This window comes from Acetobacter sacchari (assembly GCF_017377715.1).
Lineage (GTDB): Bacteria > Pseudomonadota > Alphaproteobacteria > Acetobacterales > Acetobacteraceae > Acetobacter > Acetobacter sacchari.
This window is the reverse complement of record NZ_JAFVMF010000007.1, coordinates 173,015-223,359: the sequence shown is the minus strand read 5'-3', so window position 1 is coordinate 223,359 and position 50,345 is coordinate 173,015. Positions and strand designations below refer to the sequence as shown.

The window sequence follows — 50,345 nt, the reverse complement described above, 5'->3', positions numbered from 1 at the left end:
GCGTCCACATCCAGAGCTTGAATCACATCAGACCGATTTTCCAAACAGGCTCTGAGCACCCAACCGTTCCTGGATACAAATTTGGTATTATTCATGGCATTCTTGTTATGCGATCGCATAACTATATGATTTATATATTTAATGTATACTCATCAACAATCGAGTAGGAATTATAAATAGAACTACCAAACGAATGTCCGGTTTTTCCAGTTCCCATCCGAAACCAGACATTCCGCTCCCCCCCCCCCCCCCCAAGCAGACCCACGACCAATCACGCCAGAGCACCCTCACCAAGGAACGGGTGATAAAACTCCACGCCCGCCCGGAATCAAATAAACCCGCAGTGGACGGCAACCCGGAGCGATGTCAGCATGGCGGGATGATCCCGACCTTCCCCTCCCTCACCTTTCCCCGCCCCACGGAAGCCAGCCTCGACGAAGGCTTCGGCGCCGTCGTCTCCCTGCTGGACGCGGGCGACCTCGCTGGCGCGCTCGCCCGTTTCGATACGGAGCGGCGGACGCTGGAAAGCTGGGCCTCGCTCGCTTATCTGCGCTTTTCTCAGGACACGACGGACGAGACCGCCAAGGCGGAGCGCGATTACGCGGACAAGATCGGCCCCAAGGCCACCGCGCATGAGGTCGCGATCAAGAAGCGGCTTCTGAACGACGTGGATCGGTCAGGGCTGGTGAATCTGGTCGGGCCGCATGTGACCAAGCTGTGGGAGAGCGACGTCACCACCTTTGACACCCGCATTGAAGCGGCGCTTGAGGAAGAAGCACGGCTTTCCGGTGAATACACCGCCTTGCTTGCCTCGGCGCGGATCACGATCGGGGACGCCACGGTCAATCTGTCTGGCCTTGCGCCATGGCTGGAGAACCCGGACCGCGCAGTACGGCACGAGGCCGAGACGGCACGCTGGGCCTTTTTTGCGGAAAATGGCGCGACGCTGGACGATCTTTACGATCGTCTCGTGAAATTGCGCCACGGAATGGCTACGACGTTGGGTTTCGACACCTACACGCCACTTGGCTATCGCAGGATGCGCCGGGTCGATTACGGCCCGACAGAAGTCGCACGTTTCAGGGACGATGTCCGCGCCCATGTCACGCCGCTTGTCGCACGGATTCTGGAAGACCGCCGTGTGGAGATGGGCTGGGACGCCGTGCGTTACTGGGACGAGAACTTCATCGACGCGCTCGGCAATCCGAAGCCTGCCGGGGATTACGATCTGCTGATCGCGCGCGCGCAGACCATGTTTGACAGGATGTCGGGCGGACTTGGTCCCTTCTTCCGCGACATGGTTGAAGGCGGCTATCTCGATCTTAAAAACCGCGACGGCAAGGCGGGCGGCGGGTTCTGCACGTCGTTCCCGAATGTCGGGATGCCGTTCATCTTCGCCAATTTCAACGGCACGCATGGCGACATCAACGTCTTCACGCACGAGATGGGCCACGCGTACCAGAACTGGCGCAGCCGCGACCAGCATGGCGTTGACGAATTATGGCCGACGATGGAGGCGGCGGAAATCAACTCCATGGGGCTGGAATTCCTGACCTGGCCGCATATGGAACTGATGGTCGAAGACGGCGCCGCCGATCGCTTCCGCCGCATGCATCTGATCGGATCACTCAGCTTTCTGCCTTATGGCGTCTGCGTCGATCATTTTCAGCATGAAATTTTCGCCAATCCGAACATGCTCCCTGCGGAACGCCATGCGCTCTGGCGAGATCTGGAAAAGCAATACATGCCATGGCGCGATTACGGCGATCTGAGCTATCCCGCTGCGGGCGGACGGTGGCAGGCGCAGGGTCACATTTACAAATCACCCTTTTATTACATTGATTATACGCTCGCGCTCTGCTGCGCGATGCAGATTTGGTTGCTGTCGCGGCGGGACGAGGCTGCTGCGACGACCGCGTATGAAGGCCTGTGCGCGCGCGGCGGATCTGCCGCGTTCACTGCGTTGATCGCGGAGGCCGGTCTAATCTCACCCTTCACCCCCGGCGCCCTAGCGGATGTCGTCAGGGAAGCAGCGCAATTTCTCGACACACCCGGCATGGAGGATCGACTTTAAAAACCGTCCGCCTGAGGGGTGTCAGGCGAATCTCACTCTCGCCGCCCTAAACCGGCTCGGATCTACGCGCAGCCTGTCCGATCAGACAGGTTACGCGACCGGGACGACGCTAACGCCGCTCCCTTAGCCCAAGCACCCCAGTCAGACCGACGCGAAGGGCCTTGACCACGGGCGTGGGCAACATACGCCGCAGAGCGATGAGCGCCCTTCTGGATGGCGGAAGTCCGGGACGCTCCAGATAGTGAGTATTCTGGCTACCGATCTCCACCGGATCATCGCTTTCTGTATAAAAATACGCGATCAGCGCTCGCCTCGTCCGACCTTCCGGAAGCGGGGCCGGATATCCGTGGGCCGCATCCTGAGACTGTCCCATGATCAGCGTCCGCCCCATGATCGGCGCCACCCTGACGTAGCACTTGCGCTCTTTCAGGTTCCATAGCTCAAGCTTGCCACCGTCTTCTTCCGTCCACCCCTCATTGAGATAAGTAATAAGCGCCACACGATTTCTCATCCCCGTCGTCGGATGGCGCTGGAAATCGACATGGACCTCAAAGTGTCCGTGTACGCCAGCTTCATGCAACCCGCCGCCATAGAGACTGAAATCGGGGAGAAGAGGGCCTACCCCCGTCACCCGCTCCATAAGCGTGATAAATTCCGCCGAGTACACAGCGCGAAAATATCGCGCAATTTCTTCAGGAAGCGACACCGGGTCGTCCAGCATGCGCTTGTTTTGAAGCGCCGTATGATGAGACGTCCAATCCGCGCGCGGAGCCGACGAAGCGTCTGAATTGACGGACGAAAGAAGGCTTCGTTCAAAGAAATCGTCGATAACCAGATGCGGGAACGGCACAGCGTCTCTATACGAACGCCGCCATTGCTCCAGCGTGTCGGTAGTCGGTGAACGCCAATCGGTGGTCACGGGCAAATCGCCTTCCTCCTTTCCGATCGTCGCAACCATCACAAATCATTTCTTCCGCGACGAGAACAAAACAATGCGCAGGGAGACAACCCGCCGCCAGCGGACTTTCAGCCGCTACAAAAGCAACAACATCAAGTACTACGTACGCACACGCTTTATATTTTCATATACAAGAAGAAACAAAGTCGACTGCGCTCTCGATTTACTGAAATATACACTTCAGGCACCAGATTACATTCGGAATGGACAGGAATTTCAGAGCCAACACTCAAGGAGGCGATCTCTGAGTTCCTGTTCGTTTCCGAACGATGTCTGAACAACCCATAAGCTTCTCAACGCATCGAGCGCAAGCTTTATAACAAAATATCGTTAATATCAATTTCACGTTAATAATTTGTTAAATATAACATACTGAAAAATATACAATATTTATAAAATATCTCAAAATTGGATCGTTAAAGTCACGTCGCGTATGACGGATCCTCGACGTCAAGAATACGTTTCATTTCTGCGAAATGTTCGCGGGAGAAATCAGTTATCCCTTCCCACGCGCGTGCGGTCTTTTCCGCGACATCTGCATCCAGGATTTTCAACGGCTGTCCGGTCGCATAAGCGTTCGCCAGAATCTGGCAGGCGCGTTCAAGGGTGTAGATGTCGTCGAAGGCCTCTCCAACATTCTCCGCCGTCACCAACACGCCATGGTTGCCCATCATCAGGCGTGACCGATCACCCAGCAGGTGCGCCAGCCGCTCACCCTCCGCCACCGTATCAGCCATGCCGCCGTAGTTCGTGTCTTGAGCAACGCGATTGAAGTAGCGCGCGGAATTTTGCTCTATCGGCAGAATTGTGGGGTCTTTGAGGCAAGCGATCGTCGTTGCGTGGATGGGATGCAGGTGCATCACAACCCGCGCCTTGGGAAGCAAACGGTGAATCTGGCCGTGAATGGACCAGGCGGTCGGATCGATATCGGGATGACGGCTGGACGCGAGGTCGTTTGCATCCAGCAACACAAGATCGCTCGCGCGGATACGCGAAAAATGTCTCCATTTGGGGTTGAGCAGAAACCAGCGTCCGTCCTCAGAGACGGCGGCGCTGAAATGATTCGCCACCGCCTCATGCAGACCCAGCTTCGCCGTGATCCGAAACGCCGCCGCGAGATCTATTCTGATACGCTGCTCATCGGTCATCGCGTCGGTACTCCTGTGCGTGGCTGTTGTTTCGACGTCGAACCATGACCAGGACGCCTGTCCGGGACAAACAGGGTTTTTATGGGTCAGGCTTCGTCAAAATATGTGCGCGACGTCCTGTTGTGGCAGCGACAAGCTTCGAAACCTGACGTCACGTCCACCTCGGATCTTACCCGCCGTCAGGCCTCCCTTCATCCACCTGCGCAATCGCCAGACGAAATCCCCCTTGCTGCGAGCAGAGGCAAAACATGGCTCACCATGAGCGGCGCAAGCGGAAGCGAGGTCGCATCCGACGCGGTCACCCAAAGCGCCTCCGCAATCTCGGCCGAAACCTTCGCCGTTTGCGCCGTACGAAAATGAAAGAGTTCCGCCGTCACGATCGCCCCGGCCTCATTAGCCGCTGGAGCGGAAAAAGAGCCCAACGGCGTGAGCGAGCGGTCGTCCGCGACAAACCCGACCTCTTCCGCCAACTCCCTCTTGAGCGCGTCAACAGGCAGCTCTCCCTTCTCGATTTTCCCGCCAGCAAGCATAAACCAGCTCGATCCGGCTTTCCTGACCACGAGCAGGCGCCCTGCGCCATCGTCTATGACTGCTGCGGCGATTTGTATGACTGGCGCGGCAAGATCACTCATAAACAGAAAAATCCTCTGTGATTCGGGACAATGATCATCGATACGACTACTGCGTCCAGAAAAGAAGCCGCAGCACATTCTCGGCCACAGCGATCCCACGCGGAGCCGTATGCCACGCCGCCGCAACCGGGTTCTTCGCCACCCTTATACTGCCAGTCCAATCCGACAGGGCCTGATCTGACTGCAAGCGTATCGCCCGCGAGCAGTCAGCAAACATCGCCGTCGGCACGAACGACCAATCCGGGCCGACGTGACAGTCGCGCCGAACCAACAGGGCCTATCCACGACACCAGACGAGCGAATACAAACGCCCCCATAACTATCATCACGCCGGAGAATCGTCGCAGTGTCCCGCGCCAGCCGCTTGCTAGACCTGCTTCAGGCCCTGCGCCGTCGTCGCTACCCCGTTACCGCCGCCACGCTCGCAAGTGAACTGGGCGTTTCGGCGCGCACGATCTATCGCGACGTCGGCACGCTGATCGCGCAAGGCGCTGCGATAGAGGGGGAGGCTGGCGTCGGCTACGTGCTCCGACGAGGATATCTTCTCCCACCCCTGCGTTTCACCGACGATGAACTGGATGCGTTGATTCTCGGCCTGCGCCTCGTCCGTCACCGCGACGACGAAGATCTGGAACGGGCGGCGGCCGACGCGCTCGCCAAGATTTCGGCGGTCCTGCCAGATACGCACGCGCACGAAGTCGAAACCAGCGGCATGCTCGCCGGACCGCCCGGGCGGAACGAAACGCCCTGCCTCAAGGTCATTCGACAGGCGATCCGCGATGAGATGAAATTGTCCCTGTGTTACACGGACAAAGAAGGAAACGCTACCGAACGCACGATCTGGCCTGTCGCCATCGGCTTCTTCGAGACCTCCGAGATGTTGGCCGCATGGTGCGAAAAACGCGCAGACTTCCGACATTTCCGACTGGACCGCATCGAGAGCGCCGTGCCGGGTAGCGAGCGTTACCCGCGACGGCGACGCATTCTGCTGGCCGAATGGCGCGCGCGAAAAGGAATCTCCATACCCTACTGACAGAAACTGTCTCTCACCTCCTCCAGATGGACGTCGTTCCAATCATCAGGAGACCGACCCGTGTTTCTCTCAACCTCTACTATTCTCTATGTGGACAATCCTGCCGCCAGCGCCGATTTCTATCATACCCTATTGCGGGTTGAGCCAGTCTGGCTTGCGCCGGGCTTCGTGCTCTTCAATCTGCCAGACGGCGGCCGCCTCGGCCTATGGAATCGAGAGAACGCCTTACCAGCGGGCGCCGACAGTGAGATCACGCTCACAACGGAAGACCCCGACGCGGTTCACAAGCTGTGGATCGAAGCAGGATACACGGTGATTCAGCCGCCGACCGATATGGCGTTTGGCCGCAATGTCGTGGTGGAGGATCCAGACGGGCACCGCCTCCGCGCGTTTCGCCCGGCGGCTGCATGAACGACGCTCTATGGGCCACAACCAGCCCGTCAAGCAGTCGCATTATGCCACGCCGATAAGTGACGTGGATCTCCGCAAAGCGTTTCAAAAGAAGCTCCAGACGCGAAACACCCGGCGTCGCGGTTTAAGTCGAATGTGATGTAGTGATTCAAAACAACATTACATTATTCGTAAACGAGAACATTGTGTGTTGGGGGGGGGGGGCAGAAGTAAAGTCTGCCCCTGAAAACGCATTTTTGCAAATAGAAGCAAAGGCCGAAGCCATGAAAATACAACCCCGAAACACCCCCAGATTTAAGTGAATTAATGAAATGAATGAGTCGGCTGTGGTAAGGTTCCACAGGAGTTATCTCGTACCTTGAATTCTACGCGGCAGAGACATTCCGCACCAAAGAGCCTTCACCCTCGCTTGCCGCACAACAGAATACACTGAGAGATTTACGGGTAATTTTCCCTGATATCGTTGTAGGCAATCGCTTTACAAATCGAACTTCTTTAAGGCCAACCCATCGACCAAGCGCCTGATGAACGTGTCCAACAATAATTTCGACAGGGGGTGGAGAATCCAGATCAGAATTCGCCACAACATAGGCGACTGGGCGCTGTCCTCTCAACTCGTCAGCAACCGCCACTACGGCGCAAGCGTGAACGCCGGGATGAGCGGCGATGATTTTCTCGATCTGCACGCCCGAGATTCGGCGACCGGCGACTTTGATGACATCGTCCGAACGCCCGAGCATATGGACGGCGCGCGAGGCCTCGATCATGCCTTCATCGAAGGTGCGGTAATACATGCCGCTCTCATCCAGATACGCCGCAGGAACATGGATCGCCCTTTCCTTCCAGACCCCCGCCAGACAACCGGGTGGCAGCGGCAGAGACAGAAGAATCTCGCCGCATTGTTCATCCGTTTCGGATGGTGCAATCACCGGACTGAATCCCGGCGCAGGCCGCCCGATGTCATTTTTTAGCGAAGCAGGTTCACGCTCGGGCAGACCGAAAAAATGCGCGGTGATGCTCCAGCCAGTTTCCGTCTGCCACCAGTGATTGACAACCGGCTTCTGAAAATACGCCCGCGCCCACTCAAGCAACGTCGGATCGGCATACTCTCCAGCTACGAAAATGCGAGCCAGCGCAGGCAGTATCGCTTGTGGCTGGCGACGACTCTCCTGTCGCATGAGCCGCATCTGGGTCGGAGTGGTGAACAAACATTTTACCTTGTGTTCATGACAGAGAGCGCTAATGGCGCAAGCCGACGCTCCGCCTTCGACGATCACGCTGGTGCAACCGCTGATCAGAGGCGCGTAGATGCCGTAGGAGTGACCAACGACCCAGCCTAGATCCGATGTCGTGAAGAACGTATCACCCGGACTGCACCCATAAATCAGTTCCATCGACAGGGCGAGCGCCACGGCGTGTCCCCCATTATCCCGCACAATGCCTTTCGCATTGCCGGTCGTTCCGGATGTATGAAGGATATAGAGCGGGTCTTCGGATCTAAGCATGACTGGATTTACAGGCGCCGACTGCTCCAGCACATGAAAGTCATGATCGCGCACCGGCAGCAGCGAGGCCGCACAGCCCTCGCGCTGCACGATCACACAGGCCTGCGGCCTGTGAACGGCCCCGGCGAGCGCCTCGTTCAAGCCAGGCGCCGACGGAACTGCCGTCTGTCCTTGAAAACTGCAACTGGCGATGATGATGACTTTCGGGGCCACGTCATCAATCCTGCGAGCAAGTTCAGGCCCTCCGTAACCGGAAAAAACCACCACATGCACGGCGCCGATCCGCGCGCACGCCAGCATTGCGACAGCCGTCTCGATCATCGTCGGCATGGCGATCAGGACCCGATCCCCCTTGCCTACCCCTAGCGAGCGCAAACCACCGGCAAATCCTGCCACCCGGCGCTGCAGTTCCCGGTAGGTCACGATCTGCCGTTCCCTCGTCGCGCAGGAATGCCAGATCAGCGCCGCTTGGTCGCCGCGTCCACTTTCCACATGCCGATCCACGGCGTTGTGGCAGGTGTTGAGCGTCGCGCCCGGAAACCAGTCACGCCAGCCGTCCGCCCGCGCGCGGTGCGCGATCGCAGGCTCCTGCTCCCATGTGACGCGTCGAGCCGCATCCAGCCAGAACAAATCTGGCTGGCCTGAAGCCGCGTCATACATCGCTTCATAAGTCGCCCATGGCGGCATGGCGTGCACCCTCCACTCAGGCTACGGGAATGTCCCTGCCGGTGATCTGACTGGCCAACCACGCAGCGTCGCGAGAAACGCCGGAGAAGCGTCCGGACCCCCATGTATGCAGCCACGGCAGCCCGAGGAAGTAGAATCCCGGTGCATCCGTCACGCCCCGGCGCCACACAGGTTTGTTGGCTCCGTTAAAGACCGGCACATCGATCCAGCGGTAGTTAGGGCGAAAGCCGATGCACCAGACGATCGAGGTGATTCCGGCAGCCTTCAGATCCAGCGGCGCATTATTCGCATCCGGCTCCCACAACGGGACATAGGGCGCTTCCGTTGGTGCATCGACGCCTTCGCGGACGATGTAGGCGTCTATGGATTTCTTTATGTCCGAATTCGTCTTGTCCGCATCATCGAGATTCTCTTTCAAATCTGGAAGAAAATGCGCCATGTCGTCGCCGATGGTATCCAGCGTGCCGTGCAGCCCCACCCCCTCTTTCGCAAAAAGGCGCAAATCAAGATCGTGGCCACCGTTTCGACCAGTGACATAGTGATTGGTCTTATCGCGCGCACCGTCACGCAGAGGATGATTGTCGACCGTCAGATCATAAAACTGCATATCGGCGAGCCAGTCCACTACGTCGCGTCCACGATAGAACCGAGAGACGCGGGGCGCCGATCCGACGCACAAATGGACCTTACGTTTTTCCAGAAACAAGTCTTCGACAATCTGCGCGCCCGACTGGCCGCTTCCCACCACCAGCACGGCTCCGTCCGGCAATTGCGCGGCGTTCCGATAGTCCTGTGAATGAACCTGATATATCGAAGAATCTATCGCGCTCGCGTAACCCGGTATTACTGCGTCCTGATATGCGCCCGACGCGATCACGACGTGCCGCGCGCGCCAGACGTCGCCACCAGCCGCCACGCGGTAGCCGCCACCTTCATGGCGGGTGATGGAGGTGACTGCAGTGTGCTCACACAGGGGCGGATTGAATGACTCAACGAAGCCTTTTACATAATCGATAATTTCCTGCTTCACCATGAAGCCGTGCGGATCATTCCCCTTGTAAGGATGCCCCGGAAGCGCGCACTGCCAGTTAGGGGTGACAAGGCAGAAATTGTCCCAACGTTCATCGTCCCATGAATGACACGCCGTCTTCGCCTCAAAGACAATGTGCTCGACTTTCTCCTGGCAGAGATACCAGCTCATTGACAGACCGGCCTGTCCGCCACCGACGACGATCACTGGGATGAATTTTTCTTTCTGTGTCATGATAATATTCCGTTTCAGAATCCAAAGGAGAGGATGCGCACTTGCGCATCAGGCAGATTTAGAAAAGGGGCGCCAGCCTGCCGAATTGCGTGAAGCTGGCCAAGCGCACGGCTGCAAGGAAAGCCGTAACGCACGCGAACCCGTTCGCTCGCTTCCGTCAGGGCGACGTCCGCCTTTTCAAGAAATTCGTGGATCGGGTAATCTTCCCCAGGTTCGAAATGGTCGCGTATGACCAGAGACGGGGAGTAACAATCAGTCTCCTTTCCGTCTGGCCAGCGCACGCGGAAAATCATTTCAGGCATGATTGTGTAGCTCCTGAGCAAGGACGCTCGCGCGTGACAGCGCCGCCAGACGTCGGTATGCGGGGAGATGACGATTGGCCACGCTGCGCCAATCGAAGCGACGAGCCGTTGCGGGGCCGCTGACCTGAAAACGGGCCGGACTCCGGGCGCTGAGAGCCTCACGCAACGCGCAAACGAGTGTCTCAGGCCGATCCGGAAGACACCAGAACGCCTCAAGACTGTGAAGATGTTCTGTGAACGGCGGTGCGGCGGGCGTCACCGCCGGTATCCCGCATGCGAGCGCCTCAAGCGGACACAGACCAAAGCCTTCCGTCTGCGAGGGATAGGCCAGAACGGAAGATTGCCGGTAAAACGCGGGTATATCGTCATCCGCGACGACACCGGTCACGGTTACTGCATCGGCAAGTCCAGTGGTCCGAACGCGTTCATCGAAAAAGCGGCGGTAATCGGAATGGTCCAGCAACGTGGCGCCGCCGACAATCACGAGATGCAGGCTCGGGTTCTCCCGATGCAGAATCTCAAACGCTTCGAGGAGAACAAGCGTGTTCTTGCGACGCTCCACCCCGCCAATCGAGAGAATGAGGCGAGCGTCCTGCGGAAGTCCGTAACATTCACGAACATCGTGGTCTCTAAGAACTGGCTCCGAAGAAAATTTCTCCAGATCGACGCCGTTTCCCACCACGGGCGCCTCCCGCCCATATTCGGCAAGAAGAGTGTCCCTCCACATTTGACTGACCGTGAAAAGTTCGGTCGCGGCCGTAACTCCCCGTCTCTGTCGGGCTGCGACACCGGGATGAGAGAAACGGTCCAGATGGTGGACTGTTCGGGCAAATCCCGGGATCCGCCCTTCCGTCGCCAGATCCGCCAGCGCGTTGGAGCTTATGGGATCCTGCGCGTGCAATACATCGAAACGCCCATCGTCCCGCAATGCTTCGGCGATCTCTTCGATACGGCGTTCCACCAGCGCCGGAAGCTCCGCCACGGGTTTCGCCGGGATGCAGCGTGTGGCGCAACGGGGCGTGCGGAAGAAACCTGCTCCAGTCGCATCCGGCGCAATCAGGGTCACTTCGTGCCCGGCGTCGCAGAGAGCTTCCGCCAACGCCATGCCGTGCACCACGCCGCCGCGTGGGTTGGTCGAGTGGGTTAGGATTCCTATCGAGAGCATCATGGCGCAAACCCCATGAGCGGCGTTTGAGCGAGATCCCAGTAAGTTCCTTTTTCTCCGTCCCATGTGACGTCGAGCCGCAGCGTGCTGTCGCAACGACCGATGACCGCCGCCGCTATGTCGCGCCCGTGAAACCGGGCCATGATCTCCTCCGCATCATCAGGGCGGGCCGTCAACAGATAGCCATAGCTTGGGAAGGCGGACAGCCATCGTTCCATCGAAGCGCTCTCGGGACGCGGAATGTCGTCAAGTGTGATGGTCATGCCAACCCCTGAACACTCAGCCAGCATGAGCGCAGTGCCTAGCAACCCGGCCATACTGATATCCTTGGCTGCACGGCTCAGACCGTCCTCGGCGATAGAGGGAAGAATTTCGATGTCGCCCCGCAGACGGGCCGCCCCCTCGACGCCGCGTAGAGAAGAACTTGCGTCCCAGAACGGATGTGGATCATGCCAGCGGCCACGCAGATCGATTGCAGCGATCAGAACCTCGTCTGGTCGGGCGTCGAAGCTGGTGAGAAGATGACGTGCACGACCAAGGATCGCTACCGAAAGCGAGTTATGAGAGCTACGCATGTTGGTATGCCCGCCGACAACAGGCACGCCGTAAGCGCCGGCTCCGTCATGCAGACCGGCCAGAATGGAGGCGGCTGCCTCCGACGTGTCGCTCCACAGAGCGTCCACCACTGCCATCGGACGACCACCCATAGCTGTGATGTCGCTGACGTTGACCATCACGCCGCAATACCCGGCAAACCACGGCATGGCGCGAACAAAGCTGTCCTGAAAACCTTCGCTGGCCAACAGGAGATAACCATCGCCATCCGGTATCGCGGCGCAATCGTCGCCCAGGCGGACAGCCTCGCGGCTCGCAGGGTTCAGGATCGCCGCCACCTCTGCAATGTCCTCTTTGGCCGCGAGCGCACGACTTTGGCGCAGCGTGCGCAGCAGGGTGGCGAGTTCGCGCGTCATTACGCCACCTGCCGGGTTCTGGGTTGCGGGCGCAACAACCATGTCTGGTCCTGCTCATGAGCCGGATAGCGTGAGAGATCCGCCTCCATGTCGTGGTGAGGCAGGCCATGCAACGTGACCTCCCCAAGACTTTTCCAATGCAGGCGACGAAAGAAGAGCACGTTCTGTTCCTGAACCTGCGCAAGAAATTGGCTGGCTCCAAGCCCGTGCGCCGTGCTAACCGCCATTCGGATAAGTTCGGCGCCGATCCGCCCCAGTCTCCGGTGGTCTTCGTGTACCGCCAGACGGGAACCGCGCCAGACGCCGGGTTCGGGTTCATGGATGCGTACCGCGCCTACAACCCGATCCGGCATTCCCGCCATGCAGCAGGCGGCGACGATGGGAATGGCGATTTCATCCACAACATCGCGATCGTCGCCCGAGAAAACACGTTGCTCTTCGCAAAACACTTCTCGACGTAAAGCGTAATAGCCTGCGCGCTCCCACGGCGTCCGGGCAAGCCGCACGACGTATTCCGTGGGCACGAACGGGCGCTCTTCTACATCTACGAGGTCCATGCTCATTGTTCGTAGGCCGAGAGCGAGGAACAGGCGCCGCAACGACCACATCCCGCGCGGATGTCGGTGGATTTCATGTTGGCCTCTCGCAACATGCGTCCCAGCGGAGCCAGAACCGACTTCATAAAATCACTCGAAGGTGGAGCGTGATTTTCCAGAGGCGTTCCAGAAATCGGCACGAACGGCACGACGAAGGGATAAACCCCCAACGCGATCAGACGCTCAGCCAGAGCCAGAATGTCTTCGACGCCGTCTCCCAGACCGGCCAAAATATAGGTATTGACCTGCCCGCGCCCGAAGATGGGAACGGCGCTGGCGAACGCGTCCATGTAGCGATCGACGCTGACTGTGGCTTTGCCCGGCATGATCTTTTCACGCACGGCCTGCGTTGCCGCTTCAAGGTGCATGCCCAGACTGTCCGCGCCCGCATCGCGCAGACGCTGGAACCAGCCGTGATCGCGCGGCGGCTCGCATTGCACCTGAAGCGGCAGGTCAACCGCCGCCTTGATGGCGCGGGCGGACTCCGCCAGCACTGCGGCCCCACGGTCGATCACGTTGGGCGTGCCGGTCGTAAGCACCATGTCTCGCACGCCATCCAGCTCGACCGCCGCTTTGGCGACCTCGGCGAGCTGCGCAGGCGTTTTGTAGGCGATCGTCCTGTCGGCTGCCAGAGATTGACCGATGGCGCAGAACTGGCACGACGTTCTTCTGTCGGCGTAGCGGATGCAGGTCTGATGCACTGTGGTAGCCAGCGTATCACGCCCGTGCAGCAGAGCGATTTTCCAATAAGGAACGCCGTCCGCCGTGGACAGGCCGTAGAAGCGCGGGGCGGTCGGAAAGTGAATTGTGCCGAGAGCCTGACCGTCACGCACGAGTGTACTGGCCCCGCGTTGATCCGGCGGGCTCGCCTGAAACGGAGAACGACGGGCGCCGGACGTATAGACCGGGACCATGATGGTCTGGCCGGCGATAGTGATCGTCTTGTGATCAGAAGGGCCAGCCCCGCCCTTACGGGCTATGCCGCCAACATCGTCACCAATTTGCAAACCAAACGATTGCAGATCGGTGAGAAGCTTACGGCCGGAGATCGTGCCAAGCGTCGGGACGGTCATTGTGTGACCTCGTCATCAGAAGAGAAAAGTCTCGCGTCAGCATCGGGATAGCGAACAGTTCGGGCCGGACGCCGGTCATGAAGCAGGCTGAGCAACTCCGGACGTGCGTAATGCCCCACTGAATCCATCATCCGCTTGCGTTTGGTGATCAGGGCGAAGTCGAGATCGGCGATCACCATCCCCTCGCCTTCCGTCAGCGGCGCGCCAAGGAGTTTGCCCTCCGGTGAAACGATGGCGGTGAAACACCCACCACGCAGCGGCCCTTCAAGCGCCGGGTCACGCGCCACTTCCTTGATCTGTTCTTCCGTGAGCCATCCGGTGGCGTTCACCACGAAGCAGCCGGATTCCAGCGCATGATGTCGGATGGTCACCTCCATCTGGTCAGCGAAGATCTGGCCCACCAGCGAACCCGGGAACTGGGCGCAGTGAATCTCCTCGTGCTGGGTCATCAGCGCATAACGAGCGAGCGGATTGTAATGCTCCCAGCACGCCAGAGCCCCGATACGTCCGGCGGCGCTTTCGACAACTTTAAGGCCGGCGCTGTCGCCTTGCCCCCAGACCATACGCTCATGGTAGGTAGGCGTGATTTTTCGCCGCTTGAGCAGGATGTCTCCCGTCGCGTCGAAAATGATCTGTGTGTTGTATAGAGTGCCGAAATCGCGCTCATTCACGCCCAGCACGACGACCATGCCCGTATCACGGGCGGCTTCAGCCACCATGTCCGTAACCGGGCCGGGAATGACAACCGCGCGTTCGTAAAGCTCCAGATGCTCTCCGCCGAAGCGGAAAGCGGGTTGGATGAACGAGAAATAGGGGTAATAAGGCACAAAGGTTTCAGGAAAGACCGCCAGCTTCACACCTTTTCCAGCGGCGTCACGAATGGCCTGACAGACTTTCCGGGCGGTACCCAGACCGTCGTCACCCAGGACGGGGCTGATCTGAATAGCAGCGGCTCGAATGATGCGTGACATGGCTTGCGGTCCTCCCTTCCGACCTCAGAGAGTCCAGGTATTGAGGATGAAAGCGTTGTCTCGCCGGGCCAGTAGGATGATGTCGAGTACATCCTGCGGGTTGATCGGCGTGATGCCCGGGATCAGATTTTGTTCGCCGTAACCGTATAGAGCCTGAAGCGCGAAACGGCAGGCGTAAACTTTTCCGCCCTCTTCAAGTATTTTCGCAATCTGGTTGTTGCAGTTCATGTGCCCCGGAAAGGCCTCGTCACCAAGACGGGGAAAGCCGCGCTGCACGCCAAGGGTGACGCCCGGTCCGTACAGCAATACCGACGTTTCGAATCCCTTCCGAATCAGACGTGTAGCCTGAAGAAGATTTACGAACCCAACCGAACCCTCGTTGGCCATGGTATGGAAAGTGACGAGCGCTTTCTCGCCGGGCTGCGCTTTGACGTCCTCGAAAACCTTGTTTTCATAATTGACGAAACAATCACCATCTTTATGCGGAGCGTGCTCGACTTTTGGCATGACATTTCTCCCGTGTAATGCGGTCTCCGGCGAAGCGCCGGGGCCGACCGCGTTGCCGAAGCAAACGTGACACGGGAAAATTCTACGGCAAAATCTTGTATGGACACTAAGATCGGTACAATAAAATCAATGCAAAATGAACATCACAATTTCGCATGAACATTGACATACAATAAGGAATTAAACACCATACAATCTATCGCAATTCTTATAAACTGTTGTTTCAACGTATTTTTTTTATCACGAATTCGTGAACACGGTGCTTTCTTGATTTTTTTCCGCTCGCTCGGATCAACCGCAGAGTTGAGCGATTTGACCGGTTCCGCTCGCAATAAGCCGGTCACACAATATCAGCGAAGCCGGGAGAGCGCTTGTGTTGCAAGATAGACAAGACCCCGTGAAGAGATTCCTCAAGGCTGGCGGCGTCCGGCGCACTGCCCAGAGCGATACGGGCACGCTGTGGAGGTTCGCCGCTGATGGCGAACACAGTGCTCGGGACAAGCGCCAATCCTCGTCTGCGGGCATAAGCCACAAAGTCCGCACTCCCCCACCAATCTGGAAGCTTCAGCCAGACATGCGGTCCATCGGGATTCATACAGTGCTGATCACCCAAAACCTTACGGGCGATCGACTGACGAAGACGCAGCTCTCTCTGAATAGCGTGCAGAATCGTGTGGGCCTGCCCGGTCTGCATCCAGCGCACTGCAAGCGCGCTCAGCAACCCGGCGTTGGTGAGCACGATCGCACGGATCGCGGCGGTGACGCGCCGGGTCATATCCGCATTGGGAAGAGCGACATAAGCAGTGCGCAGGCCCGGGCTGAGCGTCTTGGCGAGCGTCGCGATATAGCTGACACGACTATGGTCGAGCGCCGCCAGCGCGGGTAGCGGGTCGTTCATCAACAGGCTGTAAGGGTCGTCTTCCGCAATGTGAAGATGGTGACGTTGAGCAACTTTAAGAATATCCTTGCGTCTTTGAAGAGACATCGTGGCCGTTGTCGGATTGTGAATTGTCGGGATGCAGTACAGCAGCCGAGGGTGATGCTGAGCGCAGACCTGATCGAGTTGCTCAGACGCCATGCCTTCGACGTCGCTGTCTACGCCGACGAGAATGAGACCAAACTGAGCCGCGATCGTCCGAATTCCCGGATAAGCGATGCGGTCGGTGACAATGACGTCTCCCGGCTGCGTGTGTGTGCTCACAATTGCCGCAAGCGCGCTCTGAGCGCCTGGCGTGACCAGAATTTCGTCTGTCCGCCGCTGCCCTATGGCAGGAGCGATCCATTTGGCGCCGAGTTGACGCTCCTCGATCGTGCCGCCCGTAACCCGGTAGGACATCAGGCTGTTCAGGTCCTGCTGCTTCAGAAGAGCCGTAATATCGTTCTGGATCATGCGCTGAAGCGGCGGATCTTGCGGAATGGGGGGAAGGTTCATGGTCAGATCGACCACGGCCGGACCGGTATGTCGCCAATGGCTTTCGCCTGCCCCCACCCGGACGAAGGTCCCGCGACCGACCGTGGCGTCTATGAGCCCTCTACGACGAGCCTCCGTGAAGGCGCGCGTCACGGTGGTAAGGTTCGTGCCAAGGTAATCCGCAATCGTTCGCTGCGGCGGCAGTCTGTCGCCCTCGCGCAAATCGCCCTTTCGGATGGACAGCGCCAGCGCGTCAACGATCGTCAGATAAATTGAGTTGGGACTGCGACTGATTTCATCTTTCCAATGAGTCAGATAAATTTCAGATGACATGTGACGAAATTCCATACATTTGGCACATATTGCCTGCGCAAAGCACCATACAATTAGTGCAATCACCCGTCTTCTAAATATGCAATCCAGTGCGCCGACCTACGTTGGGCGACATCGACGCGGAGCCGCGAACCTTCGTGCCCCGAAGCCGATAAATTCGATAAAAATACTAGTGACCCGTTAGAAATTTCATTTGCTTTTATTGCGCAAATAATTTGTCGCCATCACCACGGCAAAGCAGAAGGTAATCGCGTTCGCGCGCGCAATAATCGCCATAAAAAAAGGGAGGGCGAAATCGCCCTCCCCTCTTCGGAACCGTATGTTCGACTGGATCAGAAATCCATGTCGCCCATGCCGCCCATGCCGCCACCCGGCATCGGCGGAGCCTTCTTTTCCGGCTTCTCGGCGACCATGGCTTCGGTCGTGATCAGCAGGCCAGCGACAGAAGCCGCATCCTGCAGAGCCGTACGGACAACCTTGGTCGGGTCGATGATGCCAGCCGACACCAGATCCTTGTACTCGCCGAGCTGCGCATCGAAGCCGTAAGCGTAGTCGCTGGACTCGAGCACCTTGCCAGCGATCACGGCGCCGTCTTCACCAGCGTTGTGAGCGATCTGACGCAGCGGAGCCTGAAGGGCCTTGCGGATGATTTCCGCGCCGACCTTCTGGTCTTCGTTGTGGAAGTGCAGGTGGCCAAGAGCCGCAGAAGCGCGAGCCAGAGCCGTGCCGCCGCCCGGAACGATGCCTTCTTCGACAGCCGCGCGGGTTGCGTGCAGCGCGTCGTCGACGCGGTCCTTGCGCTCTTTCACTTCGACTTCCGTCGAGCCGCCGACGCGGATGACCGCGACGCCGCCCGCGAGCTTCGCAAGACGCTCCTGGAGCTTCTCACGATCGTAGTCGGAAGAGGTCTCCTCGATCTGAGCGCGGATCTGGTTGCAACGACCCTTAATGTCGTCGCCTTCGCCAGCGCCCTCAACGATCGTGGTGTTCTCTTTCTCGATGTGCACCTTCTTGGCGCGACCGAGCATCGGGAGCGTCACGCTCTCAAGCTTGATGCCGAGGTCTTCGCTGATGACCTGACCGCCGGTCAGGATCGCGATGTCTTCCAGCATCGCCTTGCGACGATCGCCGAAGCCCGGAGCCTTCACGGCAGCGATCTTCAGACCGCCACGCAGCTTGTTGACGACCAGCGTCGCCAGAGCTTCGCCATCGACGTCTTCAGCGATGATGACCAGCGGACGGCCGGACTGCACAACAGCCTCGAGCAGCGGCAGGATCGGCTGAAGCGAAGACAGCTTCTTCTCGTGGATCAGGATATAGGGGTTTTCCATATCCGCGATCATCTTCTCCGCATTCGTGATGAAATACGGGGAGATGTAACCACGATCGAACTGCATGCCCTCGACGACGTCGAGTTCGGTGTGAAGGCCCTTGGCCTCCTCAACCGTGATCACGCCTTCCGAACCGACCTTCTGCATGGCCTTGGAGATCATCTCTCCGATTTCATGCTCGCCGTTTGCGGAGATCGTGCCGACCTGGGCCGTCTCGGCCGGGGTCGTGATCTTCTTGGTGTTGTTCTTCAGCTCTTCAACGACAGCCGCAACAGCCTTGTCGATGCCGCGCTTCAGATCCATCGGGTTCATGCCAGCCGCGACAGCCTTCGCGCCTTCACGAACGATGGCCTGAGCCAGAACGGTCGCCGTCGTGGTGCCGTCGCCAGCCACGTCGTTGGTCTTCGAGGCCACTTCGCGCAGCATCTGTGCGCCCATGTTCTCGAACTTGTCAGCAAGTTCGATCTCTTTCGCGACCGAAACGCCGTCTTTCGTGATGCGCGGCGCGCCGAAGCTCTTGTCGAGCACGACGTTGCGGCCTTTCGGGCCAAGCGTCACCTTCACTGCGTCAGCAAGGATATCCACGCCGCGCAGCATGCGCTGGCGGGCTTCACCGCCGAACTTTACGTCCTTGGCAGCCATAGTTTCTTCTCCTGTGAGGATTAAAAGCGATCAGTACGGGGGATCTGAAGCCTGCCTTGTTCAGGCGGCGATCACGCCCAGAATGTCGCTTTCCTTCATGATGAGCAGGTCTTCACCGTCGATCTTGACCTCGGTGCCCGACCACTTGCCGAACAGGACGCGGTCGCCAGCCTTGACGTCCAGAGCCACGATCTGGCCCTGCTCGTTACGAGCGCCGGAGCCAACAGCGATGATCTCGCCTTCCATCGGCTTTTCTTTTGCGGTGTCGGGAATGATGATCCCACCAGCCGTCTTTTCTTCACCCGTCAGGCGACGGACCACCACACGATCGTGCAGGGGACGAAATTTCGTCATTATGGATCGCTCCACATATATCTGGGGCGGCGCCCTCTTGAATCAAGCAACGCCACCGTTTGCCACGCGCTTAACGCCGCGGTGCGTTAGCACTCCCACCCCGGGAGTGCCACGATTGAGATAGGATCGCCCCCCGGCCCTGTCAAGGATCGTGGATGATTTTTATCGACGAAGATAAGTGTCTGTTTTTATTGAATTTATTTAAAAATTTACTGATCGCGCTCGCGCGTTTCGCTCGACCTGACCCAGCATGAAATTTTGATTGCGCTGCACGAGCAATGAAACGGCGTCGACACCCCGTCATGCCGCTCAGCAAACAGGCGCCACATACTGTAGTCGTCCTGCCTCAAGTCAAAAATCAGGCAGGGCTGACCCTCGCGAACGGCGCAGGAGCACGACGCCTATCCGCCGTGCCTCGCGACGAAATGAGTGCGGGGAGCCGCCTCTCATTTCCGCCTTCGGCGTCCGTCGCCGTGGACTATCGGGACGTCTACTACAATGCCGCCGACCATATCGACGGCATATGTAAGGACCGCGCTCCCCCCAAAGGCTTGGCGCCCCGAACGGCGGAATGCCGCCTCTGACGGCGCCCCTTTTAGAGCAACTGCAGATTCGTGGCCGCGACTTTTCCGCGCTCGGTCACCAGGTCGAAACTGAGCTTCTGATCCTCAACGAGACCCCGAAGTCCGGCCGCCTGCACCGCTGTGATGTGAACGAACACATCCTTGTCGCCTTCGTCGGGAACGATAAAGCCGAAGCCCTTGGTGGCGTTGAACCATTTCACGGTACCGGTTGGCATCTTACTGTTCTTTCCTTCTCATCCGCCGCAGGCGTCTTACATCACACAACGGCAGCTCACCCTGATCACCGCGGAAAACCACCGACAGAGCCCTCAGCATCCGCTCATGGAAGAAACAACGCTGTCAAGCCGCGTTTGGTTACCACCTTAACATTCGGCCGACAGAGGTCATTTTTCGAAAAGCGGAATCTGCTCCATCGCTGGCACCGTAATCAGCCCCCGATCGGTAATGCGTATCTCGGGGATGACCGACAATGGAATAAGATTGAAGCCCATATATGGCAGAGTGCAACCCAAAGCGCTCCATTCACGCTTCAGGACTTCAGTCTGCGCCGCCACCACCCCGCCGCGCTCATCCGACAGCAGCCCCGCTATCGGCAGGGCCACCAGCGCCTTCACTTGCCCACCGGACACGACCGCCACGCCGCCGCGCGCATCGCGGATCGTCTCCACCGCCAGGCGCATGTCCGCTTCATGCCGCCCGGCGACGATAATGTTGTGGGCGTCATGCCCCACGCTGCTGGCTACGGCCCCCTCCGTCAAACCGAACCCGCGCAGCAAGCCGTGCGCGACGCCGCCATTGCGCCCATGACGCTCGAGAATGGTCACGAAACAAAGATCATGCGCGTCCAGAACGGGCTCCCACGCACGCGCCTCAGCCAGTTCCAGAACCTCATGCTTCAGCGGGATTTCGCCCTGCGCGCCAACGCCGATCACGTTGGCGCGGCATGGGCCGGCGGGCAACTCCGGCGTCAACGCGCCGATTTCCGGCAGAATTACCGTGCGGTAGGCCGCGTCCGGGTAACGATAACGCGCCTCCGAAAGCTGTCGGTCGAGAACTGGCGTGATCTTTTTATGTTCAACGACCGGAACGCCACCATACCAGGTGTCCTGCACCTCCAGCGCATCGTTAAGCAGCACCAGATCGGCGCGGCGTCCCCCGCCCAGTCCGCCGATATCGTTTTCCATGCCAAAGCGGGTCGCGCCATGCAGCGATCCCATGCTCCACGCCACCTCCGGCGAGAGGCCCGCCGCCACAGCCTGCCTCACCACCCAATCCTGACCGAACAGAAACAGGTCGTCAGCGTCGCGGTCATCGGTACATACGCAGATCCGTTTCGGCGACGCTCCCATCTCCGTAACCGCCCGAATCGCTTGCGGCAGCGAATGCCAGGGCGTCGTCGGCGGTCCGCCGCGCAGAAAGACCCACACGCCAGCCTCTATCAGATCGTCAGCGATCTCGCCGGTGATCGCCTCATGCGTGTCCGTCACGCCGGAGGCGGCGTACGCCGCTACGAACTCCCGTCCATAAACATGGCCGCTGACTGGTCGACCGCGCTTCAGCGACTCCGCGACGATCGCATGGCTGCGTTCATCGCCGAGGCAAAGCGGCACGAAGTCCATTTTCTCGCCCAGCGCGACCGCCTCCGGCCAGCGATCAAAAATTCCGCCGATCTTCTCCGGCGTCAGGTCTCCGCCTGCCGTCTCGCACTGGGGCGACGTCGCCGGCACGGTGCTTGGCACGGTCAGGAACACGTTCAACGGCGCCTGACGCGCGTCCTCAAGCATCCATTCGACGCCCGCGACATCCGCGACATTGCCAATTTCATGACTGTCACAAAAAATTGTCGTCGTGCCATTGAGCAGCGCTGCTTCCGCATAGGCGCAGGCCGTCATCATGCTGCTTTCAATATGCAGATGCGGGTCAACGAGGCCGGGGGCCAAGATCCCGCCCTGCACGTCCCTGACGACGCCGGGAGCATGTCCGGTCACCCGCCAGCTTCCCGCTGGCTTTATCGCCGCGACCCGGCCGCCGCTGATCCAGACCTCACGGTCCGTCAGCATTCTCTCAGAATAGGTGGACAATATCCGCGCACCGGTCAGCACCAGATCCGGAGCGGCGCGTCCCGACGCGACAGCCGCCAGCCGACGCGTCATCGTGTGGAGGGGATCGACCGAAAAGCGCGTCAGGAGCGAGGGGCGGATCGGGTTGTGCTGTGTGCTCATAGAGCGAGCATAATCAGGTCTGATGCGACCTGTCTGCTATTCTCACGTCATGGCGCGTGATGATTTTCATGATAGGCCCAAAAGGCCGCCGACAACGGGCGACGTGCTCTGCAGCCGCCTCCCTTCTGTCATCGTTCCCGCCCCGCCTCACCCGACTTTGACCGGATGGCGGCTACCCCGGATCTGAACATGCCTGATACTGAAGTCACCATCTATCACAACCCCCGCTGCGGGACGTCCCGCACGGTGCTGGAAAGGCTACGTGCGGAAGGTCTCTCTCCTCGCGTCGTTGAGTATCTGAAAACCCCGCCAGATCGTGAGACATTGCTCAGTCTCGGCCGATCCAGCGGCGTCGGGCTGAAAGGCCTGCTTCGGACGAAGGAGGCTCTGGCGGAAGAACTGAACCTCGGTCGCGCGGACATCCAAGAAGAGGAGCTTCTGGACGCGATGCTGGCGCACCCTGTGCTGATCAACCGCCCAATAGTCGAGACGCCCCTCGGCGTGCGCCTGTGCCGTCCGGCAGACATTTTAACGGAGATTCTGCCCGCCGCCTGATCTCACAACATCACGCGTGGAGAAATCGCAAAGCGGGGGAAGGCTTCGCGGCGGAAGCCCGTGGAACCCCGCCATTTCCACGCCATGTCATTACTCATCAACGTATCGACAGGGAGGCCCGGCCCCTATGGACACCGACCGTCGCCACGAAGCGCGCCATGCTCGACTTCCACATATTCATTTCCCGCACATTCACTTCACCCGGAAGGAGCTTGAGGACCGCCCTTTGGCCGGAGAGCCGCATCCGGACCACCCGTTACACTGGAAACTTTACGCCTGCGAGGCGATCGCCACGGCTGTGCTGATGATTATCGGCGTGACGACCAACACGCTGCTGAGCGCGCCCTCGTGGTCCGTCGGCGCGTGGCTCGGCCGGCGCCCCTTACTGCAAACTGCACTTTGCGGCCTGTGCTTCGGCGGGGCAGGAACTCTGGCCGCCATGACCCGCTTCGGAAAAGTCAGCGGCGCGCATCTCAGTCCCTCCGTATCGCTGGCGTTCTCTCTTGGCGGGCAATTAAAGCCGCTCGATCTGACCGGATATTGCTGCGCGCAAATTGTTGGCGCAGTCGCGGGGTGCGCGTGCGTGGCAGCCTCCGCAGTTTTGATACCGGGTTGGGGCAACTTTGTTCATGCCGGGCATTACGCGGCCACATTACCTAATCCAACGCTTGACCCGGGCTGGGTGGCGGCGACCGAAACCGTCGTCACGTTCGGCCTTATTCTGGCAATTTACTATGCTGCGGCGAAACCCCGTCTGCATTTCATCGCTCCATGGATCGGTGCGATCTATTTCTTCGCCATGAACCCGATCTTCGCCTGGATATCTGGAGACAGCACGAATTTCGCCAGATCTTTTGGGCCTGCGCTCTTTGATCGGAACTGGACGTCGCTCTGGATTTATCTCGCTGGCCCGCTTCTCGGCAGCGCGCTCGGGGTCGGGGCGATAAAATCCCACATCTTTGGTCGCCTTCGCGCTGTCGAGGCGCGGGTCGTCAATTTCGGCCATCATGGACGAGTGCCCCGTCTCGGCGCGCCCGAGGCGGCGCCCCAGCCTGCAGCCGATCATTTGCAGTCCAGCTAGCGTCCCTTCTCATTGCGTCTTTGCTACGCCAACCCCAAGCTTTTGGTCTGGCTGCGGTTTTACCCGATTAAACAGCTTCTTTAGGTTGCTGACGCGCCAGACTGCGTCCCTCGGCGCATAGGCGTGGATGGCCCCACACGGCGAGAGCCGGATAAACGGCCTGGCTCTACCCAGTTTCGTGGGCCGGGGCCGCGGGCGCGTAGGCAGAAGCGTCATCATCGAAACGCATCCGCCAGCCACAAGCGAAGGGCCGCCCCCCAGCGTCAGACTGCTCGATCAGTTGGGCAGAGACCAGTCCAGCCAGGCGAGCAAAGCGACGACGATCAACATCACCACATGCATATAGACCAGAGCGCGCACGCTGATGACCGGCGCGTCGTCTTTTGCCTTACGCTTCGCCATGAACCCGTCTCCGCTGATGCCTGAAATCGATCCTGCGTCGCTGAAGCTGATTGAGCGGGGCAAGTTCGACAAACGATTAACCGAAATTACGCCCCCGCATGAAGGCGTAACGCGCTCTATTTTGCGCTGATATAAGGCAAATGATGATAGGCGCGGTTAAAATAAACCAGCCCCCCGACGTCTCCGCCCAGGCGGATCGCCTGCACCGCGCCAAAAATCACCGTATGCGTGCCGACCTCGACCATCTGCGTAATGCGGCAATCGAAACTGGCGACCGCCTCCTCCAACGTCGGCGCGCCGGTTTCCAACGTTCTCCAGTGGCCAAGAGCGAATCGCTCCGACATCTCCATCGGCGAGGCGAAATGGTTCGACAGGGCGTCCTGCCCCGCGGAAAGCACATTCACGCAGATGGCTCCGAAATCCACAAAGGCCGGTCGGGCGCGTGTGGACCTGTTCAGGCAAACCAGCAATGTCGGGGGCGTGTCCGTAACCGAACAGACTGCAGAGGCGGTGAAGCCAACCGGGGCGTCCAGACTCCCCGTGGTGACGATCGTGACCGCCGCGCCCAGACGCGACATGGCTTCACGGAATACTGCCGCATCTACGGACACCTACGCGATCCCTCCTGCACTGCCTCCGCCTGCGCGCGATTTTCACTGCGGTCTGGAGGCACAAGCACTCACCCGTAAGAGATTAGGCGACCTCCGACAACCATATATAAAAGTGCAGGCAAAACCGGCCCAGCCGGTTGAGAGATAAAGCGGCGGCTCCACGATGAACCATTCCCCCTACCCGATACTCGTCGACCGGCGCGGTCATGTGGGCCGCATCACACTTGATCGCCCCAAAAGCCTGAACGCAGTTGATCCGCCCATGGCGCGAGCAATCCTCGCGACGCTCGACACATGGAGAGACGACCCCGGCATCCAGATCGTCCTGATAGACAGCTCTTCGCCCCGCGCGTTCTGCGCTGGCGGCGATATCAAAAACATCAGGGCGATAATCGAGAGTGAAGGGCCACGTAAGGCACTGGCCGAGATGTCCGTGCCTTACGTGACCATGCTTGCGATCGCATCCTACCCCAAGCCGGTGGCGACGGTCATGGATGGGATCACGATGGGCGGCGGCGTAGGGCTTGGAGCGCACGCCCGGCACAGGATCGTCACCGAGCGTTCCGTGCTCGCGATGCCTGAGACGGCTATCGGCCTGACGCCTGACGCGGGGGGCTCCTGGTTGCTTGCTCGTGCGCCGGGCATGCACGGATTACGTCTCGCCTTGACCGGGGGCCGTATATCGGGCGCGCAGGCCGTGGCGCTTGGGTTCGCGGATCACGCCATCGCCTCCGACGCGCTTGCGGACCTTTTCGACACGTTGTCGACGGAGGCTCCGCAGAGCGTCGACAACCTGCTCTCGTCATTTGCTTCAGCCCCGGCCGCTCCTTCTCTATCGAACGTGATCAACGAGACCTACGACTTCCGCAATGTTTCGCCCTTTGAGGGCCTACCCCTGCTTATGGCGCGTCTCGAAACTCTCGCGAAGAACGAAGACGCGCATGACTGGGCTGCTGCCGATCTTGGAATCCTGCGTGGCGCCTGCCCGTTTTCGCTACACGTCACATGGCTGGCCTGGAACGCGCTGCAAGGCGGCGTGACGCGAGAAGAGGCCTTTGCGCAGGAAACGCGTCTGGTGGGACATCTGCTCAACCGCCCTGATTTTATGGAGGGCGTACGTGCGCGGCTCATCGATAAGGACAACGCGCCCGTCTGGAGTCCACGTTCAATCGGAGACGTGACGAGGCAGGCCGTGCTGAGCTGCTTCAATCCGGATGACGCACCGTAAGACTTCTCCCGAGCGATCTAAGAACGCGCGAGCGACGAACGCGAGACGACGCCCCATCAGGGGGGGGACGCGCCAACAAAAAGGCCGCCATCGGAAGATGGCGGCCTTGCAGTCGCTCACACTAGGAACGAACGATCAGAAGTCGAGACCAACCTGAGCGAAAACATACCGACCGATGATGGCCGAGCTATAGATCGCATTGGCGGTATTGGTCGCCGCATCGAATACGAAGGGCGGTTTCTTGTCGAGAAGGTTGTTGACACCAACTTCAAAGTTCCATTTGTGCAAGCGGTAGTTGACCGTCACGTCATGTGTGAAGATGCCCGGCGTCTTCCACTGTCCCGCCGTCTGGCGGTTCAGATCGTTGGTTCCATCGTTCCACACCATGCCCCCGGTGTAGTGCAGCATGTAAGTGAATGTCAGGTTATCATGCGCCCAGGACGCCGTAGTGTAGTTCGTCACACGCGGAATGCCGTTCGTGCCGCCGACGCCCGACGATCCGGCAAAGAACAGCCGCCCTGCGTAATTGTACCACGGGCCGCCGGGCTCGTTCTGCTGAAGATAACTCACGATCTGCTGGAAGTTGTTTGACAGCGTCAGCACGTCGACCGGCGAAACGCGAACGTGGTAATCGAGATCAAAGTCGATGCCCGAAGTCTTCAGGCCGCCGAGATTCTCGTCCAACGTTGTGACATAATTAAGCTGCTGGTTGGAGTTTCTCGAAATCGCACTGCAGTATTGCGTCGCTGTTCCCGTGTAGCATCCGTCAAGCGCGTACTGCGCGAGCACAGAGCTGATCTCGTTCTTGACGGTGTAGTGCCAGTATTCGACGGACGCCGTGAGGCCCGGAATCCAGCGCGGCGTGATGACCGTGCCGAACGTGTAGGTGCGGCCCATTTCCGGAGACAGTTTCGCGTTGCCGCCGCTGATCGCGGGTACCTGCCCCGAATTAGCCACTTCAAAGGTCGCCGGGTTCTTAATGCCGTCTCTCTGGCAGCGGGCGATCACGTTCGCAGCAAGACCGGCGTAGGAAGACACCTGCGCGCAGGGATCGGTCGCAGCTGCGTAGCCGAGCGACTGACCACCATACAGCTCATAAACATTCGGCTGTCTGTAGGAGGTTCCCAAAGTGCCGCGAAAGCGAATATCCCGGGTCGGGGCCCAGTCAATACCGACCTTCCAGTTCTGCGTGTTGCCGAACGTGTTGTAGTGCGACCAACGGCCCTGAGCGTCGACCGTAAGGTCACGCGCGAGGAATGCATTGTGCAGCAGGTTCAATTTTGCTTCGCCATAGACCTCGGTCGCATTGAAGCCGCCACCGGAATAGGCCTGCGTATTGCCGGTCGTGTCGCCGGACTGCGCGAGGATGTCAGGCGTGTAGCTCAGCTGTTCGCTACGATGCTCAAGACCAAACGCCAGACCGAGCTGTCCGCCGTTTTCATACGGCATCTTCACGACGCGATCATTGTTCACGCGAAGGTTGAAGTCGCGCAGCATATACTGCGCAGTGTCATGTTGGGTGAACTTGCCGTAATTGGCGGCCTGCGCCGACATAGGCGCGAACGGGTTTTGCAGCACGCATCCGCGCTGGGAGGTGCACACCGTCGGATCGTAGGTCACTGCGCTACCCGGGTCACTAGGATCCAGCTGACGAATACCATACTCTTCCAGAATATGTCGGTAATTTCCCATATTTTCCGTATCATAACTCGCACGACTGACGCCGTACGTCATCGACGCATCGTATTCCCAGTTAGCGACAATGTTGCCACGTGCGCCCCCCATGACCTGCAAGTTGTCAACTGCAGTTTCCGAACGACGGCCACCAAAGTCCGTATAACGTTTCTGCGTAACGACATCCTCGCCCCACGGATTATAGGGGGCGTTGCCAGGAAGCGTCAGCGGATTGGACAGCGTGGACGGGTAGATACTTCCTGCAACCGGCGACGCCGCCATCGACGTAGCAGCGGATTTATGTGTGTACCGGACCTGAGCATACGGGATGAAGTGATCATTCACCCGGTAATGAATATCGCCAGATAGTGTCGAACTCTGCAGATAATTAGAAAGACTTTGGTCATTACCGTAGTTATAGCGGTCAGCCGACGTAAAGTTGTGGAAGCCTGAACCGTCGCTATTGGCTATCAAGCCAGCTCCCGGGCCGCTCAGAACCCGCATGCCGGCAGAATAACCGGACCCGTAAATCGGAGCCACGCCCGGATCGTTAGATGCCTGCACCGGATTCGCCCAGGAGCGATCCCGCTGCATGACCGGCCCCACGGTCATATATTGACCACTAATCGTAATGTTTCCGCGATCATGATCAAAATTCCAACCTTTATAGGCGGAAATAAGACCCGTACGCGCGTCTCCGTGGTCAGTCAGGCCGCCACGGATCGTAATATTGCCTGTATTCAGGTCGTGACGCAGTTTGATATTGATGACGCCAGCAACAGCGTCCGCGCCATAAAGTTCCGAGCCGCCATCCTTGAGAATTTCCACGCTTGCGATCTGCTCGACCGGGATCGTGTTCAGGTCGACGCAAGCCGCGCCGGGATCCTGGGTCGTTCGCTTGCCGTCCACCAACACGAGCACGCGCGTACTGCTAAGATTGCGCAAATCGGTGCACGACACCCCGCCAAAACCGTTGGTCTGCGTGTTCGCGGCGCCTGAATTGCCGATCGAAGGCAGACGCTGCAGGTAGTCACCTAGCGTAACGGCCGACGTCTGCTGGATTTGCTTCGACGTGATGGTCTGAACCGGGTTGGAATCGGTGTTACGTGCGGAGCGCAGGAGCGAACCGGTCACAACGATCGCCTCGCTGCCACCGTCCATCGTCGCGGCGGGGCGTGAGAGGGCGGAGCTGCGGGCCGCCGCCGCCGGCGTTGCAGGAGCGGAGTTTGTTACAATACGAGGAGCTTGAGCAGCCGGTGTCGTTACGGCGTGGGTTTGGGTGTGTTTTACCTTTCGTTGCGATGATTTACTTTTAGTTGCGCCATCAGCAACTCCACTTCCAATGACAGGCATCGAAACAAGAAGCGCGGCTCCAAGAAAAAGTGATGTTTTTTTAGTTATTACTTTGACATTTTTCATACTTCACCGAACTTTGGCGAGATGTGCGGACTTGTCGTCCGGAATGACCCATGCATGACAAACATGTCGAATATGTTGCAATCGGGTAATTGCCCCTCAACCCATTGTTGAGTCGTTAAATCTCGCCATGTGATGTTTCGGCAACATATTGTGTCGTAGCGTGTCATATCGCGACGTAACCATGACACTCACGCGCGCAACCGCCACATCGCTTCTGCACAATCACGTAGAAACACGCTATCCCGCTGCGGAAAGTGAGTTTTGTAGAAGGTTTCCTACAATGCCCGTTTCGCCGACGTACCGACCGGCAACCGATCACCTCTCCCTCGGCGCCGAATTCTACGACCCTGTTCAGGCCGCGCACTTCCCGCTGCACATCCTGCGCTATCGCAATGAGCGCGCCGCAGCGTCCGTAGGCCTTGCCGCCCTCACTGACCCCGAATGGGTCAGGCATTTCGGTCGTTTCGAGCCGTTGCCCGGTTCGCTGCCGCAACCACTTGCGCTGCGTTATCACGGTCACCAGTTCCGGCAGTACAACCCCGATCTCGGCGACGGGCGCGGCTTTCTGTTCGCGCAGCTACGAGACGATCAGGGGCGCCTCCTCGACCTTGGAACGAAAGGCAGCGGCCGAACGCCGTGGTCGCGCGGCGGCGATGGGCGGCTGACCCTGAAAGGCGGCGTGCGCGAAATTCTCGCTGCTTCCATGCTCGGAGCCCTCGGCGTGGATACGTCGCGCGCGTTCAGCCTGATCGAAACCGGCGAAGAGCTGACGCGGGGCGACGAACCGTCCCCCACGCGCTCCGCTGTGCTGGTGCGGCTAAGCCACTCTCACATCCGCATCGGCACCTTTCAGCGTCTCGCGGCACATGAGGACGTGGAGTCCATTTCAGCGCTGATCGATTACGTGCTCACCACGTACTATCCAACCCTTCCCGTAAGCGACGGGGACAATCCTGCTCTCGTCATGTTCCGCGCCATCGGCGAACGTGTCGCGCGCGTCGGGGCGCAGTGGATGGCCGCCGGTTTCGTCCACGGCGTGCTGAACACGGATAACATCGCTATCACTGGCGAAAGTTTCGATTACGGCCCATGGCGTTTCCTGCCCCGTTACGATCCGAACTTCACCGCAGCGTATTTCGATCACGGCGGACTCTACAGCTATGGCCGACAACCGCAGGCGCTGATGTGGAATCTCGCGCGGCTGGCGGAATGCTTGCTGGCGCTAGCGCCGCATGAAGCGCTGAACGAGATTCTTTCCAGGTTTCCTGAAAATTACGAAACCGAACTGGATCAGGCATGGCGAAGACGGCTCGGCGTGGCGTCGCTCGGCCCGGAAAGTGATCGAGACCTGAGGCTAGCCGTCACCGAATTCCTCGTAAAATCCTCAATTCCCTTCCATTTCCTGCCCTATGACTGGTATGGAGGTGAGGCGTCGCGCCATCGGGCCGACGCCAGTGCGCGCGCAACTTATTATAACGAACCTTCGTTCGTTCCCGTGCGTTCACTGCTGCAATCCCGCGCGCCCGCGTCCGGCGTCGATCTGGGTCATGCGTATTTTGGGGCCGATGCGCCCTGCGACCTGCTGATCGAGACGGTCGAATCCCTTTGGTCCCATGTGGCTGAAGGCGATGAGTGGGAACCACTGCGCAACATGTGGCTACGTCTCGAGTCCATGGCCGACGCCCTCGCCGCCGGATCTTCTTCATGAAGCTGGCGCGCGCGGAAAACCGTAAGGAGACACATTGTTGGAGACCACGTCCAATCCCGCAACGGCGATTTCGCCCGCCGTTACGAAGGCGGTAGACGCCGCAGAACTTTCGCCTAACGCCCGCTGGGTGCTTTGGATCGCAGCCACCGTGGCCGCCATTTGCGGCGGTCTCTATGGCTACGATACCGGCATCATCTCCGGCGCCCTGCTGTTGATGACGCACGATTTCAACCTCGGCACTGGCATGCAATCGGCCGTCGCTTCGGCAATTCTCGCAGGCGCCACGATCGGCGCGGTCGGCATGGGGTGGTTTTCCGAACGCTTTGGGCGTCGGACCTCCGTCATTCTGGTGACCGCCGTGTTCGTTGTCGGCGCCTTAGCATGCTCCATGGCGCCCGACGCGATCTCGCTTATCGTGGCCCGCGTGTTTCTTGGCTTCGCCGTTGGCGGCGCCACGCAGGTCGTACCAACTTATATCTCCGAATTGGCTCCGCCCGAACGGCGCGGCAATCTGGTCACCATGTTCAACGTCGCGATCGGCATTGGCATTCTGCTGGCCAATATCGTCGGTTTCGCGATGCGCGACGCCTGGGGATGGCGGCCCATGATTTCGATCGCGGCCATTCCGGCTGCGTTCGTCTTCATCTGCATGTTCTTCATGCCAAAAAGCCCACGCTGGACGGCGGAAAACGAGGGCGTCAAGTCGGCCGTGACTCAACTGAGCCGTGTCCGAACCTCCCGTAAGCAGATCCGAAAGGAACTGCACGAAATCCATCAGAACGCGTCGGCGATCGAAGAGGACGAGCGTGGGTGGCGCGGCCTGTCGCACGCATGGGTGCGTCCCGCGCTGATCGCGGCGCTCGGCGTCGCTTTCTTCACGCAGGCTGGCGGCCTGGAGATGATGATCTATTACACGCCGACGTTTCTGTCTGATGCAGGTTTCGGTTCGTCCTCGGCGCTGCTGGCCAGCCTCGGGGTCTCGATCGTTTACTGCGTCATGACCCTGCTGGGATGCCTGTTCGTCGACAGGATCGGACGACGACGTCTGGTGTTGATCATGGGACCGGGATCGGTGCTCAGCCTGATCGGGCTTGGAATCATGTTCGCCATCCATCCGGACAAAGGCTCTATCGGCAGCTACGCCACGGTCGCCTTTCTCCTGCTGTTCATGCTGTTCAACTCTGGCGGCATTCAGGTCGTCGGCTGGCTGCTCGGCGCTGAGATGTTTCCGTTGCCTATGCGTGGCGCCGCCACCAGCCTGCACGCGGCCGTTCTCTGGGGCAGCGATCTGCTGGTGACGTCCACTGCGCTGCTGCTCGTGCAACTTGTTTCGCTTGGCGGCACGATGTGGGTCTACGCAGGCGTCAATCTCGCCTGCACGGCCTTCGTCTATTTCCTCGTCCCCGAAACGGCGGGCGCGTCGCTCGAGGATATCGAAGCAGCGTTGCGACGCGGAACGTTTACGCCGCGGCGCGGTCAGAGTCCGGTAATCGCGCATCAGTCCGAAGCGTCCGCCGCCTGAATGCGGCCGTCTCCCGAGCGATTTTGACGTTCGGGAGACAAAGCAGCCCACGAACCGCAGATCCGGTCACAAAATATTCGCGTTTGTGTCGATAATCGACCAAGAGCCAGCGTCCCGCCTTTCTGAAGGCGCCGGGATCGGGGTATGCTGGCGCCCGGCGCGTTATTTATGCGGCGCCGGTTCGCAACAGGTTCAGGATCGACCACTTGGCGCGTTTAAGCCGTCTCAATACGCCCAATCTTTCTTCTCCAGCCCTTCGCTCCGCGCTGCAACGCCGGAGCGAGGAAGCTGGCGGCGTCCTGCTTTGGCTCATCGCCTTGGCCCTGTCCTGCGCATTGTGGAGCTACGACCCGCTCGACCCCTCGCCAGACGTTTCGACGACACGCGTCGCCAGCAATCTTCTCGGCTGGCCGGGCTCCTACCTCTCCGACAGCCTGGTTCAGGGCGTCGGCCTGGGCTCGTCGATGCTCGTCATCGGACTTGTCGCCTGGGGATGGCGTCTGCTTCGCCACCGCGGACTGAGCGTGTTCCCTGTGCGCGCCGCAGCGTTGTTGTGCTTGCCGTGCGTTGTCGGAGCGCTGCTTGCGGCCGGGCCGATACTGATAACCGTCATCCACGCTCCTGAATGGCCATCTGACGCTGGGGTCGGCGGCGGTATAGGCGCAACAATCGCCAGCAACGCGATAGCCGCCGGAACCTCCGCCATTGGCCCGGCGGGCGGCGTACTCATGTGGATTTTGGGTGGACTGCTCGCTCTCCTGCTCGCCGCTCTGGCGTTCGGACTGGATCGACGCGAATGGTCAGCCCTGGGCCGGTTTACAGGCCGAAGCACGTTATGGCTCACTTCTCGGCCAGTCATTCTGGCGCGCCGCTATGTCGCCATGCAGAGACGACAGGAGTTGCCCGCCGGCCAAGGGACAGCGTACGCCCATGCTGGCGGCGCGACACCATCCTATACTGGCCGCCCAATGCCGGAAACCAATTGGACGCCCCCCAGCGACGCCCGCCGCGCCGCCGTGCGTCGCAATGAGGCGACAGCGTCATCCCCTCGTCCCGAACCTGCAGTAGCGGCTGCTAACGCCAAGACCGCCCAGATCAACGACGAGCCCTTGCGGCTGGCTGCTCCGCAACCTGGCAGCATTACGGCGCCGTCGCCTGCGGCTTACCCGGCGGCGCGAGGGAGCGGCAGGTTGGTCGGCGTCAAGGGAGAGGAAGATGCTCCGGCGATCGCCCTTCCCGGCCCGACCACGGCAGAGCCTCGGCCACAGCCAATCCATCACGTCACTGAACCAGCTCCACACGCCGCACCGGAGCCTGAAGCCTTCGAAGACGAGCAACCGTACTCGCCGCCTGCGCCTCAGCCGCCTCCACAGGATTACGCCCGACGCGAGCCCCCGCAGACTGAGCAACCCGCGCCTGTCGCGCCTCAAGAGGCGCCCCGGAGGCCTCTGTTGACGCGCCTGTTCGGCGGACGAGACGCCGAGACCGGGCACGGCGACAAGGCACGCGCACGTGATGCGGCGAACCAACCCGGCGCGGGATGGACCCTCCCTCCCGTGTCGCTGCTTCGTTCCCCGCCGCTGTCGCGCGCCGATTCAGCGCCATCCCGTGAGGCGCTGGACGCAAATGCGCGTCTTTTGGAAAACGTGTTGTCGGATTTTGGCGTTCAGGGCCGGATCGTCGACATTCATCCGGGCCCTGTTGTGACGTTGTATGAACTGGAACCCGCGCCTGGCATCCGTGCGGCGCGCGTGATCGGCCTCGCCGACGACGTGGCGCGGTCGCTGTCGGTGCTGAGCGTTCGCATCGCGACCGTGCCCGGCCGCAACGTCATCGGCATCGAAGTACCCAACGCGCTTCGCGAAACGGTCTACCTGACCGAATTGTTTGATCGACCGGAGTGGAAAAGCCCGACAGGGCGACTGGAACTGGCTTTGGGTAAAGATATCGCTGGCGCCGCCGTGTTCAGTGATCTGGCCAAGATGCCGCATCTGCTGGTCGCGGGCACCACTGGCTCGGGCAAATCCGTCGGGATCAACTCGATGATCCTGTCGTTGCTGTTCCGTCTTTCCCCGGACGAATGCCGCCTGATCATGATCGATCCGAAGGTGCTCGAATTGTCGATTTATGACGGCATTCCGCATCTCCTGACGCCGGTGGTTACGGAACCCAACAAGGCGGTCACGGCTCTGAAGTGGGTCGTAAGGGAAATGGACCGGCGCTATCGGGCGATGGCGCATCTGCAGGTTCGTAACATCGCAGGATATAACGAACGCGCGGCGCAGGTCCGTGATCGCGGCGAGGAAGTCACCCGCCGCGTCCAGACCGGCTACGATCCCGAGACCGGCAATCCGATCTTCGAAGAACAATCGCTCACGCTCGATCCCCTGCCCTTCATCGTCGTGATCATCGACGAAATGGCGGATCTGATGATGACCGCAGGCAAGGAAATCGACTCTGCCGTGCAACGGCTTGCGCAGAAAGCGCGCGCCGCAGGCATCCATGTCATCATGGCGACGCAGCGCCCGTCGGTCGACGTCATCACTGGCACAATCAAGGCGAATTTCCCGACGCGAATTTCCTTCCAAGTGATCAGCAAGTTCGACAGCCGCACCATCCTGGGCGAACAGGGCGCGGAGCAGTTGCTCGGACAGGGCGACATGCTGTTCATGCAGGGCGGAGGAAGGATCACCCGCGTTCATGGCCCGTTCGTCGCGGATTCTGAGGTCGAAGCCGTGGTCTCGTTCCTCCGCGAACAGGGCGAGCCTATCTACAACGAAGACGTCATTTCGGAACGGGAGGAAGAAACCGGCGCCGCGGCGTTCGAAGGCGGAGGGGGTGGCGGCGACGGTGACGGAGGCCTCTACGACAAGGCTGTCGCCATCGTCATCCGTGAGGGCAAGGCGTCGACATCCTTCGTGCAACGCCATCTTTCCATTGGCTATAATCGCGCCGCGAAGTTGATCGAGCAGATGGAGAAGAACAATATCGTCAGCGCAGCCGACCATGTGGGACGCCGTAAGGTTCTGATTGGACGTGGCGCCGATGACTGACGTGCGACGTAGTAAATCAAAGCCCGGGCGTGGCCGCCCCGGATTGCGTAAAGCTCCTGTGCAGCGCCACGATGCGCGACAGGAAGGGGCCCCGACGATCGCATTTGCGGACCTGCCCCGACCATATGAGACGCTCTACGAAAGTCCGCGCCTGCTGGTGATCAACAAACCGGCGGGTTTGGCGTCGCATGCGGGCCCGACCGCCACGGCCTGCGTCGAAGACTGGTTTCCGCTGATGAGCCGTCGACGGGACGGCCCATGGTTGGCGCATCGCCTGGACACCGACACGGCAGGGTGTCTCGTGATCGCGTTGCGCAAACAGGGACTTATTGAAACACAGGAGTTCTTCGCAGCGGGGCGCGTACGTAAGACATATTGGGCTGTGGTGAAGGGTACGCCCGGCGCCTCTGCAGGTGAGATTGACCTCCCCTTGCTGCGCGTAACCACGCCCGACGGATGGAAAATTATTGCCGACGAGAAAGGCAAACCCGCCAAAACGGCATGGCGCAGCCTCTTTTCCGGAGGGGGATTCTCCTTGCTGGAACTGACGCTACGCACAGGACGTACGCATCAGGCGCGTGTGCATTGTGCAGCGCTGGGGACCCCGATCGTGGGGGACGGCGTCTACGGCGCCCCGGATGGCCAGAAACTGCATCTGCTCAGTCGGGCGCTGCATCTTCCCTTTACGCCGCCAGTCGACGCCATAGCCCCGCCCCCGCCGCATATGCTCGCGACGCTCAATCGGATCGGTTGGCAGGGCTGACGGTGCGCCTGCTCGCAGGATGCGCATTACTCCGCAGCGGAACGTTGATACGACGAGAGCCTGCGCTTTACCGAATGCGCCATGTCGGCGATCAGGGCGTCTATCTTCCCCTCAAACTCCTCCGCAACGCCCCACTCGCCGTGCACTCGGCGCGTCATATAAAGCGCGCGGCTGATCTCGATCTGGATGACGCTGACTCCATCATCCGGCCTGCCATAGTGACGCGTGATAAACCCTCCGGAGAAAGGGCGGTTGCGCGCGACCCGATATTGCATCGCCTGCAGACTGCGCTGTGCTGACTCAACAAATATCGGCTCTGATGCTGCGCCGAATGCGTCGCCTATTACGAACTGAGCCGCCCCGGCCAATCCGGAAGGCATCGAGTGCATATCAAGCACCAGACAAAAACCATGCGCGGCCCGAGCCTGCGCTATCAGCTCCCCCAGAGCGGCATGATACGGCCGCCAGAGCGTGAGTAGACGCTCTGCCGTCTGGTCGAACGTCAGCTTGCCCGAATAGACCGGAAGACCGCCTGAGGCGACACGTGGCACGCTGCCCAGACCAGCCAACGCCCGCTCGCTCGGACGCAGACCAATCTTGTCACCGTTGCTGATCATCGCGGGGTCGAGATCGAGCGGCGCTCGGTTCACGTCGCAAACCACACGTGGAAACGTCGCATGAAGGGTCGTCGCGCCGTGCGTTGGGGCAGAGGCGATAAGCCGGTCGACGTAAAAATCCTCTCCGGCCCTGAGTTGGACAAGTGACAGCCGCGAGAGCTTTCGAAAGGCGGCGTTGTAGTGGCGTCCAGAATGGGGAGAGCAGACGATAAGCGGAATCGCAGTCCCTTTCGGCGTTTCCACCACGAAAGGGGTGACCGGGTCCGATTCGGCGGCCGGTGAGTCGCCGACAGATTCGCTTCCCGCCCGACTTACCCCCTGTTTTTCTTCGAATTCTGCGAGAAATGCGCCGATCCAGGCGTCAGAGTCGATCAACGCGAATGTCTTTTCCTGTAGCAGGGTTGCGCTTCGGAGCGAGTGGGGTTAGAAGCCGCCTACCGAGCGGATGGGCGCATAGCTCAGCGGTAGAGCACTACCTTGACATGGTAGGGGTCACAGGTTCAATCCCTGTTGCGCCCACCATCCGCCGGTTTTTAATATCCTTATAAATCAATATGCTAATATCTTACAGCGTCTCGTCGTTGAGGTGATTTTCCGTCACCAAAACCCATTGCGATATGACTTCAACGGCCCTGAGTCAGCGCAATCCGTACAATTTGTTCGTGCAATGTGCGCGTGACATTTTCCGTTCTACCTCTCCCCCTTCCCGTGTAATTCTGCGCGGCTACAGATCAAAAGATATCGCGACTGGATGCCGGTCCTATGTCGGGGGGGGTGCCTCAAGCCTGGCCCGGAGCAACATTGCCTGATCGCTCAATCGGTCGGACGACGCACTTTGACTGCCTAAATATTGGTTCGAGTCCTCGCCTGGGGCACCAGTAATCGAGTTGCCGTCACAGCATCAGCACTCTGCGATCCAGATCACCGAACCTACCGTTTTCGTGCAAACAAGCTCACGCCACCAGAATAGTGACCCCGGCCTCCAAAGCTGCCGCAGCGCACTCTTTCGCCTCGGAAATTGGCAACCCTCCCTCGACAACTGATATCGAAATGAAGCTTGATATTCTCTCGACAAGAATATCTATCGCGTCCTCAAGGGATAAAGCTTTCTCCCTTATGTCGGAGGCGAGCTGAACCCCAATATTAGCCATCTCTCTTTTTTCTTTATCTATCGCTATATCTTTAGTCATTATCTGTACCTTAATACAAAACAGTGATATCGGAGATAATACGAAATTATACGCCTTCTAAAATTATCAAGAATGCGAAAAAATTTATAATTTTATATTTCTATATTATTTTATAGAATTGAATTCGATCGAAAATTTTCTAAATACGAATGCACTATTCGACCTGCGTCTCGCTGTCGAAGAACTTCTGCGCTTGTTCGATGACGAGGCCGAAAAGGTCACGATGAAGTGCGTTTCTGCCTTCATGACCACGAACGATATCGACAACAGACGAGATAGGCTGGAGGTCCACGTCCGGCAAATCACGCGGTGGGAGGGCGGCACGATGCATCGAGACGCCTGATTTTCGCGCAATGTTCTTGTTTTGCTCTAGAATATTAGGCGACAGCAACCATACTCACCGTCCAGCGCTCGACCGTGTTGTGTGAGGTTGATGTAACGACTGTGTCCAGATTCGGACTGAGCCCTAATACAGGGAGCGCTTGCGGAAGCTCGAGAGTCGGTCGCACTCGCGAAGCAGTTAACATCCAGCAAGCGCCGGAAGCCGTTTATGTTAAAGTGAGCTTGTCTCAACACCCACCGGCCAAACGCGACGATAGGCACGCCTGTTCCGTTCACCGAAGGAAACAGGGCAACGCGGCGCCGTTATACGAACGACTGCTGTACACCGCGAAGAGCAGCCGTTCGCGCACCAAGAGTGTGGCCGCCGATTATGGCTGTTCGGCCTCAGCCATCCACTGTACTGCATCTTCACCGGCGGCAATCTTTAGCGGTGCGCCCGGATCGATCGTAGCCCGCCAGATTGCGGCCGCTACGTCGGCAGCATAGGTGAGCGGACCGCTTTCCTTGCGAAAGCCTGCGATCATACCCTCGATCATCGGCTTGTAGTCAGTGTTATCCATGCCGCGCAGATGCGGCATGGCGTTATTGCCAAAGCTCGTCGCAGGCGAGCGGCCGGGAAGGACGATATGCACGCGCACGCCGAACGGTTTCATTTCGACCGCCAGGCTTTCAGTCAGTGCATTTACGGCTGCCTTGCTTGCCCGATAGACGCCGACCAAAGGTAGTGGCTTGAGGGTGACCGTCGACGTGACATTGATGATCGTACCGCTACGCCGTTCTCGGAATTTTGGCAGGATCTCCTGCATCGTCGCCAGCGTGCCGAGTGTGTTGGTCTCAAATAACTCACGCGCGGTTTCCGGTTCGATCAGCTCGACCGGTGCGGCCGCGCCGAACCCTGCATTGTTGACCAGCACGTCGATATCGCCGGCCTGCGCAAACGCGTCCCTGATACTGTCGGGATCGGTGACATTGAGCGGCAGGATCGTCAGATGATCTGACACAGGCAGAATGTCGGACGAAGGTCGGCGCATAGTCGCAACAACATTCCAGCCTTTTTCGAGAAACATCTTCGCGGTCTCGAGACCGAAGCCGGAGGAACAGCCGGTGATGAGAACGGTGGGCATAGACGCACTCCAGTTTTGTTTGTCACAGCGCAGATATGGTCGCGATCCGCGAGATCATCTATGCTTGACTGTCTCGAATTCATTGGCGATCGTCCTGTTATGAACGTTGACCCCCTCGCCGAGATCGTGACCCTGCTCCAGCCGTCGGCCAGTTACTCCAAGCTCGTCGAGTATGCGGGCCGGTGGCGTCTCCACCGTAACGTCGAAGGAAAACCGGTTTTTTTTGCAGTGCTTGAGGGCGAATGCCGGGTCGTGTCGTCCGGCCGACCGCCAATCATCGTGCGAAAGGGTGATTTCGTGCTGTCCCCTTCGACTAACGATCATGTCGTTGAAAGCATCGACGCGCCCCCGCATGGGATCATCATGGCGCCGACGGAAATTGACGACGGGCGCTTTCGGGTAGGAGCGACTGATGAACAGGTAAATCTCAGGATGCAGGTAGGCCTTTGCAGCTTCGCCTCTCCCGACGCCGCGTTGCTCGTCTCCCTGTTGCCGGGCATGATTGTCGCCAGCGGCGAACCTCGGCTCGCGCTTCTGCTGCAACTGGTGGCTGACGAGACGCGTCATTCCCGGCCGGGACGCGAGGTTGTTTTGGAACGTCTTCTCGAAGTGCTGCTCATCGAAGCCCTGCGATGCGGGGCCGACGTCATGTCGATACCGAGTCTCTCTCGGGGTCTGGCGGACAAGCGTCTGGTTTCGGCCTTGCGGTCCATGCACGCTCGGCCAGGGCATGGATGGACCGTTGTCGATCTTGCCGCTGAGGCCGGAATGTCCCGCTCGGCGTTCTTTGCGCGCTTCACGCGTATCGTCGGGCATTCACCGATGGAATATCTCCTGGCATGGCGCATGGCGCTCGCCAAACGTCTTCTACGAACAAGAAAATTTGCGATCGAGCATATTGCTGCGCAAGTCGGCTATGGCTCGGCAAGCACGTTCAGCACCGCCTTTGCCCGCCACGTTGGAATGTCGCCAACACAATACATTCGGGCAGGCGGGGGCGGCTAGCACGGGCTACCAATTTTCATCACTAGATGTCTGTCCGCCCGATGTCGGTGAACGAACGCGCCGAAGAACGAGATCCAAGTCCGTCATATAAAAGGCTCTGAACGGGAGGATGTCTAATTTCCGCCATGTTGCCCGGGCATTTGCTCGGCAGGACGGCGCTCGACTTCGCCTCATCTGTCCCGGCCAACCGGCGTCGTCCGACCGCGTGATTGGTTGAAAATATTTGCGACTTCGCAACAGTAACGCCGATATTTTCCCTCTTGTGGAAACGCCACAGATCGTCACACCGCGATAGCGAAATCTCAAGGCGCCCACACTGCCGTCGTATCGAAAGAGCTACGACTCTTCGAAATGCCTTATCGTTCGCTCGCGAAATCATTCATGTCCAACCGGAGCGAAACCGCCCCCCGACTTCATACACCCAGATCGCGCCGACCTTGCCTCAACGCGGTCACGAACCCGCACAGAGACAATCCACCCGTCCACGCTTACAAAGCACACCGTTTGTTTCAAAGCGGGACACAATGCGGTCTCGTTGTTGGTCAAGATGAGGATATGAGGAGTGACATCAAAGCAGAAGCTGCGCGTTTACTGAGCGAGTTTGGCTACAAGGCCGAAAGCGCGGCGCTCAGAAATGCGTCCATGTTCGCTCAGCTTGGCGATTACGATAGATCTGAATTATGGCTCGACATTCATGACGTAATCGTAGCCATTATTCACAAATGAGACGATTAGGGTCGCAGCAGCGACCCCAGCTCACCCATAGCTGCAGTCTGACTCAACGCTCTCAGACGTCCAGATTGGCGACCTTCAACGCATTGCCCACGATGAAGTCCCGGCGAGGTTCGACGACGTCGCCCATCAGTGTAGAGAACACCGCCCCAGCGTCTTCGATATCCGCGACCCTTACTTGCAGAAGCGTGCGCGTGGCCGGATCAAGCGTCGTGTCCCAAAGCTGAGCGTCATTCATTTCGCCCAAACCTTTGAAACGATTGATCGCAAGACCCTTGCGTCCCTGCGCAAGGAATCGACCAAACGCAGACGATGGACCAGCGGCGGCTATTTCGCTGCCGCCCTCAAGGTGCAGCTTAACTCCGGCGCCGTAGTCGCGGGCCAGCCGTTCTGCATTAGCGGCGAACCAACGCGCATCGACGCCGACCATCGCCGTAGGGTCCAGGCGATAGACCTCGCCCACGCCACGAACGTTTCGCGCCATTTCAAGCCCGTCATCGCTCAGCACAACTTTCCAGCCGCGTTCGGAAGGCTCCGACACGTCATCCAGACGTTTTTGAAGATCGGAAACATTGAGCTGCGCAGCGGCCCGATCGGCATTAAACACTCCGGCGATAGCAGCTTGTTCGACAATCCAGTCCGGAACGCGGGGGGAAATACGGGCGATTGAGCGCGCCGCGTCGCGCATGAACGAGAGCTCAGCCTCACGATCCTCGCCGACGACAACGTGGCCGCTCCCAAGAGTCAGGGTCGCATTGTTCAGAGCTTTGTCGAGCAGGTACCGCTCAAGCGCGGCATCGTCCTTCAGGTAGCGCTCCTCGTTACCGCGTTTGGCGCGATACAGCGGCGGCTGAGCGATGTAGAGATAACCCCGCTCAATCAATTCCGGCATTTGACGGAAGAAGAAAGTCAGCAGCAGCGTACGGATGTGAGAGCCGTCGACATCGGCGTCCGTCATGATGACGATGCGGTGATAACGCAGCTTATCGATCGAGAACCCGCCCTGATCAGCCTCGCCACGACCGATTCCGGTTCCAAGGGCCGTTATCAGAGTGCCGATTTCCGCCGAACCGAGCATTCTGTCAAAACGCGCGCGCTCAACATTGAGAATCTTGCCCTTGAGCGGCAGAATCGCCTGGAAACGCCGATCCCTGCCCTGCTTCGCCGTTCCCCCTGCGGAATCTCCCTCGACGATGAAGATTTCAGCCTTCGATGCGTCACGTTCCTGACAATCAGCGAGTTTGCCGGGCAGCGAAGAAATATCCAGAACGCCTTTGCGGCGCGTCAACTCGCGAGCGCGGCGCGCAGCCTCGCGCGCCGAAGCCGCATCCAACACTTTTCCGACAACGAGCTTCGCTTCCTTCGGATGCGTCTCGAACCAGTGCCCGATCATGTCGGCAGCGGCCACTTGCACGACCGGCTGCACTTCCGACGAAACCAGCTTATCTTTGGTCTGCGACGAGAATTTCGGATCCGGCACCTTGACCGACAGCACCGCTGTCAACCCTTCGCGCATATCCTCGCCAACGAGCGACGCAGCGTCTTTCTTGGCGATGCTTTCTGCATATTTACCGACAATTCGCGTAAGCGCCTGACGGAATCCGGCGAGATGCGAGCCACCGTCGCGTTGCGGGATATTGTTCGTAAAGCACAACATCGTTTCGTGGTAACTGTCGTTCCAGCTCAAGGCGAATTCCACCTTGATGCCGCTATCCGCATTTTCGAGGCTGCCCGTAATCGGCTGCGCCATGATTGGCGTGCGCGAACGATCAAGCCACTCCACAAAGGCATTCAACCCGCCTTCGTAAAAAAACGTTTCCTCTCGAACCGTTTCCGTGCGGGCGTCCCGCAACGCAATTCTCAGGCCCGAATTAAGAAAAGCCAGCTCTCGCAGACGCTTTTCAAGAATTGCGAATTCAAATTCAACTTTTGTGAACGTCGCAGCGCTCGGCTTGAACGTCACCTCAGTCCCACGCTCAGCGTCGGACGGGCCGACGACCACCAGCGGCGCGTCGCGTTCGCCGTGCTGGAAACGAATCATGTGCTCCTGACCATTACGCCAGATACGCACCAGCATCCACTCGGACAACGCGTTAACAACGGCGGCGCCGACGCCGTGCAGTCCACCCGAGACCTTGTATGAATTCTGATTGAATTTGCCGCCGGCGTGCAGTTTCGTAAGCACTACTTCCGCCGCGCTAACGCCTTCCTCCTCGTGCATATCGGTCGGGATACCACGACCATTATCACGGATCGTCACGCTGCCATCGGCATTGAGCGTGAGCTCGCAGTGGGTAGCGAACCCCGCCTGCGCCTCGTCAACCGCGTTGTCGATGATTTCAAAAGCCATGTGATGAAGGCCGGAACCATCGTCGGTGTCGCCGATATACATGCCCGGACGTTTGCGAACCGCATCCAGCCCTTTAAGCACGGAGATCGATGAGGCGCCGTAATCGTCATTCTCGACAGGCGAAGCCGACTTGGCGAAATCAGTCATACTTGGGGAACGCTCCGAACTTGATCTTGAAGACGTGGCAGAGCCGCCACCATAGCTTCTTCCTTGGAAAATCGCCAGCTTCGCCACCCCACAAAGCGGCTTTTCCTCCACAGCCCCTATCGAATTTCCTAGATTTCAACCCAAGAGGACCTACGCAGACTCCGGGGCGCCAACTTCATGAAAAGACGAATCAATTTGGCCGCCGGCAAGCCGGATGAACTCAGCGCGTCCTTCCAGCGGCGCAAACGGATCCCGATCTGTTCCAGTCAGCAATATGGGAGCTGGAAATCTCAACACAGCACGCATCAGCGCTTCTCGCCGCACAGGATCGAGGTGAACGAGCGGTTCATCCAGCAGCAACATCGGAGGGACCACACCCGTCTCGGTCATCAGCCGCGCGTGAGCAAGGATCAACCCGATCAACATCGCTTTCTGCTGTCCCGTGCTGGCGTCCGAAGCCGTCCTGCCGCTGCTGCGATCACTCAGACCAAAATCGGATCGGTGAGCCCCGAACCCCGCCTGCCCACGCCGCCTGTCATCCGCGCGAGCCGTGCGCAAACGGACGCGCAGCCATTCCTCAACAGCAAGAGCCGGCTCCACATCCAGCCGCTCAGCTATCGGACACACAAGCTTCAACACCGCCGCAGGAAAAGCGTCGTCAGAGCCAGAGCCGCCATCCGCATTCAACCGCATAACAAGATCGCGGCGCGCGGCGGCAACCGACACGCCATGGCGCGCCATCGCGTCTTCAAGACCGGATAACCAGACATCTTCTCCAGGCATGGTCGCCAGCAGTCGGTTTCGCTGCGCCGTCGCGCGCTCACATGCGGCCAACTCCCGCGCGTGGTGCGTCGCAACCGCTACGACAAGACGATCGAGAAACCGACGCCTTCCGCTAGCGCTTTCCCCAAACAACCGATCCATCTGCGGCGTGAGCCAGACTGCGGACAAATATTCCGTGACCGCATTGCGATTACGCGCCGGCGCGCCATTCAACAGAAACTCGCGAGCGCCATTCTGGGAGGGCTTCTGCCCGACGCCTATTTCAAATCCGCCACGCTCATCTTCAAAAGCGGCTGCGACACCCCACCCACCTGACGCAGGATCAACGTCATCGGCAACTCTGCGCCGCAGATCTCCGGTTTTTGCGCCGCGAAGACCACGTCCGGGCGTCAGCAAAGATAGCGCTTCGAGAAGATTGGTCTTACCGCTACCATTATCGCCAGTAAGCACTACAGGCAATCCCGCGGGACGCCAGACAAAGCGGTCGTAATTACGAAATTCCGTAAGCGTCAGGCGCTTGAGACGCATCATGGTTCGATCGCCCGATACATACCGCGCGGGCTATACCTTAATTGACGCCGGAGTTTGCCCGTATCCGCCCCCTGTCGCCAGCCAGCGACGCTCGCCTCGGCTGGCGACCCGACCTTCGATCAGACCCTCATCGGCATCAGCACGTACAGTGCGGATGGACTATCAACGTCGCGCACAATGGTCGGCGCCGCACTGTCGGCGAAGACGAACTCGACGTCCTTGTTCACCTGGTCTGTAATGTCATTGAGATAACGGGCCTGAAACCCGATCTCCATATCCGCGCCGTCATAGGAGACCCGGTTGTCGTCGAGTTCTTCCGTCGCCATGCCCTGATCGGCGCTGATCGCGGAAAGAACGAGCAGGTCGCGTGACAAAGCGAGCTTGACCGGCCGCGAGCGCTCCTGACTGATCGCGGCGACGCGCGACACCGCGTCCGAGAAGTCCTTTTTTCCAACCCGGAGGACGCGGTTGTTTCCTGAGGGAATGACGCGTTCGTATTCCGGAAACGTGCCGTCAATCAGCTTCGAGGTCAGCATGACCGGGCCGATCGTGAACTGTATTCGCGTGTCGGACACCGACACCTGAATCTCGTCTGGCGCTTCGTCCAGCAATTTACGCAGTTCGGCGACGGTCTTGCGTGGCACGATGACACCGGGCATTCCGGCCGCGCCCGCTGGCAATTCAGTCTCAACGCGCGCCAGACGGTGACCATCGGTCGCCACCGCACGCAGCAGCCCACCGGTTTCACCGTCGGTTACATGCAGATAGATACCGTTCAGATAATACCGCGTCTCTTCTGTAGAGATCGCAAACCTCGTTCTATCGATCAGCGTTTTCAGAACTGTGCTGTTCAGCTTGAACTGGTGCGGCAGGTCGCCTGCGACCATCGAGGGAAAATCATCCACGCTCAAGGCGTTCAGTCGCGTCGAAAACCGCCCGGCGCGCAGGTCGAGTTGCGCGTCGCCGCCAGCATGATCGAGTTCGACCTCACTGCCATCCGGAAGCTTGCGAACGATTTCATAAAGCACCGAGGCCGGAGCAGTCACGGATCCGGGCGTGACGATGGTCGCCGGGATGTCCTCGACGATGGCGATTTCCATATCAGTGGCGGTCAGGGAGAGGCGGATGTCTCTGGCCTCGATCAGCACGTTGGCCAGAATCGGTATAGTGTTACGCTTCTCCGCGACGCTCTGGATATGAGCCAGAGCCTTGAGCAGCGTGGCGCGTTCGGCCGTAAACTTCATCGACGCCTGTTCCTCCGTGGGCCGGAAAGCTCGCCTGTAACGGCGATCCAGCTGAAATCCTTTAAATTTACGGTCAACCTAGCAGCGTCGCGAGTCCAAGCAAACCCACAGGCCGTCGCCGTCCGCCGACGCATCGGCAGCCGTCAGCTCTCCAGCATGCGGCGCAGAAGCTCCACGTCCTCCGCGAACGCAGTGTCACGCTCCATCAGTTCAGTCACACGCTGCACCGCATGCATGACGGTCGTATGGTCGCGATTACCGAACTTCCGACCAATCTCTGGCAGCGAACGGCTGGTCAACTGCTTGGCTAGATACATCGCAACCTGCCTAGGCCGTGCGACCGCACGAGCGCGCCGCGCCGAGGACATGTCGGTGAGGCGGATGTTCCAATGCTCGGACACCTTTCTCTGGATTTCCTCGATGGTGACCCGCCGGTCGTGAGCCTTGAGAATATCGTGCAGAACTTCCTGCGTCGCTTCCAGCGTCACAGGGCGACCGAACAGATTAGCGTGCGCGATCAATCGGTTAAGAGCGCCTTCCAGTTCGCGCACGTTGGTGGTGATCTTGTGCGCAAGGAACTCCAGCACCTTGGCTGGAACCGGCACGCCGGAGGCCGTGGCCTTCGCCTCCAGAATGGAGATACGAAGCTCGAACGTCGTGGCGTGAATATCGGCCACCATTCCGCAACCGAGACGGGTGCGCAGTCTGTCTTCCAGCCCCGACAGATCGGAAGGCGACTTGTCGGCCGAAACCACGATCTGCCGACCAGCATCCACCAGCGCATTGAAGGTGTGAAAGAACTCTTCCTGCGTGTTGTCCTTCCCTATCAGAAACTGCAGATCGTCGATCATCAACACGTCAACCGAACGTAACTGCTCCTTGAACTCAATCGTCGATTGCGACCGGATCGCGCCGATGAAGCGATACATGAACTTTTCAGCCGACATGTATGCGACGGACACTCGCCCTTCACGCGTCAGTTCGGAGCCTATGGCATGCATGAGATGCGTCTTGCCCAATCCCACGCCGCCATACAGGAACAGCGGATTGAACCCCGGACTCGACGGCTTTTCGGCCACACGACGGGCGCAGGCATAGGCGAACTCGTTGGGTTTGCCGACGACGAAGCTGTCGAACGTGAAGCGAGGATCCAGCGGCGCGACAAGATCCGAACGCGCGTCCTGCACGCGCTCCACGACAGGAGCCGGGGCTTCCGGGACGTCCGCGACGCGCCGGCCAGACGCAACCGGAACAGCCTGTTCAGCCGTTGCGGCAGCAGGGCGATCGCCAGGGCGCATCACCTGCAACTCGACGCGACGAAGCGCCGGAATCTCCTGATTCCAAAGTGTGCTCAGACGGTCACCATACTGGCTACGGACCCAGTCGCGCAAAAACCGCGTCGGCAGAAGCAGCGTGACTTCATCCCCGTCCACCGGCCCGAGCACGATCTGCTGCAGCCAGGTCCGATACTCGACCTCGCCCACCTCGGACTTCATACGCGCGGCGATCCTCGCCCACGCCTCCGTCAGAAGCCCTCCTGGCGCCTGAGCGACGTCATGATCATCACTGATCTGCCCTGAAAAACCCGCAGTCATATCTTCTCCCAGGTCGCTTGCCGGAAATGCTCCCGACGCGATTCCTCTGGGGGCAGCGCCACCCTCAAACGTTGTGAGGCGGTGTTCCATATCCGGTTCAACCTCATCAAACCCGGCGGCCATTCCCACTCCAATATCCTCGACAAGCCCCCACCATGACATGTGCGGAGCATGATTGCCCGAAGATTCTTTCGCTCAACGTTCTTTGAACGGGGCGGCGATTTTGCGTTCGCCGCCTGTTCCTCAAAGCGGCTTTGATGCGCCGCGCCCGTCCCCTGCGGCCTTCCCGACCGTACAGGAGCAATCACGCCATGCTTTCTGGCGTACAAAGAACGAAGAACCCCCAGATCACGGAAGGAAACAGCCGTCTCTTTATTATCAAGCTGTGCGAATCGGTTTAGAGCACCGATTCGCATGACGCAATGAGATTTTCGACTCGAACGAAACAAGTTTTGTGAATAAATAACCTGAACGGCCAGCACTTACTTCACGCCAAACACGCCGGACGCAATTCCAGAAAAACAAAAAGCCGACACCTCTCTCGAGATGCGGCTTTTTTACTTAATTAATTCGGCTTTCTATTGCCGAATTAAAACTCGCAGCGGTTCAAGCCGGAGCAAGAGCCTTGATGCGTGCGGACAGGCGGGAAATCTTCCGCGCGATCGTGTTGTGATGAACGACGCCCTTGGTCGCGGCGCGCTGGATTTCCGGCTGAGCCAGCTTCAGGGCCGCGTTCGCCTGCTCTTTGTTGCCCGACGCGATCGCCGTCTCGACCTTCTTGATGAAGGTGCGCATGCGGGACATGCGAGCGGTGTTGCGAGCGGTGCGGCGCTCCGTCTGACGGATGCGCTTACGGGCAGATGCGATGTTCGCCATGGTTCTCTGTCTGGTCCAAACGAAAATGAATAAGGCTTCCGACCCGCCTGTCGACGAAGAGGCCCGAATGAGGTTGGGTTCTCTAATCCAAGCCGCGCGGGGCCGTCAAGCGAAGTTATTCACCTTCGCGAACCGCGCGGGACAGGCATACGCGGAGAGTCGTCCACAGGCCCTAGCTAGACGGCGCAGGCTGCTGGCGCGGACAGAAAAATGTCGAGCGACCGCCCTGCGTGATCCTTCGGACGCCGGGGCAGTCGAAATTCGGACGGCAATCCGGACACGCTTCCCCCTCCCGCCCATACACGCGCCACGCATGCTGGAAGTATCCCAATTCTCCATCTGGCTGCACATAATCCCGAAGACTGGAGCCGCCGGCCGCCACCGCCTCTTCCAGAACCGCCCGGATAGCTGCGGCGAGACGCCGCAACGCAGGCGCCCCTATCGCCCCGGCCAGCGTCTCGGGGTGGATACGGGCACGAAACAACGCCTCGCACACATATATATTGCCCAGTCCGGCCACCACGCGCTGATCCAGCAGCAACGTTTTGACCGGCGTTCTGCGCCCCGCAAAGGCTTTCGTCAGCACTCCTGCCCTGAAGCTGGCTTCCAGCGGCTCCGGTCCCATCGAGGCCACCAGCGAATGCCGGCCCTCCAGCGCCGTGTCGATCAGATCGAGCGCGCCAAACCGTCTCGGGTCGACCAGCCCAAAACGCGTTCCCTCCCGCGTCATGAAGGCAACGTGCTCGTGCTTCTGCGACTCGTTCTCCAGCGCCCTCGCCAGAGCAGCGCCGGAGAAGCTGTTCAAAACGACGCGGCCGGACATGCCCAGATGAAGCAGGAGCGATCTGCCGCTGCTCAAACGCATGAAGATGTACTTGCCCCTTCGACGAAAACTTTCGATCCGCCGCCCCGTCAGTTCCTGCCGCAATCGCGGCGGCAAGGGCCAACGCAAATCCGGCCGCCGGACTACGGCCTCCACGATCGTGTGGCCTTCCATCTGCGCGCGCATTCCGCGCATGACGGTTTCTACTTCGGGGAGTTCTGGCATGGGTCCAAACACGCTATACGTCGAGTCCATGACCGACAATGCCCCGCACACATACGACGCGTCGCCGCACTCCCACGGAACCGGGGGAGCCGACTCCTTCGGGACCAGTTCCGGCGACACCGCCGACTTCGGCTACCGGACAGTGCCGAAGTCCGAGAAGAAGACGCTGGTCAGGGGTGTTTTCGACAGCGTCGCCAGCCGTTACGACGTCATGAACGACCTGATGTCCCTTGGCGTCCATCGCGTCTGGAAGCGGATGTTCAATGCGGAGCTCGGCCCACAGCCCGGCCTAAAGCTTCTTGATCTGGCGGGCGGCACGGGGGACATCACCTTCGGCTGGCTCGCAGGCGGCGGCGGTCCGGCCATTATGACCGACATCAATGCCTCGATGCTGTCCGTCGGTCGTGATCGCGCCATCGCGCGCGGGTATGTATCCGACCTGACGTTCTGCGTCGTCGACGCCGAACAGATCCCCTTGCCGGATCGTGCCGTCGACCGGGTGACCATTGCTTTTGGTCTGCGCAATTGCACCGACAAGATGTCGGTGCTGCGTGAAGCGCGGCGTGTGCTG

45 protein-coding genes and 1 tRNA gene (1 of these 46 cut by a window edge) are annotated in these 50,345 nt (G+C 59.4%); 15 read left to right on the top strand and 31 right to left on the bottom strand.

The genetic code is table 11. From position 1 onward, the window contains the following. Positions 1 to 379: 379 nt before the first annotated feature. The gene (locus J2D73_RS08345) at positions 380 to 2,074 is read left to right on the top strand and encodes a M3 family oligoendopeptidase (RefSeq protein WP_207881147.1); all 1,695 of its coding nucleotides are present in this window, start codon (positions 380 to 382) and stop codon (positions 2,072 to 2,074) included. A gap of 109 nt (positions 2,075 to 2,183) precedes the next feature. Here the strand turns inward: J2D73_RS08345 and J2D73_RS20725 are convergent, their stop codons facing one another. From J2D73_RS20725 to J2D73_RS08325, 4 genes are all read right to left on the bottom strand, one after another. Further along, a complete protein-coding gene (locus tag J2D73_RS20725) occupies positions 2,184 to 2,993 on the bottom strand; it encodes a 2OG-Fe(II) oxygenase (RefSeq protein ID WP_207881127.1) in 810 nt (269 codons plus the stop codon). 461 nt (positions 2,994 to 3,454) lie between these two features. Then, entirely contained in the window at positions 3,455 to 4,180 is a 726-nt protein-coding gene (locus tag J2D73_RS08335) for a class II aldolase and adducin N-terminal domain-containing protein (RefSeq protein ID WP_207881126.1), read from the bottom strand. 191 nt (positions 4,181 to 4,371) lie between these two features. Beyond that, entirely contained in the window at positions 4,372 to 4,812 is a 441-nt protein-coding gene (locus J2D73_RS08330) for an NUDIX hydrolase (protein WP_207881125.1), read from the bottom strand. A 46-nt stretch (positions 4,813 to 4,858) separates the two neighbouring features. Then, positions 4,859 to 4,999 (bottom strand): hypothetical protein, encoded by a 141-nt coding sequence (locus tag J2D73_RS08325; protein WP_207881124.1) that lies wholly within the window; start codon positions 4,997 to 4,999, stop codon positions 4,859 to 4,861. Positions 5,000 to 5,158: 159 nt separating this feature from the next. Here J2D73_RS08325 and J2D73_RS08320 point away from each other — a divergent pair, with 159 nt between their 5' ends. Both J2D73_RS08320 and J2D73_RS08315 read left to right on the top strand, forming a co-directional pair. Further along, positions 5,159 to 5,845 carry an HTH domain-containing protein gene (locus tag J2D73_RS08320; RefSeq protein ID WP_207881123.1) on the top strand — a complete coding sequence of 229 codons (687 nt, stop codon included), beginning with the start codon at positions 5,159 to 5,161 and terminating at the stop codon, positions 5,843 to 5,845. Positions 5,846 to 5,905: 60 nt separating this feature from the next. After that, positions 5,906 to 6,256 carry a VOC family protein gene (locus tag J2D73_RS08315; protein WP_207881122.1) on the top strand — a complete coding sequence of 117 codons (351 nt, stop codon included), beginning with the start codon at positions 5,906 to 5,908 and terminating at the stop codon, positions 6,254 to 6,256. Between the two features lie 365 nt (positions 6,257 to 6,621). On the opposite strand, the gene J2D73_RS08310 is transcribed toward J2D73_RS08315, so the two are convergent. From J2D73_RS08310 to groES, 12 genes are all read right to left on the bottom strand, one after another. Beyond that, a complete protein-coding gene (locus tag J2D73_RS08310) occupies positions 6,622 to 8,448 on the bottom strand; it encodes an AMP-binding protein (protein ID WP_207881121.1) in 1,827 nt (608 codons plus the stop codon). Between the two features lie 16 nt (positions 8,449 to 8,464). Next, positions 8,465 to 9,712: an MSMEG_0569 family flavin-dependent oxidoreductase gene (locus J2D73_RS08305; RefSeq protein WP_207881120.1), complete on the bottom strand. Its 1,248-nt coding sequence runs from the start codon at positions 9,710 to 9,712 to the stop codon at positions 8,465 to 8,467. A gap of 14 nt (positions 9,713 to 9,726) precedes the next feature. Further along, positions 9,727 to 10,014, bottom strand: a complete 288-nt coding sequence (locus J2D73_RS08300) for an MSMEG_0570 family nitrogen starvation response protein (protein WP_207881119.1) — start codon at positions 10,012 to 10,014, stop codon at positions 9,727 to 9,729. Further along, positions 10,007 to 11,182, bottom strand: a complete 1,176-nt coding sequence (locus J2D73_RS08295; RefSeq protein ID WP_207881118.1) for an MSMEG_0565 family glycosyltransferase — start codon at positions 11,180 to 11,182, stop codon at positions 10,007 to 10,009. The genes J2D73_RS08300 and J2D73_RS08295 overlap by 8 nt, the downstream gene beginning before the upstream one ends. Then, positions 11,179 to 12,150: a sll0787 family AIR synthase-like protein gene (locus J2D73_RS08290; protein ID WP_207881146.1), complete on the bottom strand. Its 972-nt coding sequence runs from the start codon at positions 12,148 to 12,150 to the stop codon at positions 11,179 to 11,181. The genes J2D73_RS08295 and J2D73_RS08290 overlap by 4 nt, the downstream gene beginning before the upstream one ends. Next, positions 12,150 to 12,713, bottom strand: coding sequence for an MSMEG_0567/Sll0786 family nitrogen starvation N-acetyltransferase (locus J2D73_RS08285; RefSeq protein WP_243429771.1), 564 nt, complete (start codon positions 12,711 to 12,713; stop codon positions 12,150 to 12,152). The genes J2D73_RS08290 and J2D73_RS08285 overlap by 1 nt, the downstream gene beginning before the upstream one ends. Continuing rightward, on the bottom strand, positions 12,710 to 13,819 hold the full coding sequence (locus tag J2D73_RS08280; protein ID WP_207881116.1) for an MSMEG_0568 family radical SAM protein: 1,110 nt from the start codon (positions 13,817 to 13,819) through the stop codon (positions 12,710 to 12,712). The genes J2D73_RS08285 and J2D73_RS08280 overlap by 4 nt, the downstream gene beginning before the upstream one ends. After that, a complete protein-coding gene (locus J2D73_RS08275) occupies positions 13,816 to 14,790 on the bottom strand; it encodes a Nit6803 family nitrilase (protein WP_207881115.1) in 975 nt (324 codons plus the stop codon). Before J2D73_RS08275 ends, J2D73_RS08280 begins: the two co-directional genes overlap by 4 nt. A 24-nt stretch (positions 14,791 to 14,814) precedes the next feature. After that, positions 14,815 to 15,297, bottom strand: coding sequence for an MSMEG_0572/Sll0783 family nitrogen starvation response protein (locus J2D73_RS08270; RefSeq protein WP_207881114.1), 483 nt, complete (start codon positions 15,295 to 15,297; stop codon positions 14,815 to 14,817). A gap of 340 nt (positions 15,298 to 15,637) precedes the next feature. Further along, positions 15,638 to 17,041, bottom strand: a complete 1,404-nt coding sequence (locus J2D73_RS08265; protein WP_207881113.1) for an aminotransferase-like domain-containing protein — start codon at positions 17,039 to 17,041, stop codon at positions 15,638 to 15,640. A 332-nt stretch (positions 17,042 to 17,373) separates the two neighbouring features. Further along, on the bottom strand, positions 17,374 to 19,014 hold the full coding sequence (gene groL, locus J2D73_RS08260; RefSeq protein ID WP_207881112.1) for a chaperonin GroEL: 1,641 nt from the start codon (positions 19,012 to 19,014) through the stop codon (positions 17,374 to 17,376). A gap of 60 nt (positions 19,015 to 19,074) precedes the next feature. Beyond that, positions 19,075 to 19,368 (bottom strand): co-chaperone GroES, encoded by a 294-nt coding sequence (gene groES, locus J2D73_RS08255; RefSeq protein ID WP_026396590.1) that lies wholly within the window; start codon positions 19,366 to 19,368, stop codon positions 19,075 to 19,077. Between the two features lie 302 nt (positions 19,369 to 19,670). Between groES and J2D73_RS08250 the strand changes: the two genes are divergently transcribed. Next, positions 19,671 to 19,952, top strand: coding sequence for a hypothetical protein (locus J2D73_RS08250; protein ID WP_207881111.1), 282 nt, complete (start codon positions 19,671 to 19,673; stop codon positions 19,950 to 19,952). 11 nt (positions 19,953 to 19,963) lie between these two features. Here J2D73_RS08250 and J2D73_RS08245 read toward each other — a convergent pair whose 3' ends face one another. Beyond that, positions 19,964 to 20,167 (bottom strand): cold-shock protein, encoded by a 204-nt coding sequence (locus J2D73_RS08245; RefSeq protein WP_026396591.1) that lies wholly within the window; start codon positions 20,165 to 20,167, stop codon positions 19,964 to 19,966. Positions 20,168 to 20,335: 168 nt separating this feature from the next. Beyond that, positions 20,336 to 22,174 (bottom strand): adenine deaminase, encoded by a 1,839-nt coding sequence (locus tag J2D73_RS08240; protein WP_207881110.1) that lies wholly within the window; start codon positions 22,172 to 22,174, stop codon positions 20,336 to 20,338. A 189-nt stretch (positions 22,175 to 22,363) separates the two neighbouring features. Between J2D73_RS08240 and arsC the strand changes: the two genes are divergently transcribed. Next, positions 22,364 to 22,729, top strand: coding sequence for an arsenate reductase (glutaredoxin) (gene arsC, locus J2D73_RS08235; protein WP_207881109.1), 366 nt, complete (start codon positions 22,364 to 22,366; stop codon positions 22,727 to 22,729). Between the two features lie 127 nt (positions 22,730 to 22,856). Next, positions 22,857 to 23,810, top strand: coding sequence for an MIP/aquaporin family protein (locus J2D73_RS08230; RefSeq protein ID WP_207881108.1), 954 nt, complete (start codon positions 22,857 to 22,859; stop codon positions 23,808 to 23,810). 276 nt (positions 23,811 to 24,086) lie between these two features. On the opposite strand, the gene J2D73_RS21025 is transcribed toward J2D73_RS08230, so the two are convergent. Together J2D73_RS21025 and J2D73_RS08225 are read right to left on the bottom strand one after the other, a co-directional pair. Next, positions 24,087 to 24,212, bottom strand: a complete 126-nt coding sequence (locus tag J2D73_RS21025; protein ID WP_279380904.1) for a hypothetical protein — start codon at positions 24,210 to 24,212, stop codon at positions 24,087 to 24,089. A 116-nt stretch (positions 24,213 to 24,328) separates the two neighbouring features. Then, positions 24,329 to 24,790 (bottom strand): flavin reductase, encoded by a 462-nt coding sequence (locus J2D73_RS08225; RefSeq protein ID WP_207881145.1) that lies wholly within the window; start codon positions 24,788 to 24,790, stop codon positions 24,329 to 24,331. A gap of 196 nt (positions 24,791 to 24,986) precedes the next feature. Between J2D73_RS08225 and J2D73_RS08220 the strand changes: the two genes are divergently transcribed. Then, positions 24,987 to 26,051, top strand: coding sequence for an enoyl-CoA hydratase/isomerase family protein (locus tag J2D73_RS08220; RefSeq protein WP_207881107.1), 1,065 nt, complete (start codon positions 24,987 to 24,989; stop codon positions 26,049 to 26,051). 135 nt (positions 26,052 to 26,186) lie between these two features. Here the strand turns inward: J2D73_RS08220 and J2D73_RS08215 are convergent, their stop codons facing one another. Then, on the bottom strand, positions 26,187 to 29,078 hold the full coding sequence (locus J2D73_RS08215) for a TonB-dependent receptor plug domain-containing protein (protein WP_243429770.1): 2,892 nt from the start codon (positions 29,076 to 29,078) through the stop codon (positions 26,187 to 26,189). A 346-nt stretch (positions 29,079 to 29,424) separates the two neighbouring features. Here J2D73_RS08215 and J2D73_RS08210 point away from each other — a divergent pair, with 346 nt between their 5' ends. The 4 genes from J2D73_RS08210 (at position 29,425) to J2D73_RS08195 (ending at position 36,190) form a co-directional block, all read left to right on the top strand. After that, positions 29,425 to 30,852 (top strand): protein adenylyltransferase SelO, encoded by a 1,428-nt coding sequence (locus tag J2D73_RS08210; protein WP_207881105.1) that lies wholly within the window; start codon positions 29,425 to 29,427, stop codon positions 30,850 to 30,852. 67 nt (positions 30,853 to 30,919) lie between these two features. Further along, positions 30,920 to 32,374: a sugar porter family MFS transporter gene (locus J2D73_RS08205; RefSeq protein ID WP_207881144.1), complete on the top strand. Its 1,455-nt coding sequence runs from the start codon at positions 30,920 to 30,922 to the stop codon at positions 32,372 to 32,374. A gap of 206 nt (positions 32,375 to 32,580) precedes the next feature. Then, positions 32,581 to 35,427 (top strand): DNA translocase FtsK, encoded by a 2,847-nt coding sequence (locus J2D73_RS08200; RefSeq protein ID WP_207881104.1) that lies wholly within the window; start codon positions 32,581 to 32,583, stop codon positions 35,425 to 35,427. Beyond that, positions 35,420 to 36,190: an RluA family pseudouridine synthase gene (locus J2D73_RS08195; RefSeq protein WP_207881103.1), complete on the top strand. Its 771-nt coding sequence runs from the start codon at positions 35,420 to 35,422 to the stop codon at positions 36,188 to 36,190. Before J2D73_RS08200 ends, J2D73_RS08195 begins: the two co-directional genes overlap by 8 nt. 26 nt (positions 36,191 to 36,216) lie before the next feature. On the opposite strand, the gene J2D73_RS08190 is transcribed toward J2D73_RS08195, so the two are convergent. Continuing rightward, positions 36,217 to 37,182 (bottom strand): N-formylglutamate amidohydrolase, encoded by a 966-nt coding sequence (locus J2D73_RS08190; protein WP_207881102.1) that lies wholly within the window; start codon positions 37,180 to 37,182, stop codon positions 36,217 to 36,219. Between the two features lie 72 nt (positions 37,183 to 37,254). Here J2D73_RS08190 and J2D73_RS08185 point away from each other — a divergent pair. Then, positions 37,255 to 37,329: transfer RNA gene (locus J2D73_RS08185), tRNA-Val, on the top strand. A 431-nt stretch (positions 37,330 to 37,760) separates the two neighbouring features. Here the strand turns inward: J2D73_RS08185 and J2D73_RS08180 are convergent. The 3 genes from J2D73_RS08180 to J2D73_RS08170 form a co-directional block, all read right to left on the bottom strand. Then, on the bottom strand, positions 37,761 to 37,997 hold the full coding sequence (locus J2D73_RS08180; RefSeq protein ID WP_207881101.1) for a hypothetical protein: 237 nt from the start codon (positions 37,995 to 37,997) through the stop codon (positions 37,761 to 37,763). Positions 37,998 to 38,151: 154 nt separating this feature from the next. Further along, entirely contained in the window at positions 38,152 to 38,328 is a 177-nt protein-coding gene (locus J2D73_RS08175; RefSeq protein ID WP_207881100.1) for a hypothetical protein, read from the bottom strand. Positions 38,329 to 38,707: 379 nt separating this feature from the next. Further along, positions 38,708 to 39,463 carry an SDR family oxidoreductase gene (locus J2D73_RS08170; RefSeq protein ID WP_207881099.1) on the bottom strand — a complete coding sequence of 252 codons (756 nt, stop codon included), beginning with the start codon at positions 39,461 to 39,463 and terminating at the stop codon, positions 38,708 to 38,710. A gap of 99 nt (positions 39,464 to 39,562) precedes the next feature. Here J2D73_RS08170 and J2D73_RS08165 point away from each other — a divergent pair, with 99 nt between their 5' ends. Beyond that, on the top strand, positions 39,563 to 40,468 hold the full coding sequence (locus J2D73_RS08165) for an AraC family transcriptional regulator (RefSeq protein WP_207881098.1): 906 nt from the start codon (positions 39,563 to 39,565) through the stop codon (positions 40,466 to 40,468). 555 nt (positions 40,469 to 41,023) lie between these two features. Next, a complete protein-coding gene (locus J2D73_RS08160) occupies positions 41,024 to 41,194 on the top strand; it encodes a hypothetical protein (protein WP_207881097.1) in 171 nt (56 codons plus the stop codon). Between the two features lie 61 nt (positions 41,195 to 41,255). On the opposite strand, the gene gyrB is transcribed toward J2D73_RS08160, so the two are convergent. From gyrB to mutM, 6 genes are all read right to left on the bottom strand, one after another. Beyond that, positions 41,256 to 43,697 carry a DNA topoisomerase (ATP-hydrolyzing) subunit B gene (gyrB, locus tag J2D73_RS08155; protein WP_207881096.1) on the bottom strand — a complete coding sequence of 814 codons (2,442 nt, stop codon included), beginning with the start codon at positions 43,695 to 43,697 and terminating at the stop codon, positions 41,256 to 41,258. A gap of 150 nt (positions 43,698 to 43,847) precedes the next feature. Next, a complete protein-coding gene (gene recF / locus J2D73_RS08150; protein ID WP_207881095.1) occupies positions 43,848 to 45,011 on the bottom strand; it encodes a DNA replication/repair protein RecF in 1,164 nt (387 codons plus the stop codon). Between the two features lie 119 nt (positions 45,012 to 45,130). Then, positions 45,131 to 46,255, bottom strand: coding sequence for a DNA polymerase III subunit beta (dnaN, locus tag J2D73_RS08145; protein ID WP_207881094.1), 1,125 nt, complete (start codon positions 46,253 to 46,255; stop codon positions 45,131 to 45,133). Between the two features lie 143 nt (positions 46,256 to 46,398). Further along, on the bottom strand, positions 46,399 to 47,850 hold the full coding sequence (gene dnaA, locus J2D73_RS08140) for a chromosomal replication initiator protein DnaA (protein ID WP_207881093.1): 1,452 nt from the start codon (positions 47,848 to 47,850) through the stop codon (positions 46,399 to 46,401). A gap of 606 nt (positions 47,851 to 48,456) precedes the next feature. After that, on the bottom strand, positions 48,457 to 48,726 hold the full coding sequence (gene rpsT, locus J2D73_RS08135; RefSeq protein ID WP_207881092.1) for a 30S ribosomal protein S20: 270 nt from the start codon (positions 48,724 to 48,726) through the stop codon (positions 48,457 to 48,459). A gap of 172 nt (positions 48,727 to 48,898) precedes the next feature. Further along, positions 48,899 to 49,774: a bifunctional DNA-formamidopyrimidine glycosylase/DNA-(apurinic or apyrimidinic site) lyase gene (gene mutM, locus J2D73_RS08130; RefSeq protein ID WP_207881091.1), complete on the bottom strand. Its 876-nt coding sequence runs from the start codon at positions 49,772 to 49,774 to the stop codon at positions 48,899 to 48,901. 28 nt (positions 49,775 to 49,802) lie between these two features. Here mutM and J2D73_RS08125 point away from each other — a divergent pair, with 28 nt between their 5' ends. Next, positions 49,803 to 50,345 carry the 5' portion of a class I SAM-dependent methyltransferase gene (locus J2D73_RS08125; protein ID WP_207881143.1) on the top strand. Its footprint extends 276 nt past the window's final position, so the window shows 543 of its 819 coding nt (coding positions 1-543); it begins with the start codon at positions 49,803 to 49,805; the stop codon falls past the right edge of the window.

Excerpts from the sequence above, each read along its gene's own strand:
- J2D73_RS08275 (WP_207881115.1), bottom strand. The coding sequence starts at position 14,790 with ATGTCACGCATCATTCGAGCCGCTGCTATTCAGATCAGCCCCGTCCTG.
- J2D73_RS08305 (WP_207881120.1), bottom strand. The coding sequence starts at position 9,712 with ATGACACAGAAAGAAAAATTCATCCCAGTGATCGTCGTCGGTGGCGGA.
- J2D73_RS08250 (WP_207881111.1), top strand. The coding sequence starts at position 19,671 with ATGCCGCTCAGCAAACAGGCGCCACATACTGTAGTCGTCCTGCCTCAA.
- J2D73_RS08180 (WP_207881101.1), bottom strand. The coding sequence starts at position 37,997 with ATGACTAAAGATATAGCGATAGATAAAGAAAAAAGAGAGATGGCTAAT.
- J2D73_RS08220 (WP_207881107.1), top strand. The coding sequence starts at position 24,987 with ATGAACCATTCCCCCTACCCGATACTCGTCGACCGGCGCGGTCATGTG.
- J2D73_RS08245 (WP_026396591.1), bottom strand. The coding sequence starts at position 20,167 with ATGCCAACCGGTACCGTGAAATGGTTCAACGCCACCAAGGGCTTCGGC.
- J2D73_RS08310 (WP_207881121.1), bottom strand. The coding sequence starts at position 8,448 with ATGCCGCCATGGGCGACTTATGAAGCGATGTATGACGCGGCTTCAGGC.
- J2D73_RS08225 (WP_207881145.1), bottom strand. The coding sequence starts at position 24,790 with ATGTCGCGTCTGGGCGCGGCGGTCACGATCGTCACCACGGGGAGTCTG.
- J2D73_RS08285 (WP_243429771.1), bottom strand. The coding sequence starts at position 12,713 with ATGAGCATGGACCTCGTAGATGTAGAAGAGCGCCCGTTCGTGCCCACG.
- J2D73_RS08280 (WP_207881116.1), bottom strand. The coding sequence starts at position 13,819 with ATGACCGTCCCGACGCTTGGCACGATCTCCGGCCGTAAGCTTCTCACC.
- J2D73_RS08165 (WP_207881098.1), top strand. The coding sequence starts at position 39,563 with ATGAACGTTGACCCCCTCGCCGAGATCGTGACCCTGCTCCAGCCGTCG.
- J2D73_RS08230 (WP_207881108.1), top strand. The coding sequence starts at position 22,857 with ATGGACACCGACCGTCGCCACGAAGCGCGCCATGCTCGACTTCCACAT.
- J2D73_RS08195 (WP_207881103.1), top strand. The coding sequence starts at position 35,420 with ATGACTGACGTGCGACGTAGTAAATCAAAGCCCGGGCGTGGCCGCCCC.
- J2D73_RS08160 (WP_207881097.1), top strand. The coding sequence starts at position 41,024 with ATGAGGAGTGACATCAAAGCAGAAGCTGCGCGTTTACTGAGCGAGTTT.
- J2D73_RS08270 (WP_207881114.1), bottom strand. The coding sequence starts at position 15,297 with ATGCCAAAAGTCGAGCACGCTCCGCATAAAGATGGTGATTGTTTCGTC.
- dnaN (WP_207881094.1), bottom strand. The coding sequence starts at position 46,255 with ATGAAGTTTACGGCCGAACGCGCCACGCTGCTCAAGGCTCTGGCTCAT.
- J2D73_RS21025 (WP_279380904.1), bottom strand. The coding sequence starts at position 24,212 with ATGGCGAAGCGTAAGGCAAAAGACGACGCGCCGGTCATCAGCGTGCGC.
- gyrB (WP_207881096.1), bottom strand. The coding sequence starts at position 43,697 with ATGACTGATTTCGCCAAGTCGGCTTCGCCTGTCGAGAATGACGATTAC.
- J2D73_RS08300 (WP_207881119.1), bottom strand. The coding sequence starts at position 10,014 with ATGCCTGAAATGATTTTCCGCGTGCGCTGGCCAGACGGAAAGGAGACT.
- groES (WP_026396590.1), bottom strand. The coding sequence starts at position 19,368 with ATGACGAAATTTCGTCCCCTGCACGATCGTGTGGTGGTCCGTCGCCTG.
- rpsT (WP_207881092.1), bottom strand. The coding sequence starts at position 48,726 with ATGGCGAACATCGCATCTGCCCGTAAGCGCATCCGTCAGACGGAGCGC.
- J2D73_RS08295 (WP_207881118.1), bottom strand. The coding sequence starts at position 11,182 with ATGATGCTCTCGATAGGAATCCTAACCCACTCGACCAACCCACGCGGC.
- J2D73_RS08170 (WP_207881099.1), bottom strand. The coding sequence starts at position 39,463 with ATGCCCACCGTTCTCATCACCGGCTGTTCCTCCGGCTTCGGTCTCGAG.
- arsC (WP_207881109.1), top strand. The coding sequence starts at position 22,364 with ATGCCTGATACTGAAGTCACCATCTATCACAACCCCCGCTGCGGGACG.
- J2D73_RS08335 (WP_207881126.1), bottom strand. The coding sequence starts at position 4,180 with ATGACCGATGAGCAGCGTATCAGAATAGATCTCGCGGCGGCGTTTCGG.
- J2D73_RS08345 (WP_207881147.1), top strand. The coding sequence starts at position 380 with ATGATCCCGACCTTCCCCTCCCTCACCTTTCCCCGCCCCACGGAAGCC.
- J2D73_RS08290 (WP_207881146.1), bottom strand. The coding sequence starts at position 12,150 with ATGACGCGCGAACTCGCCACCCTGCTGCGCACGCTGCGCCAAAGTCGT.
- J2D73_RS08210 (WP_207881105.1), top strand. The coding sequence starts at position 29,425 with ATGCCCGTTTCGCCGACGTACCGACCGGCAACCGATCACCTCTCCCTC.
- J2D73_RS08265 (WP_207881113.1), bottom strand. The coding sequence starts at position 17,041 with ATGTCATCTGAAATTTATCTGACTCATTGGAAAGATGAAATCAGTCGC.
- J2D73_RS08330 (WP_207881125.1), bottom strand. The coding sequence starts at position 4,812 with ATGAGTGATCTTGCCGCGCCAGTCATACAAATCGCCGCAGCAGTCATA.
- groL (WP_207881112.1), bottom strand. The coding sequence starts at position 19,014 with ATGGCTGCCAAGGACGTAAAGTTCGGCGGTGAAGCCCGCCAGCGCATG.
- J2D73_RS08215 (WP_243429770.1), bottom strand. The coding sequence starts at position 29,078 with ATGCCTGTCATTGGAAGTGGAGTTGCTGATGGCGCAACTAAAAGTAAA.
- J2D73_RS08240 (WP_207881110.1), bottom strand. The coding sequence starts at position 22,174 with ATGAGCACACAGCACAACCCGATCCGCCCCTCGCTCCTGACGCGCTTT.
- dnaA (WP_207881093.1), bottom strand. The coding sequence starts at position 47,850 with ATGACTGCGGGTTTTTCAGGGCAGATCAGTGATGATCATGACGTCGCT.
- recF (WP_207881095.1), bottom strand. The coding sequence starts at position 45,011 with ATGATGCGTCTCAAGCGCCTGACGCTTACGGAATTTCGTAATTACGAC.
- mutM (WP_207881091.1), bottom strand. The coding sequence starts at position 49,774 with ATGCCAGAACTCCCCGAAGTAGAAACCGTCATGCGCGGAATGCGCGCG.
- J2D73_RS08175 (WP_207881100.1), bottom strand. The coding sequence starts at position 38,328 with ATGCATCGTGCCGCCCTCCCACCGCGTGATTTGCCGGACGTGGACCTC.